This is a genomic window from Massilia sp. YIM B02769, from assembly GCF_030411995.1.
Taxonomy (GTDB): Bacteria; Pseudomonadota; Gammaproteobacteria; order Burkholderiales; family Burkholderiaceae_D; genus Telluria.
Map to the genome: position 1 here is coordinate 57672 of NZ_JASNRC010000011.1, position 56684 is coordinate 114355.

52 protein-coding genes (2 of these 52 cut by a window edge) are annotated in these 56684 nt (G+C 65.5%); 36 read left to right on the forward strand and 16 right to left on the reverse strand.

What is annotated here, in order from left to right:
- On the forward strand, positions 1-724 hold the final stretch of the coding sequence (locus tag QPK31_RS18365) for an ATPase domain-containing protein (RefSeq protein ID WP_290424340.1). Its footprint begins 746 nt before the window's first position; the window shows 724 of its 1470 coding nt (coding positions 747-1470); the start codon falls outside the window, past its left edge; the stop codon is at positions 722-724.
- Between the two features lie 22 nt (positions 725-746).
- A complete protein-coding gene (locus tag QPK31_RS18370) occupies positions 747-2096 on the forward strand; it encodes an ATP-binding protein (RefSeq protein ID WP_290424341.1) in 1350 nt (449 codons plus the stop codon).
- Here the strand turns inward: QPK31_RS18370 and QPK31_RS18375 are convergent.
- From QPK31_RS18375 to map, 7 genes are all read right to left on the reverse strand, one after another.
- Positions 2093-2635, reverse strand: a complete 543-nt coding sequence (locus tag QPK31_RS18375; protein WP_290424342.1) for a GNAT family N-acetyltransferase — start codon at positions 2633-2635, stop codon at positions 2093-2095. The two genes, QPK31_RS18370 and QPK31_RS18375, sit on opposite strands and share 4 nt — an antisense overlap.
- Before the next feature lie 54 nt (positions 2636-2689).
- On the reverse strand, positions 2690-4189 hold the full coding sequence (locus QPK31_RS18380; protein WP_290424343.1) for a peptide MFS transporter: 1500 nt from the start codon (positions 4187-4189) through the stop codon (positions 2690-2692).
- Between the two features lie 439 nt (positions 4190-4628).
- Positions 4629-7505 carry an EAL domain-containing protein gene (locus QPK31_RS18385; RefSeq protein WP_290424344.1) on the reverse strand — a complete coding sequence of 959 codons (2877 nt, stop codon included), beginning with the start codon at positions 7503-7505 and terminating at the stop codon, positions 4629-4631.
- A 4-nt stretch (positions 7506-7509) separates the two neighbouring features.
- A complete protein-coding gene (locus QPK31_RS18390; RefSeq protein ID WP_290424345.1) occupies positions 7510-8370 on the reverse strand; it encodes a phosphate/phosphite/phosphonate ABC transporter substrate-binding protein in 861 nt (286 codons plus the stop codon).
- Between the two features lie 194 nt (positions 8371-8564).
- Entirely contained in the window at positions 8565-9311 is a 747-nt protein-coding gene (locus QPK31_RS18395; RefSeq protein ID WP_290424346.1) for a pseudouridine synthase, read from the reverse strand.
- A gap of 21 nt (positions 9312-9332) precedes the next feature.
- Positions 9333-11924, reverse strand: coding sequence for a [protein-PII] uridylyltransferase (locus QPK31_RS18400; RefSeq protein WP_290424347.1), 2592 nt, complete (start codon positions 11922-11924; stop codon positions 9333-9335).
- Positions 11925-11946: 22 nt separating this feature from the next.
- Positions 11947-12771, reverse strand: a complete 825-nt coding sequence (gene map / locus QPK31_RS18405) for a type I methionyl aminopeptidase (protein ID WP_290424348.1) — start codon at positions 12769-12771, stop codon at positions 11947-11949.
- 421 nt (positions 12772-13192) lie between these two features.
- Between map and rpsB the strand changes: the two genes are divergently transcribed.
- The 18 genes from rpsB to QPK31_RS18495 all read left to right on the forward strand — a co-directional run bounded on the left by rpsB (position 13193) and on the right by QPK31_RS18495 (position 31428).
- Complete coding sequence (gene rpsB, locus QPK31_RS18410; protein WP_290424349.1) at positions 13193-13942, forward strand: 30S ribosomal protein S2; 750 nt, start codon at positions 13193-13195, stop codon at positions 13940-13942.
- A gap of 151 nt (positions 13943-14093) precedes the next feature.
- Entirely contained in the window at positions 14094-15002 is a 909-nt protein-coding gene (gene tsf / locus QPK31_RS18415; RefSeq protein ID WP_290424350.1) for a translation elongation factor Ts, read from the forward strand.
- A 463-nt stretch (positions 15003-15465) separates the two neighbouring features.
- Entirely contained in the window at positions 15466-16182 is a 717-nt protein-coding gene (gene pyrH / locus QPK31_RS18420; RefSeq protein ID WP_290424351.1) for a UMP kinase, read from the forward strand.
- Between the two features lie 35 nt (positions 16183-16217).
- On the forward strand, positions 16218-16778 hold the full coding sequence (gene frr / locus QPK31_RS18425; protein WP_290424352.1) for a ribosome recycling factor: 561 nt from the start codon (positions 16218-16220) through the stop codon (positions 16776-16778).
- A 112-nt stretch (positions 16779-16890) separates the two neighbouring features.
- Positions 16891-17640 carry a polyprenyl diphosphate synthase gene (gene uppS / locus QPK31_RS18430; RefSeq protein ID WP_290424353.1) on the forward strand — a complete coding sequence of 250 codons (750 nt, stop codon included), beginning with the start codon at positions 16891-16893 and terminating at the stop codon, positions 17638-17640.
- Complete coding sequence (locus QPK31_RS18435) at positions 17640-18470, forward strand: phosphatidate cytidylyltransferase (RefSeq protein ID WP_290424354.1); 831 nt, start codon at positions 17640-17642, stop codon at positions 18468-18470. The genes uppS and QPK31_RS18435 overlap by 1 nt, the downstream gene beginning before the upstream one ends.
- A 37-nt stretch (positions 18471-18507) precedes the next feature.
- On the forward strand, positions 18508-19686 hold the full coding sequence (gene ispC / locus QPK31_RS18440) for a 1-deoxy-D-xylulose-5-phosphate reductoisomerase (RefSeq protein ID WP_290424355.1): 1179 nt from the start codon (positions 18508-18510) through the stop codon (positions 19684-19686).
- 13 nt (positions 19687-19699) lie between these two features.
- On the forward strand, positions 19700-21049 hold the full coding sequence (rseP, locus tag QPK31_RS18445) for an RIP metalloprotease RseP (RefSeq protein WP_290424356.1): 1350 nt from the start codon (positions 19700-19702) through the stop codon (positions 21047-21049).
- A gap of 65 nt (positions 21050-21114) precedes the next feature.
- Positions 21115-23463: an outer membrane protein assembly factor BamA gene (bamA, locus tag QPK31_RS18450; protein ID WP_290424357.1), complete on the forward strand. Its 2349-nt coding sequence runs from the start codon at positions 21115-21117 to the stop codon at positions 23461-23463.
- Positions 23464-23506: 43 nt separating this feature from the next.
- Complete coding sequence (locus tag QPK31_RS18455) at positions 23507-24016, forward strand: OmpH family outer membrane protein (protein WP_374045824.1); 510 nt, start codon at positions 23507-23509, stop codon at positions 24014-24016.
- Positions 24017-24021: 5 nt separating this feature from the next.
- The gene (gene lpxD / locus QPK31_RS18460) at positions 24022-25113 is read left to right on the forward strand and encodes a UDP-3-O-(3-hydroxymyristoyl)glucosamine N-acyltransferase (protein ID WP_290424359.1); all 1092 of its coding nucleotides are present in this window, start codon (positions 24022-24024) and stop codon (positions 25111-25113) included.
- Entirely contained in the window at positions 25103-25615 is a 513-nt protein-coding gene (gene fabZ / locus QPK31_RS18465; RefSeq protein WP_290424360.1) for a 3-hydroxyacyl-ACP dehydratase FabZ, read from the forward strand. The genes lpxD and fabZ overlap by 11 nt, the downstream gene beginning before the upstream one ends.
- Positions 25615-26403: an acyl-ACP--UDP-N-acetylglucosamine O-acyltransferase gene (lpxA, locus tag QPK31_RS18470; protein ID WP_290424361.1), complete on the forward strand. Its 789-nt coding sequence runs from the start codon at positions 25615-25617 to the stop codon at positions 26401-26403. The genes fabZ and lpxA overlap by 1 nt, the downstream gene beginning before the upstream one ends.
- Positions 26387-27562 (forward strand): lipid-A-disaccharide synthase, encoded by a 1176-nt coding sequence (lpxB, locus tag QPK31_RS18475; protein WP_290424362.1) that lies wholly within the window; start codon positions 26387-26389, stop codon positions 27560-27562. The genes lpxA and lpxB overlap by 17 nt, the downstream gene beginning before the upstream one ends.
- Positions 27563-27908: 346 nt before the next feature.
- Positions 27909-28574: a ribonuclease HII gene (rnhB, locus tag QPK31_RS18480; RefSeq protein WP_290424363.1), complete on the forward strand. Its 666-nt coding sequence runs from the start codon at positions 27909-27911 to the stop codon at positions 28572-28574.
- A complete protein-coding gene (locus QPK31_RS18485; RefSeq protein WP_290424364.1) occupies positions 28571-29362 on the forward strand; it encodes an RNA methyltransferase in 792 nt (263 codons plus the stop codon). The genes rnhB and QPK31_RS18485 overlap by 4 nt, the downstream gene beginning before the upstream one ends.
- 33 nt (positions 29363-29395) lie before the next feature.
- On the forward strand, positions 29396-30592 hold the full coding sequence (locus QPK31_RS18490; protein WP_290424365.1) for an EAL domain-containing protein: 1197 nt from the start codon (positions 29396-29398) through the stop codon (positions 30590-30592).
- Positions 30593-30840: 248 nt separating this feature from the next.
- Complete coding sequence (locus QPK31_RS18495) at positions 30841-31428, forward strand: DUF6151 family protein (RefSeq protein WP_290424366.1); 588 nt, start codon at positions 30841-30843, stop codon at positions 31426-31428.
- 6 nt (positions 31429-31434) lie between these two features.
- Here the strand turns inward: QPK31_RS18495 and QPK31_RS18500 are convergent, their stop codons facing one another.
- Positions 31435-32268 (reverse strand): metallophosphoesterase, encoded by an 834-nt coding sequence (locus QPK31_RS18500; protein ID WP_290424367.1) that lies wholly within the window; start codon positions 32266-32268, stop codon positions 31435-31437.
- Positions 32269-32627: 359 nt separating this feature from the next.
- Here QPK31_RS18500 and QPK31_RS18505 point away from each other — a divergent pair, with 359 nt between their 5' ends.
- A complete protein-coding gene (locus QPK31_RS18505; RefSeq protein ID WP_290424368.1) occupies positions 32628-34928 on the forward strand; it encodes an FdhF/YdeP family oxidoreductase in 2301 nt (766 codons plus the stop codon).
- Positions 34929-35054: 126 nt separating this feature from the next.
- Here QPK31_RS18505 and QPK31_RS18510 read toward each other — a convergent pair whose 3' ends face one another.
- Positions 35055-35903: a pyruvate, water dikinase regulatory protein gene (locus QPK31_RS18510; RefSeq protein WP_290424369.1), complete on the reverse strand. Its 849-nt coding sequence runs from the start codon at positions 35901-35903 to the stop codon at positions 35055-35057.
- Between the two features lie 268 nt (positions 35904-36171).
- Here QPK31_RS18510 and ppsA point away from each other — a divergent pair, with 268 nt between their 5' ends.
- On the forward strand, positions 36172-38526 hold the full coding sequence (ppsA, locus tag QPK31_RS18515) for a phosphoenolpyruvate synthase (protein WP_374045827.1): 2355 nt from the start codon (positions 36172-36174) through the stop codon (positions 38524-38526).
- A gap of 105 nt (positions 38527-38631) precedes the next feature.
- Here the strand turns inward: ppsA and QPK31_RS18520 are convergent, their stop codons facing one another.
- A complete protein-coding gene (locus QPK31_RS18520; RefSeq protein WP_290424371.1) occupies positions 38632-38913 on the reverse strand; it encodes a hypothetical protein in 282 nt (93 codons plus the stop codon).
- A gap of 443 nt (positions 38914-39356) precedes the next feature.
- Complete coding sequence (locus tag QPK31_RS18525; protein ID WP_290424372.1) at positions 39357-39632, reverse strand: hypothetical protein; 276 nt, start codon at positions 39630-39632, stop codon at positions 39357-39359.
- Positions 39633-39879: 247 nt separating this feature from the next.
- Here QPK31_RS18525 and QPK31_RS18530 point away from each other — a divergent pair, with 247 nt between their 5' ends.
- From QPK31_RS18530 to QPK31_RS18550, 5 genes are read left to right on the forward strand one after another with little or no spacing between them, the layout of a single operon-like run.
- On the forward strand, positions 39880-40254 hold the full coding sequence (locus QPK31_RS18530; RefSeq protein WP_290424373.1) for a hypothetical protein: 375 nt from the start codon (positions 39880-39882) through the stop codon (positions 40252-40254).
- A 44-nt stretch (positions 40255-40298) separates the two neighbouring features.
- Positions 40299-40721: an NfeD family protein gene (locus QPK31_RS18535; RefSeq protein WP_290424374.1), complete on the forward strand. Its 423-nt coding sequence runs from the start codon at positions 40299-40301 to the stop codon at positions 40719-40721.
- 46 nt (positions 40722-40767) lie between these two features.
- Complete coding sequence (locus QPK31_RS18540; protein ID WP_290424375.1) at positions 40768-41694, forward strand: SPFH domain-containing protein; 927 nt, start codon at positions 40768-40770, stop codon at positions 41692-41694.
- Complete coding sequence (locus tag QPK31_RS18545) at positions 41694-42503, forward strand: SDR family oxidoreductase (RefSeq protein ID WP_290424376.1); 810 nt, start codon at positions 41694-41696, stop codon at positions 42501-42503. The genes QPK31_RS18540 and QPK31_RS18545 overlap by 1 nt, the downstream gene beginning before the upstream one ends.
- Positions 42504-42539: 36 nt before the next feature.
- Positions 42540-42956 carry a hypothetical protein gene (locus tag QPK31_RS18550; RefSeq protein ID WP_290424377.1) on the forward strand — a complete coding sequence of 139 codons (417 nt, stop codon included), beginning with the start codon at positions 42540-42542 and terminating at the stop codon, positions 42954-42956.
- Positions 42957-43254: 298 nt separating this feature from the next.
- On the opposite strand, the gene QPK31_RS18555 is transcribed toward QPK31_RS18550, so the two are convergent.
- Positions 43255-45462, reverse strand: coding sequence for a TonB-dependent siderophore receptor (locus tag QPK31_RS18555; RefSeq protein WP_290424378.1), 2208 nt, complete (start codon positions 45460-45462; stop codon positions 43255-43257).
- 137 nt (positions 45463-45599) lie between these two features.
- Between QPK31_RS18555 and QPK31_RS18560 the strand changes: the two genes are divergently transcribed.
- Together QPK31_RS18560 and QPK31_RS18565 are read left to right on the forward strand one after the other, a co-directional pair.
- A complete protein-coding gene (locus QPK31_RS18560; RefSeq protein ID WP_290424379.1) occupies positions 45600-46781 on the forward strand; it encodes a PepSY domain-containing protein in 1182 nt (393 codons plus the stop codon).
- Positions 46778-46954, forward strand: coding sequence for a hypothetical protein (locus tag QPK31_RS18565; protein WP_290424380.1), 177 nt, complete (start codon positions 46778-46780; stop codon positions 46952-46954). The genes QPK31_RS18560 and QPK31_RS18565 overlap by 4 nt, the downstream gene beginning before the upstream one ends.
- 21 nt (positions 46955-46975) lie before the next feature.
- On the opposite strand, the gene QPK31_RS18570 is transcribed toward QPK31_RS18565, so the two are convergent.
- Positions 46976-47404: a hypothetical protein gene (locus QPK31_RS18570; protein ID WP_290424381.1), complete on the reverse strand. Its 429-nt coding sequence runs from the start codon at positions 47402-47404 to the stop codon at positions 46976-46978.
- 105 nt (positions 47405-47509) lie between these two features.
- Between QPK31_RS18570 and lepB the strand changes: the two genes are divergently transcribed.
- Entirely contained in the window at positions 47510-48181 is a 672-nt protein-coding gene (gene lepB / locus QPK31_RS18575; protein WP_290424382.1) for a signal peptidase I, read from the forward strand.
- Here the strand turns inward: lepB and QPK31_RS18580 are convergent.
- The gene (locus QPK31_RS18580; RefSeq protein WP_290424383.1) at positions 48170-48601 is read right to left on the reverse strand and encodes a PACE efflux transporter; all 432 of its coding nucleotides are present in this window, start codon (positions 48599-48601) and stop codon (positions 48170-48172) included. The genes lepB and QPK31_RS18580 overlap by 12 nt on opposite strands.
- A 120-nt stretch (positions 48602-48721) precedes the next feature.
- On the opposite strand from QPK31_RS18580, the gene QPK31_RS18585 reads away from it, so the two are divergent.
- Positions 48722-49615 (forward strand): LysR family transcriptional regulator, encoded by an 894-nt coding sequence (locus QPK31_RS18585; protein WP_290424384.1) that lies wholly within the window; start codon positions 48722-48724, stop codon positions 49613-49615.
- A 22-nt stretch (positions 49616-49637) separates the two neighbouring features.
- Here QPK31_RS18585 and QPK31_RS18590 read toward each other — a convergent pair whose 3' ends face one another.
- Positions 49638-51212: a sensor domain-containing diguanylate cyclase gene (locus QPK31_RS18590; RefSeq protein WP_290424385.1), complete on the reverse strand. Its 1575-nt coding sequence runs from the start codon at positions 51210-51212 to the stop codon at positions 49638-49640.
- A 240-nt stretch (positions 51213-51452) separates the two neighbouring features.
- Here QPK31_RS18590 and QPK31_RS18595 point away from each other — a divergent pair, with 240 nt between their 5' ends.
- Positions 51453-52619, forward strand: a complete 1167-nt coding sequence (locus QPK31_RS18595; RefSeq protein WP_290424386.1) for a multidrug effflux MFS transporter — start codon at positions 51453-51455, stop codon at positions 52617-52619.
- A 176-nt stretch (positions 52620-52795) separates the two neighbouring features.
- Here QPK31_RS18595 and smpB read toward each other — a convergent pair whose 3' ends face one another.
- Complete coding sequence (gene smpB / locus QPK31_RS18600; protein WP_290424387.1) at positions 52796-53245, reverse strand: SsrA-binding protein SmpB; 450 nt, start codon at positions 53243-53245, stop codon at positions 52796-52798.
- 97 nt (positions 53246-53342) lie between these two features.
- Between smpB and QPK31_RS18605 the strand changes: the two genes are divergently transcribed.
- From QPK31_RS18605 to QPK31_RS18620, 4 genes are all read left to right on the forward strand, one after another.
- Positions 53343-53774, forward strand: a complete 432-nt coding sequence (locus QPK31_RS18605) for a type II toxin-antitoxin system RatA family toxin (RefSeq protein ID WP_290424388.1) — start codon at positions 53343-53345, stop codon at positions 53772-53774.
- Positions 53767-54099: an RnfH family protein gene (locus tag QPK31_RS18610; RefSeq protein ID WP_290424389.1), complete on the forward strand. Its 333-nt coding sequence runs from the start codon at positions 53767-53769 to the stop codon at positions 54097-54099. Before QPK31_RS18605 ends, QPK31_RS18610 begins: the two co-directional genes overlap by 8 nt.
- Positions 54100-54346: 247 nt before the next feature.
- Positions 54347-55525 carry a diguanylate cyclase gene (locus tag QPK31_RS18615; protein WP_290424390.1) on the forward strand — a complete coding sequence of 393 codons (1179 nt, stop codon included), beginning with the start codon at positions 54347-54349 and terminating at the stop codon, positions 55523-55525.
- Positions 55526-55801: 276 nt separating this feature from the next.
- Positions 55802-56684: the 5' portion of a diguanylate cyclase gene (locus QPK31_RS18620; RefSeq protein WP_290424391.1), read on the forward strand. It continues 308 nt past the right edge of the window; 883 of the gene's 1191 nt are visible here — the first part of the coding sequence; it begins with the start codon at positions 55802-55804; its stop codon lies beyond the right edge, outside the window.

A 56684-nucleotide genomic window follows, 5' to 3' on the forward strand; every position in this document is an offset into this window, starting at 1 on the left:
CGAGCCGCGCCGCATCCCGTCCGGCACGCCGGGACTCGACCGCATGCTGAACGGCGGCCTGCCCGACGGGCACACCATGCTGGTGGTGGGCCCCACCGGCTCCGGCAAGACCATCCTCGGCACCCGCTTCCTGCAAGAGGGCGTGCGCCGCGGCGAAAAGGGCGTGGCGATGTTCTTCGAGAAGGGCACGCCGCGCCTGCGCAACGCCGAACTGGCTGCCATGGTGCAGGCCGGGCAGGTGGCATTGGTGGAAAGCCGCCTGCTGGACCTCACGGTCGAGGAATTGATCGACGAGATGGTGCAGACCCTGCAGCGTACCGGCGCCAGGCGCCTGGTGATCGACTCGCTGTCGGAGTTCGGCCTCTACATGGCGCCGGAATTCCATGCCGACCTGCGCCAGGCCGTGTTCCGCATGCTGTCGGAGGTCGCCAAGCTGGGCGTGACGGCCGTGGTCACGATCGGCCTCGACGACAACTTCACCGAGCTGCGTTTCAGCCAGGCGAACATCTCTTACCTGACCGACGCCGTGGTGGCGCTGCGCTACGCGGAAGTCGAAGGCCAGCTGCGCAAGTTCATGTCGGTGGTGAAGGTGCGCGGCAGCGGCCATAGCACCGATGTGCGCGGCTACCACATCACCGACGCCGGCATCGAGCTTGAAGAGTTGCCGACCCAGGTCGAGGGGACGCTGACCGGCGGCACGGTGCTGCGCCCGCCCGCGCACTGAGAACAACATGGGAGAACGAGGAATGTTTCACGAAGACGAAAACAGTTCGGTGCAGCGTTCCTTGCAATCCGGGTCGGAGCAGCTGACGCCCGACCCGCTCAGCGCCACGCTGCTGCGCCACATCGGCACCCTCGAAGACGAACTGGCGCGCCTGCGCGAGTCGCTGCGCGAGAAGGAAGCGCTGGAAGCGACCGTCACGCGCCTGCGCGAAGCCAACGAACACCTGGTGGTCGCCGCCATCAATGCCCAGGGCTCGCGCGACGACGCCGAAGCGACCAACCGGCGCCAGAACGAATTCCTGGCCATGCTGGCCCACGAGCTGCGCAACCCGCTGGTCCCCATCAGCATGTCGGCGGCGCTGCTGGAACGCTCGGCCGACGCCTCGCCCCAGCTGCTCAACTTTTCGAAAGTGATCCGGCGCCAGGTCGACCACATGGCGCGCCTCCTCGACGACCTGCTCGACGCCGCACGCATCAGCAGCGGCAAGATCACCCTCAGCCTGGAGCCGATGCCGGTCTCGCACGCCATCGACCAGGCCCTGGAGACCGTGCTGCCGCGCATCCGCGAGCGCGGACAGCACTTGTATCTGAACCTGCCGACCGAGCCGGTCGGCACGCGCGGCGACCGCGTGCGCCTGACCCAGGTGTTCACCAACCTGATCGGCAACGCCTCGAAGTACACCGGCGACGGCGGCAATGTCCACGTCGACGTCACGGCGGAGGCGGGCGAAGTGGTGGTAGCGGTGCGCGACAACGGCACCGGCATCGCGCCCGAGGTGCTGCCGCATATCTTCGACCTGTTCACCCAGGGACCGCGCTCGCTGGCGCGCTCCGAGGGCGGCCTGGGCGTGGGCCTGAACGTGGTGCGCAACCTGGTGTCGATGCATGGCGGAACCGTGAAAGCCGAGAGCGACGGCGCCGGCAAGGGCAGCCGCTTCGTGGTGCGCCTGCCCCTGGCGGCGCTGGCGGTCGGCGAGCCGCCGCGCGCGGCCAGTTCGGCGGCGCCGAAGGGCCGCTGCAGCGTGCTGCTGGTCGAAGACAACGTCGATGCCTGCGAGACCCTGAAGGCCTTCCTCGAACTCGAAGCACACGAGGTGGCGATGGCGCACGACGGCAAGGCCGGACTCGAGGCCATGCTGGCGCAGGAATTCGACGTGGTGGTCTGCGACATCGGCCTGCCCGGCATGGACGGCCTCGAGGTGGTGGCCCGCCTGCGCGCCTCGGGCAAGGACGTGCAGCCGATGGCGATCGGGCTGTCGGGCTACGGCCAGGCCGAAGACCGTTCGCGCGCACTCGCCGCCGGCTTCGACCACTACCTGGTGAAGCCGGTCAGTCCCGACGCGCTGCTGGCGCTGGTGGCGGCGCGTTCCTAGCGCCCCTCGTCCGATTTCTGGCGCGCCAGCCAGTCGGCGCGCGCGATCTCCCAGGCCGCATGCGGGCCGTCGTACCAGTTTTCCTCGCCGCGGTAGCGCATGCCGAGGCGCGCCATGACCTTTGCGGAGTCGCGGTTGTCCGGTTTGCAGACCGCCACCAGCAGCGGCGCCGCGAGGCTGTCGAAGGCCCAGGCGGCCATCGCCTGCGCCGCTTCCGAGGCCAGGCCCTGGCCCCATTTGTCCGGCACCAGGCGCCAGCCGATCTCGTGCGGGTTGGCGGGATCGCGCCCCAGGTACTGGATGCAGCCGGCGCCGACCAGGCGTTCGGTTTCCTTCTCGATGAAGGCCCACCAGGAAAAGCCGTATTCCGCCCAGCGTCCCTGCACCAGCGCAATGCCGGCGCGGGTCTGTTCCGGCGTTTCGGGCTGGCCGGACAGGTAGCGCATCACTTCCGGCAGGCGGTTCATCGCCTGCAAGCCCTCGAAGTGATGGTCGTCGAAAGGCTCCAGGCGCAGGCGCCCGGTGTTCAGTACAGTCATGTCCGCCTCGGGATAAAAAAAGCCGGTCGATCGACCGGCCTCGTTACTGCATGCTTACTGGTGCGCGTGGTGCGTTGCCGTCAGGCGCCGCATCAGCGGCAGCACGGCCAGCGCGATCAGGGTACACAGCACGGCGGCGATGCCCAGCTTGTTGAACAGGCTGGTGTAGATCGGAAGGGTCTGCAGCGGATCGGTCATGCCCGACGGGACGCTGGCCAGGTTGGCGACCACGCCGCCCAGGTATTGCGAGATCCCGGTGGCGACGAAGTAGGCGCCCATCATGAAGCCGCCCATGCGCGCCGGCACGTAGCGCGCCACCATCGCCAGGCCCAGGCCCGACACCAGCAGCTCGCCCAGCGAATACAGGCCATAGCCGGCGATCATGATCCACGACGAGGTCAGGCCGTTCACGGCAAAGGCGCCCGCGAAGCCGTAGGTGAAGAAGCCGAGTGCCACCACCGAGAAGCCGAGCGCGAACTTGCCGGCGATCGACAGGTCCGAGCCGGTACGGCCGGCGCGGGTGTACCAGAAGGCCAGGACCGGGCTCAGGACCATGATCCAGATCGCGTTCAGGGCCTGGAACTGGGCCGGCGACCAGGTCCACAAGTGGGCGCCCAGCACGTTGAATTCGAGGTCGACGTTACGCAGCGCGAACAGCGACAGCGAGGTCGACATCTGCTGGTAGAAGATGAAGAAGAACACGGTCTGCAAGGTGAGGATCAGGGCCGCGATCAGGCCGGCGCGCTCGCTGGCTTCGCTCTTGCGGATCAGGTGCACGAAGATGCCGAGCACCACGATGCCGGCCAGGTAGACGAACACGCGGGCCAGGCTCTGGTATTGCAGGATGACGGCCGAGACGCCGACGGCAACCACGCCGCCCGCCAGCACCATCGCCAGCTTGGCTTTGTCCAGCGGCAGTTCGTCCGGCAGCGAGCCGACGTGGCGGATGGTGGCGCGCATCATCATCACGGTCAGCAGGCCGACCACCAGGCCGACCGAGCAGACGGCGAAGGCGACGTGCCAGCCGAGTTCGTTGCCATAGGTGGCATTCACGTAGTCCTTGATGGCGGGCGTGGCCAGCATCGAGATGGTCGAGCCGACGTTCACGGCCATGTAATAGATGGTAAAGGCCGAGTCGATCTTCGAGTCATCGCCTTCGTAGATCTTGCGCACCAGGTTGGCGGTGTTCGGCTTGAACAGGCCGTTGCCGACCACGATCACGCCGAGTGCCGAGAACAGGAACCAGGTGTTTTCGGTCGGGACCGCCATCAGGGCGTAGCCCAGGGTCAGGATGATGCCGCCGAGAACCATGCAGCGGCGGGTGCCGAGCACCTTGTCGCCGATCCAGCCGCCGATGGCCGGCGCGACATAGATCAGGGCGGCAGCTGCGCCCCAGACCAGGTTGGCGCGGCTGTCTTCGAAGCCGATGCGCTGCACCATGAAGTAGACGATCAGCGCCTGCATGCCGTAATAGCCGAAGCGTTCCCATAACTCGATCAGCGCCACGGTCATGAACGAGCGGGTCTGGCTGTACGGCAGGATTTCCGTTTTCATTTAATTCCCTTCTTGGATGGACTGTCGCCAATGGCTCGTGACCAGAGGCAAGCGTTGCATGCTACGCCAGGGAATCGGAAGTTGCAATGGTGGCAGGTGTGCTTACAGGCGGCATGTGGGGGTAGTGGGGCTGTTGCCTGGTGCGGCATTGGTGTGCATGCTCCGCGTGGGCACGGGGTGCCTAGCGCGGCCCGGCCCACCCTACGGATGAAGCCGGTGGTTCGGCGCTGCGCGCCTCGGCGGCAAAGGCTTCGTAGGGTGGGTTCTCGAACCCACCGGCGTCCCCGCATGCACACCGATGCCCGTAGGGTGGACACCTGTGTCCACGCGGTCTCGCCCTTCGATCAGAGGCGACAGCGCGAACGGTGGGCTCTCGATCCCACGCGGTCGCACCCGCCGATCAGCGGCAAACGATGCCAATGAACCGGACGCGAACGCATCAGGCCGCCACCACCGCCCGCTCCACCAACAAGGCCGCGGCAGCCCCCGCCGGCAATGGCCTGCTCACGTAATACCCCTGGATCTCATCGCACTGGTAGGCCTCCAGCACCCGCACCTGCCCGATGGTCTCGACCCCTTCCGCCACCACCTTCAGATTCAAACTGTGCGCCAGGCTGATCACCGCCTTGGTAATGGCCGCATCGTCGCCATCGGTCGGCAGGTCGCGCACGAAGGTGCGGTCGATCTTCAGCGCATCCAGCGGGAAGCGCTTCAAATACGCCAGGCTCGAATACCCGGTCCCGAAATCGTCCACCGACAGCCGCATTCCCTGCGCCTTCAGATTCGAGAGAATCGCCACCGCCGCTTCCGGATCGGCCATCAGCATCGACTCGGTCAGTTCGAATTCCAGCAGGCGCGGGTCGATCCCGGCCGCGGCGACGATCGCGCGCACGGTGTCGGGCAGGCCGGCGTGCGCCAGCTGGCGCGCCGACAGGTTGATCGCCACCGGCGGCACGTTCTCCAGCGTCTCGCTCCACACGCCGAGCTGGCGGCAGACCTCGGCGATTACCCATTCGCCCACTGGCAGGATCAGGCCGGTGTCTTCGAGGATGGCGATGAAGTCGAGCGGCGAGACCAGGCCGCGTTCGGGATGGCGCCAGCGCAGCAGGGCTTCGAAGCCGCTCACCGCGCCGCTGCCCAGGCGCAGCTTGGGCTGGTAGTGCAGCTCGAATTCGCCGCGTTCCAGCGCCAGGTGCAGGTCGGTCTCGAGCTGCAGGCGCCGGGCCGCGTTGGCGTGCATCGCGGCCTCGAAGAAGCGGAAGTTGTTGCGGCCGCTGTTCTTGGCGCTGTACATCGCCGTGTCCGCGCTTTTCAGGAGCGTGGCCGCATCCTGTCCGTCGTGCGGATAGCCGGCGATGCCGACGCTGGCCGACACGAAGATCTGCTGGCCCTGCAGCAGGAAGGGCCGCGCCAGCGCATCGACGATGCAGCGCGCGATGGTTTCCGCCTCGATCGCCGAGGCCAGCCGCGGCAGCACCACCGCGAACTCGTCGCCGCCGAGGCGCGCCACCACGTCGTCGGGACGCGCGCAATCCTGCAGGCGGCGGCTGGCCTGGGCCAGCAGCTCGTCGCCGACGCTGTGGCCCATCATGTCGTTGACGCTCTTGAAGCGGTCGAGGTCGATGAACATGACGCCGGCGCAATGCCCGCCGCCGGCCGCGTCGGCGATGGCGCCTTCCAGGCAGGTCGAGAGGCGGTGCCGGTTCGGCAGGCCGGTGAGGGCGTCGTACTGGGCCAGGTAGGTCAGGCGGTTCTTCGCATCCTCGCGCTCGATGGCGGTGGCCAGGATGTTGGCCAGGCCGTTCAGGAAGCCGTCCTCGTCTTCCTGGAAGGTGCGCGCAAGCGGCGCGTACACGCTCAGGGCCCCGTACAGGCGGTCGTGGCAGACGATGAAGACTTCGATGCTGCTGCCGGCCGCGCCGGGGCCGAGCAGGGTGCGGCCCCAGCGCGCCAGGTACTCCGACGAATCGGGGCCGGGAATATGGGGAAAGGGCGCGCCCGCAGCGCCCGGCGGGAAGCCGGCGCCGGCCTGTAGCGCGGCGGTGCCGAGGTCGGCGTCGAAGCCGAATACCGCGGCGTGCCGCACGCCGATGCCTTCGCAGGCCAGCTGGGTCGCCATCTCGAACAGTTCCTGCAGCGGGCCGGCTTCGAGCGCCTTGCGTCCGAGGCGGGCGAGCAGGCCCTGGCGCTTGGCGTTGTGGACGATGGCGTCCTCGAATTCCTTGCGTTCGGTGATGTCGAAATCGATGCAGATGTACTTCTCGACCTGGCCGGCGCCGTCGAAGATCGGCACCACGGTGCGGTGCCACTGGCGTTCGCCGTCGCGCGAAGGCACGGCCACTTCGCCGTTCCAGACGCTGTGCGACGGGCTCCAGGCGCGGCTGGCATGCACCAGCGGCGCGCCCACGCGCGCCAGTTCGGCGCCGATCAAGTCCTCGCGCGTATAACCCGTATGGCGCACGAACTGCTCGTTGACGGCGGTGATGCGGCCCTCGCGGTCGACTTCGCAGACGATCGCCGCCTGGTCGAGCGCGCTCTTGTGCTGGACCAGGGAATTCATCAGCGTGGCGATGCGCTGGCCATACTGGTCGCGCATGCTGGCCGCGCTGCGGTTGACGGCCTGGATCGCCTCGCGGATCTCGAGCGGCGCGTCGGCGCTGAGGGCGGCGTCGAGCCCGGCGCCGGCGGCGCCTTCGTCGCCATAGAAGCGCAGGCGGCCGAGGTTTTCCAGCCAGCGCGCCAGCAGGTAGCGCGCCAGGGCCAGGCTGACCAGCAGGGCGACCGCGGCCAGGCCGGCCGACTGCAGCAGCAGGGTCCACATCTGGGCGGCCAGCTTGCGCTCGTCGAAGGTCAGGCGCAGCACGCCGTAGTCCTTGCCGCCGACCGAGACCACGCGGTTGACGTCGAACAGCGCGCCTGCCACGCGGTGGGTCATCCAGGCCGGGGCCGGCGTCAGCGAGCCCTCGAACGGCGCCTCGACGCGGATCACGCCGCCGTCGAGGTCGATGAAGGTGGCGCTGTGGAAGGGCGACTGCACGATCATGGTCGACAGGGTGCGCTTGACGGTGTCGTAGTCGCCGATCACGGCGCTGTCCTCGACCGCCTGCGAGGCCACCTCGACCAGCGTGGCCGCGGCATCCTGGGTTTCCTCGATGTGCTGGAGGAACTGGTGGCGGTAGAACATGCCCAGGCCCGTGCCCACGAACAGCAGCATGCTCAGGGCGAACAGCGTGAACACGCGTCCGACCAGGGAGCGCGGCAGCAGGAACTGGTGCAGGCGGGCGAGCAGTGTCAGCAGCTTCGGCACGGTGTGCATGGTCCTAGCGCAGTTCGGCCGGCGCGGCCTGGTAGAAGCTGCGGTAGGCGGCATAGTCGGCATCGCTGGCCGCGACAAAGGAAAGCAGCTCCGGCGCGTGGATCAGCTCCGACGCGGTTTCCAGGATGCGGCGGCCTTCGGGATCCTTGTGCATGTTCAGGAAAGCGTCGGCCACGGCGCGCACCTGGGCGGCCGGTACGCGCGGCGAGGCCATCAGGGCCAGGTCGTTGAAGGGTGCCGAGCTCCACAGCACGCGGAAGCGCTTGTCCTCGCGCCCGGCGTAGTTGGCGACCAGCTGCGAATTCGCGCCGGCCGCCCTGGCGCGGCCGCTGAACATCTGGGTAAAGGCGGCGTCCATGTTGCCGCCGAAGGCGACCGAGACCGGCACGCCCTGGCGCAGCAGCTGGGCGTAGGTCACCTTGTAGGCGATCAGCGCTTCCGGGCCGGGAAAGACCACGGTGCTGTTGGCCAGTTCGGCCAGGCGCCGGATCGGCGAATCGGCCGGCACCACGATCTGGGCGCGCACCGGTTCGGCATTGCGGCGCCCGAACACGGTCCAGCCCATCTTGCTGCGCTCGGGGCTGAACAGGTGGTTGGTAAAGGCGAAGTCGACTTCCTTGGCCAGCACGTAGCTGGTGGTGTCGGCCGAGGTGCGGCCCAGCTTCAGGTTCAGGCGCACGCCGCTCTTTTGCGACACATAGCGCACGATCGGGTTCCAGAAGCTGGCCGAGACCTGCAGGTTGTACTGGTTGACCGGCGAGAAGTTATAAACGGGCGCTGTCGGGGCAGGGCCCGCGGTCGCGGCGCGCGCGGCCAGCAGCGAACAGAGGAGCAGCGCGAAGCCTGCCCGGAAAGGGGTACGCATGGTGTCGAAGGGGGAGCTGTAGAGTCGGAGGGGCGCAGTAAGTACGCCATCCGGAAACTATAGCATATATTTCGCCACGGCAATGCGGGTGGCAATTGTTGTAATGAAAGCTGGACGAGATGCTAAAACCTGGAGTGGACAGCGGCCCGGTCGCAGGCATGCCGGCGCCGGGGCTGAGCCGTCCACCCTACGGGTCAGAACGCCTCGTCCGCGCCCAGGTAGCGCCACTGGCCGACGGGCAAATCGCCGAGCTTGACGCGGCCGATGCGCACCCGCTTCAGGCCCACGACCTTCAGGCCGACCATGTCGCACATGCGGCGGATCTGGCGCTTCTTGCCTTCCTTCAGGGTAAAGCTGAGCTGGTCGTCGTTCTGCCAGCGTACCTTGGCCGGCAGCAGCGGTTTCCCATCCATCCACAGGCCGTGGTTCAGCTTCTTCAGGTCGGCGTCGGGCAGCTTGCCCGGTTTGGTGTACTGCACCCGCACCAGGTATTCCTTGTCGATGCTGGTGTCCTGGCCAATCAGCTGCTTGGCGATGCGCCCGTCCTGGGTCAGCACCAGAAGGCCTACAGAATCGATGTCGAGGCGCCCGGCGGGCACCAGCGAACGCAGCTGGGTCGGATGGAAGTTCTCGGGCGAAGGATCCTCGGCCCAGCGGTTCTCCGCCTTGATCAGGGCCACCGCCGGCGTATAGCCATCCTCGGCCTGGCCGCTGACGTAGCCGACTGGCTTGTTGATCAGGACGGTCACGCGTTTCGACTGCTCGGCCGCGGCCTGGCGTTCGACCGTGATGCGTTGCGAAGGCAGCACCTTGCTGCCCAGTTCGGACACCACCTTGCCGTCGACCCGCACCCAGCCGCGGGCGATCCATTCATCGGCTTCGCGGCGCGAGCACAGGCCGAGTTCGGACATACGTTTGGAAAGGCGGAGCGGTTCGGTCATAAGGCAAAAGCAAAAAAGGAATTAATTGGCCAGCGCGTCGAGCAGCTCGGTCTCGAGCTGGACCTGCACGCGCGGGTTGTTCAGGTTCGGGCCGTCGATCAGGAACACGTCCTCGACGCGTTCGCCCAGGGTCATGATCTTGGCGGTGTGCAAATTGATGCGGTAGCGCGTCAGCACGTTCGCGATCGCGTACAGCAAACCGGTGCGGTCGTGGGCCGCGATCGACAGCAGGTAATACTGGCCGCGTTCGTCCGGGCGCATCTCCACGGTCGGCGTGATCGGGAAGTGGCGCGACAGGCGGGAAAGACGCGCACGCGTCGGCGCACCCAGCGGCGCCGTTGATGCCAGCAGTTCGCACAGCTCGTGCTCGATCAGGCTGATGATGTCGCGGTAGTGCTTGGCGAAGGTGGCGTCGGTCACCAGGAAGGTGTCGAGCGCATAGCCGTCGCGCGTGGTGTGGATCTTCGCATCGAGGATGCTGAAGTTCTTGCGGTCGAAATAGCTGCAGATGCGCGCGAACAGGTCGGGCTGGTCCTTGATGTAGACCGTCACCTGCAGGCCTTCGCCGATCGGCGCCAGGCGCGCCTTCACGACCGGGCGTGCGCTGCCCAGCTTGTCGTGCAGGCAGCGCGTCTGCCAGGCAATGTCGGAGGCGTCGTGGCGCAGGAAGTAGACCACGTCGAGCTGGTCCCACAGCGCTTCGTGGGCGTTCGCCGGCAGGCCGAACAAACGCAGCGTGGCCAGGGCTTCCTGCTGGCGCGTGCGCAGCTCGCGGTCGGCCGAATGCGGCTCGCCGCCGAGCACGCGCAGGGTGATGCGGTACAGGTCTTCCAGCAGCTTGGCTTTCCAGGCATTCCACACCTTGGGGCTGGTGCCGCGGATGTCGGCCACGGTCAGCAGGTACAGGGCGGTCAGGTGGCGCTCGTCCTTCACCACGCCGGCAAAGGCGGCAATCACGTCCGGGTCCGACAAGTCCTGCTTCTGCGCCACCTGCGACATGGTCAGGTGCTGCTCGACCAGGAACACCACCAGCTCCGTGTCTTCTTCGGACAGGCCATGCTCGCGGCAGAATTCGAAAGCATCGGTCTTGCCGAGTTCCGAGTGGTCGCCGCCGCGGCCCTTGGCGATATCGTGGAACAGGGCGGCGACATACAGCAGCCAGCGGTCGCGGAAGTTGGCGATCAGGGCGCTGCAGAAAGGGTATTCGTGGGCGTGCTCGCTCATCGTGAAGCGCCGCAGGTTACGCACCACCATCATGATGTGCTGGTCCACGGTGTACACGTGGAACAGGTCGTGCTGCATCTGGCCGACGATGTTGCGGAAGTTCGGCAGGTAGCGTCCCAGCACGCCGAATTCGTTCATGCGCCGCAGCGCATGCACCAGGCCCACCGGCGCCTTCAGGATGCGCAGGAAGTGGGACTTGTTGACCGGATCGTTGCGGAAGTCTTCGTCGATCAGGTTGCGCGCATGCCAGAGCGCACGCGTGGTGCGCGCGGTCATGCCCTTGATGTCGGGTCTTTCGGTCATGGCGACGAAGATCTCGAGCACCGCGGGCGGGTAGCTCTCGAAGGTATCGTCGCGCACGATGTCGATGAAACCGTTTACTTCATTAAAACAGTCATTGATGGGACGCGGCACCGACGGCTGCGGGAACAGCTGCGCCTCGATGTTCTGCAGCAGGATGGTATTCAGTTGGGTGACGGTCTTCGCCGCCCAGTAGTAGCGCTGCATCAGGTATTCGGAAGCCCGTCGCGCACCCGGGCCGGGCGGATCTGCTACTAACCCGAACGATTCGGCAATCGCCGTCTGCACGTCGAACAGCAGGCGGTCCTCGCGCCGTTTGGTCTGCAAATGCAGGCGCACGCGGATATCCTTGAAGGCGCGTTCCTTTTCCATCAGCTGGCGCGCCTCGACGCGCGTGATCAGGCCGCGCGTGGCCAGCTGGCCCCAGGAATTCGCCAGGCCCGCCGCCTTTGCCACCCACAGGATCACCTGCAGGTCGCGCAGTGCGCCCGGACTCTCCTTGCAGTTCGGCTCCAGCGCAAACGCCGTGTACTCGTACTTCGCGTGGCGCAGGCGCATCTCGGCGGTCTTGGCCTGGAAAAAGGCTTGCGGATCGAGGGCCTCGCGGTAGCGCGCCTGCAGCTGCGCGAACAGGGCCGCGTCGCCGGTGATCAGGCGCGCTTCCAGCAAACTGGTTTGCACGGTGATGTCGGCGGCCGACTCGCTCAGGCATTCGTCCACGGTGCGGATGCTGTGGCCGATCTCCAGGCCCAGGTCCCACAGCAACTGCACCAGGTTTTCCAGCCTGGCCTGGGTGATCGCGTCCGGCGCGGCGCCGAGCAGGATCAAAACGTCGACGTCGGAATAGGGAAACAGTTCGCCGCGCCCGTAGCCGCCCACCGCCACCAGGGCGGTATTCGCGGGCAGGCGCGCCGCGCGCCAGGCTTCGCCCAGGATGCCGTCGACGCAGCGGCGCAGGCTGCGCAGCAGCTTCTCGGGCCGGTCGTCGTGGCGGAAGCGTTCGAACAGCGCTTGCCGTTCGGTTTTCAGCTTCTGCCTGAGTTCGGATGCGTGCCCGGGGTCGGTCTCATCGCGCTGCGCGGCTGGCATGTGGTGTCCTCCGGCTGGAAGGTCAGGCTGGAACGGCGGCGGCCGGCAACACGATGGCTGGCGGCGGCGGGGTGCCGGCGGACTGGGTCAGGACTTCGTAGCCGGTTTCGGTAACCAGGATCATGTGTTCCCACTGGGCCGACAAACTGCGGTCCTTGGTCTTGATGGTCCAGCCGTCGGGCAGGGCCTTGATCTCGCGTTTGCCGGCGTTGATCATCGGCTCGATGGTGAAGATCATGCCCGGCTCCAGCTTTTCCAGCGTGCCCGGCTTGCCGTAGTGCAGGACCTGCGGTTCCTCGTGGAAGACGCGGCCGATGCCGTGGCCGCAGAACTCGCGCACCACGCTGTAGCCATGCTTTTCCGCGTGCTGCTGGATCACGTGGCCGATGTCGCCCAGGTGGGCGCCCGGCTTGACCTTGCTGATGCCCAGCCACATGCATTCATAGGTGATTTCCGCCAGGCGCTTGGCCATGATCGACGGTTTGCCGATGAAGAACATGCGGCTGTTGTCGCCGTGGAAGCCGTCTTTCGTGATCACGGTGACGTCGATGTTCATCACGTCGCCGTCCTTCAGCGGCTTGTCGTTCGGGATGCCGTGGCAGATCACGTCGTTGAGCGAGGTGCAGACCGACTTCGGGTAGGGCGGGTAGCCCGGCGGCTGGTAGTTCAGCGGGGCAGGGGTCGTGCCCTGCACGTTAACCATGTACTCGTGGCACAGGCGGTCGAGTTCGGCGGTGGTGACGCCCGGCTTGACGAAGGGCGTGATGTAGTCGAGCACTTCGGCGCCAAGGCGGCCGGCAATGCGCATGCCTTCGATTTCTTCCGGGGTTTTGATGGAGATGGACATAAGAGGATTCTGGAGAAACGGTAAGTATCTGTGTAACAGCGCGTAACAGCGGAGTAACTATTTCATTCGCTGCAATATCCTCCGCATTATAAGTGATGCATGTGAACGCGTGGGCACGGGGCGCCCACCCAACGTATTCGAAGTCAGTGGCCGTTGCATGCGTAGGGTGGGCGCCCCGTGCCCACGCGGTTTTGTGTTCGGCCACCCTGCGTTGGCCGTACCAAAGCTTTCCGAGGCCCCGTCACGCCATGCAAAGCTTGATAACCAACCGGAATCCCGCTAGAATCTCGGGTTGCTCCGATCCTGATCGGGCAATGTTGTCAAAGTAGTCTATTTTATTTATTCAAATCGCGAATGCGACCGACAAGGGTGCCCTCGAGGTGACTGGTCGTTATTCAAGAATTTAACCCTGGAGAATTACATGTCCGTTACTATGCGCGAAATGCTGGAAGCCGGTATTCACTTCGGCCACCAGACCCGTTTCTGGAACCCAAAGATGGCACCGTTCATCTTCGGTCATCGCAACAAGATCCACATCATCAACCTGGAAAAAACCATGGCGATGTACCAGGATGCGATGAAAACCATCAAGCAGATCTCGGCTAACCGCGGCACCATCCTGATGGTCGGCACCAAGCGCCAGGCCCGCGATATCATCGCCGCTGAAGCACAGCGCGCCGGCGTGCCTTACGTCGACCAGCGTTGGCTGGGCGGCATGCTGACCAACTTCAAGACCATCAAGACCTCGATCAAGCGCCTGAAAGACATGGAAGCCCAGATCGAAGACGGTTCGGTCGAGAAGATGTCGAAGAAAGAAGCGCTGATGTTCTCGCGCGAAATGGAAAAGCTGCAGAAGTCGATCGGCGGCATCAAGGACCTGGGCGGCGTGCCTGACGCGATCTTCGTCGTCGACGTCGGCTACCACAAGGGCGCCATCACCGAAGCCGGCAAGCTGGGCATCCCGGTCATCGGCGTGGTCGATACCAACCACTCGCCAGAAGGCGTGACCCACGTGATCCCGGGTAACGACGACTCGTCGAAAGCCATCACCCTGTACGCACGCGGCGTCGCCGATGCGATCCTGGAAGGCCGTGCCAACGCCACCAACGAAGTCGTTGAAATGGTCAAGGCCGGCGGCGACGACTTCGTCGAAGTCTCCGAGCAGGCGTAATGCCGGGCGGGCTGCATGCCTGCCTTTAGCTCCAAAAGGGGTGCCGGTGTACTGAGCACCCCTTTTTTCAAGCAAAAACGAATTCAGCAATCACGTCGTGGAAGCGCCGTTGGCGTTTTCACTCTGCGACTCACTATTTAGGAGAATACACATGGCAGCGATTACTGCAGCGATGGTCGGCGAACTGCGCGCGAAAACCGACGCACCGATGATGGAATGCAAAAAAGCACTGACCGAAGCCGAAGGCGACATGGGCCGTGCGGAAGAGATCCTGCGCGTCAAGCTGGGCGGCAAGGCATCGAAGGCATCGGCACGTGTGACCGCCGAAGGCGTCGTCGCCACCTACATCGCCGGCAACATCGGCGCGCTGGTTGAAATCAACAGCGAAACCGACTTCGTCGCCAAGAACGACGAGTTCCTGGCCATGGCCAACCTGGCAGCCAAGCTGGTCGCCGAGCAGAACCCGGCCGACGTGGAAGCCCTGTCGCAACTCGACGCCGGCGGCCAGACCTTCGACGCACTGCGTTCGGCACTGATCGGTAAAATCGGTGAAAATATGACCGTGCGCCGCTTCCAGCGCTTCGACACCACCGGCAAGCTGGCCTCGTACCTGCACGGCACCCGTATCGGCGTCGTGGTCGAGTTCGAAGGCGGCGACGACCAGGTCGGCAAGGACGTGGCAATGCACATCGCCGCGATGAAGCCAGTCGCTCTGTCGGCTGAGCAAGTGCCTGCTGAAATGATCGAGAAAGAGCGTTCGGTTGCCCAGCTGAAAGCACAGGAAGACGCCGAGAAAGCCGCTGCCGAAGGCAAGCCGGCCCAATCGCCGGAAATCCTGGCCAAGCGCCTCGAAGGTTCGGTTCAGAAGTACCTGAAAGAAGTGTCGCTGCTGAACCAGGCATTCGTGAAGAACGACAAGCAGTCGATCGAGCAGATGCTGAAGGCCACCAACACGACCGTCAAGGGCTTCACCATGTACGTCGTCGGCGAAGGCATCGAGAAGAAGGTCGACGACTTCGCAGCAGAAGTCGCGGCCCAGATGGCTGCCAACAAGCAGTAATGAAAAGCGGGCCGCAAGGCCCGTTTTTTTAAGCCCGGCGGTTTACGCGGCCGGGTAAATGTGGAGCAGGTAGCAGCACCGTTGGCTGCAACCGTACGGTGGGGTCTTGGATGCCAGTGGCATCCAAGACGAAGTGCCCACGCGGAACGGCGCGTCAACGAAACCTTGTTCGTGGCCGTCGGCATGCGTCGCGGAGACGTCTCTCGAGGCGTTTCGATAGCGCCGGCAGTACCGGATATGGCATGGTCAACACCATGCCGGCATCCGCGTGGGCACGGAGTGCCCACCGTACGGGAGACGCCGCGAGCCGGTCCGGAACGCCGCAGGCCATCCCGAGCGCCGCAGGCTCGCCAGCGTGCGCGCCAGTTTCACCGCCATCTGTACATTTGCAGATGAAGCCGCAAGCCACGCGCCTGCGGCCGGAACCGAATTCGAACCAAACACTACAGGAGAGCGCCTCATCATGACAAAACCAGCCTACCAACGAGTCCTCCTCAAGCTGTCTGGCGAAGCGCTGATGGGCGACGACCCATTCGGCATCAACCGCGCCACCATCGACCGCATGGTGGCCGATGTGGCGGAAGTGGCGAAGCTGGGCGTCGAGCTGGCAGTCGTGATCGGCGGCGGCAACATCTTCCGCGGCGTCGCCCCCGGCGCCCAGGGCATGGACCGCGCCACCGCCGACTACATGGGCATGCTGGCCACCGTCATGAACGCCCTGGCCCTGGCCGACGCCATGCGCCATGTCGGCATCACCGCACGCGTCATGTCGGCGATCGGCATCGAGCAGGTGGTCGAGCCTTACGTCCGCCCGAAAGCCCTGCAATACCTGGAAGAGGGCAAGGTCGTCGTCTTCGCCGCCGGCACCGGCAACCCCTTCTTCACCACCGATACCGCGGCTGCCCTGCGCGGCTCGGAAATCTCGGCCGAGATTGTTTTGAAGGCAACCAAGGTCGATGGCGTATATACTGCCGATCCTAAGAAAGATCCGCATGCGACGCGCTACGAGTCGATCACCTTCGACGAGGCGATCGCCAAGCACTTGCAGGTGATGGACGCGACCGCGTTCGCCCTGTGCCGCGACCAGAAGCTGCCGATCAAGGTGTTTTCCATCGTCAAGCCCGGCGCCCTCAAGCGCGTGATCATGGGCGAAGACGAAGGTACACTGGTACACGTTTGATTTAACTCTGAAGTATCCAAGAACAGGAGAGCAGCATGTCCCTAGCTGACGTCAAGAAGAATGCGCAAGAGCGCATGACGAAGTCGATTGAAACCCTGCGTGCCGATCTCGCCAAGGTGCGTACCGGCCGTGCCCACACCGGTATCCTCGACCACGTGATGGTCGACTACTACGGTTCGCCGACGCCCCTCACCGGCGTGGCCAACCTGACCCTGGCCGACGCGCGCACCATCGCCGTCCAGCCTTACGAAAAGAAGATGCTGAGCACCATCGAAAAGGCGATCCGCGACGCCGACCTCGGCCTGAACCCGTCGACCATGGGCGACATGGTGCGCGTGCCGACCCCGCCGCTGACCGAAGAGCGCCGCAAGGAAATGGTCAAGCTGTGCAAGTCGGAAGCCGAAGACGCGAAGATCGCCGTGCGTAACATCCGCCGCGACGCCAACGAACAGCTGAAGAAAATGGTCAAGGACAAGACCGCGTCGGAAGACGACGAGCGCCGCGCCTCGGACGAGATCCAGAAGCTGACCGACAAGTTCGTCGCCGACATCGACAAGCTGGTCGCCGAGAAAGAGAAAGAAGTCCTGACCGTATAACAGGTTGAAGAGGGCCGGACGCCAAAGCCGGCCCGGACTGTGGCCCGGCCGATGCCCGTATCCGGCCGGGCGCTTCGCTTTCACCTTGTATCGCCGCGATGGCAATGGATTTATGATCTTCAAGAGTTCGACGACTGCAGTGCCCGACGTGCCGGCCGTGCCGCGCCACGTCGCGATCATCATGGACGGCAATGGCCGCTGGGCGACCAAGCGCCTGCTGCCGCGCGTGGCCGGCCACGTCAAGGGCGTCGAAGCGGTGCGTGGCGTGGTCGAGGCCTGCGTGCTGCGCGGCGTCGAGTACCTCACGCTGTTTGCGTTTTCGTCGGAAAACTGGCGCCGCCCGGCCGAGGAAGTGTCCTTGCTGATGCGCCTGTTCGTCACCGCGCTCGAGCGCGAAGTGTCGAAGATGCACGCCAACGACATCCGCCTGAAAGTGGTGGGCGATTTGTCGCGCTTCGACCCGAAATTGCAGGACATGATCGCCAATGCCGAGCGCAAGACCGCCGGCAACAAGCGCCTGACCGTGTCGGTGTGCGCCAACTACGGCGGCCGCTGGGACATCATGCAGGCCACCAGCAAGATGATCGCCAATCACCCTGGCGTGACCGAGTTCACCGAGGAGATGCTGGCGCCGCACCTGGCAATGGCATATGCGCCCGAGCCGGACCTGTTCATCCGCACCGGCGGGGAAGAGCGCATCAGCAACTTCCTGCTGTGGCAACTGGCGTATTCCGAGCTGTACTTCACCGATACCTATTGGCCGGATTTCTCGGCCGATTCCCTGGACGCGGCCATCGCGTCTTACCAAGCCCGCGAACGGCGCTTCGGCCGTACCGGCGAACAAGTGGCGAACAAAACCTGATGCTGAAAACCCGGATCATCACCGCGCTCGTGCTGCTGGCAGTCCTGCTGCCGGTCCTGTATTCCAACAACTACACAGCCTTCGCGGTGGTGGCGACCGTGTTCTTCGGCGCCGCGATCTGGGAATGCTTCCGCCTGTTCAATCCGAAGTCGACCAAGGCGCCGATCGTCGCCGTGTTCTGGACCGCGGCCTTTGCCTGGGCCTTCTTCGGACCGGCCCAGCCGAACCCCGTGTTCTGGTATGCGATCTCGCTGCTGCTGTGGGCGCTGCGCTTCGCGCCCTCGCTGAAAGTCGGCTTGCCGCCCCTCGATTCCACGGCCAACACCCTGCTCAGCGTGGTGTACGCGGTGTCGCTGGTCGGCTGCTTCGCCGCCATCGTGGCGCTGTTCGCGTATTCGCCGCTGTACCTGCTGTCGGTCATGGCCATCGTCTGGGCGGCCGACATCTTCGCCTACTTCTCGGGCAAGGCCTTCGGCAAGCGCAAGCTGGCGCCCTCGATCTCTCCCGGCAAATCCTGGGAAGGCGCGATCGGCGGCGGCATCGCCGTGCTGCTCATCGCCACCCTGGTCATCGTCTTCGCCGGCGGAGCGCTCGCCAACACCTTCCCGGTGCGCGTCCAGGCCAGCCTCGGCTGGCCGGCGACGTATGCCATCCTGGTCCTGATCGTCGCCGCCAGCGTCGTCGGCGACCTGTTCGAATCCCAGCTCAAGCGCCGCGCCGGCATGAAGGACAGCAGCAACCTGCTGCCCGGCCATGGCGGCGTGCTGGACCGCATCGATGCCCTGGTTCCCGTGCTGCCGCTGGCCGCACTGATCGGCGGCTGGCTGTAAAGGCCGGCCTCCCGGAACCGGCTGTAAGGAATATCACATGCAACGCATTACCATCCTGGGCGCCACCGGCTCGATCGGCGTCTCGACCCTCGACGTGCTCGCGCGTCACACCGACAAGTACCAGGTCTACGCGCTGAGCGCGCACAGCCGCGTGGAAGAACTCGCCGCCCAGTGCCGCCAGTTCAAGCCTCGGCGCGCCGTGGTCGGCAGCGCCGCCGCCGCCGCCGAACTGGCGCGCCTGCTGGCCGGCCTGCCGGTCGACATCGCCTGGGGCGAAGCGTCCCTGTGCGAGATCGCAGCGAGCGACGACACCGACACCGTGATGGCGGCCATCGTCGGCGCCGCCGGCCTGGCGCCGACCCTGGCCGCCGCCCGCGCCGGCAAGAAGGTGCTGCTGGCAAACAAGGAAGCCCTGGTCATGTCCGGCCAGCTCTTCATGGACGCCGTGCGCGAGCACAAGGCGACCCTGCTGCCCATCGACAGCGAGCACAACGCCATCTTCCAGTCGCTGCCGGCCACCCATGCGCGCGGGCTGGACGCGTCCGGCGTGGCCAAGATCCTGCTCACCGCATCCGGCGGTCCTTTCCTGCACCGCGCCGTCGAGACGCTGGAAAACGTCACGCCCGACGAAGCCTGCAAGCACCCGAACTGGGCCATGGGCCGCAAGATCTCGGTCGACTCCGCCACCATGATGAACAAGGGCCTGGAAGTGATCGAGGCCCACTGGCTGTTCGGCGCCCCGGCCGAGCGCATCGAGGTGGTGATCCATCCGCAAAGCGTGATCCACTCGATGGTGTCGTATGTCGACGGCTCGGTCCTGGCCCAGCTCGGCAATCCCGACATGCGCACCCCGATCGCGCACGCGCTGGCCTATCCCGAGCGCATCGATTCCGGCGTGGCCCAGCTCGACCTGACCGCGATGGCGGCGCTGCAGTTCTACCCGCCCGACTTCGCACGCTTTCCCTGCCTGGCGCTCGCCTTCGACGCGCTGCGCGCCGGCGGCACCGCGCCGGCCCTGCTGAACGCGGCCAACGAAGTGGCGGTCGAAGCCTTCCTGGCGCGCCGCATCGGCTTCCGCGACATCGACCGCGTGGTGCGCCGCGTGATGGACGAGAACACGCATGGCGCAGCGCATGACATCGCGGCCGTGATGGCGCAAGATGAGCGTGCACGCGCTGCGGCGCGCGACATCGTCGCCAGCCTGGCGCGACACTGAAAGGCGGATATCCATGAGTTTTCTCTACACGGCGGTGGCCTTCGTGCTCGCGCTGGGGCCGCTGATCGTCTTCCACGAACTCGGCCACTACCTGGTCGCGCGCCTGTGCGGCGTGAAGGTGCTGCGCTTCTCGGTCGGCATGGGCAAGGTCGTCTGGTCGCGCCGCTTCGGCCGCGATCAAACGGAATGGGCGATCTCGGCGCTGCCGCTGGGCGGCTACGTGCAGATGCTCGACGCGCGCGACCCGGCCACGGCGCCGAAGGATGAAGCGGACCTGGCACGCGAGTTCACGCGCCAGAACGTCTGGAAACGCATCGCCATCGTTGCGGCCGGTCCGATTGCCAACTTCCTGCTCGCCATTGTCTTGTTCGGCGCGCTGTTCATGCACGGCGCCCAGGAGCCCGCCGCCAAGCTGGCGGCCATGGGAGCGGACACGCCCGCCTACGCGGCCGGCCTGCGCGCCGGCGACGTGGTAATCGCCGTCAACGGCGAGCCGGTGGAATCGTTTTCGGAACTGCGCTGGGCCGTGACCCACCTCGCGGTCGACCGCCAGGACGCCCACTTCGACGTGAAGAGCGCCAACGGCAGCAGCTACGCGGCCAGCATCCCGGCGGGCGCCTTCAAGGCGGTCGACCCCGAAGGCGACCCCGACGGCGACGTGATGAGCGCGCTCGGCATGAATGTCTGGATCGGCATGCCGGTCGTCGAACAGGCTGTCGGCGGCGGCCCCGGCGAGCGCGCCGGCCTGCGCCGCGGCGACGTGGTGGTGAAGGCCGACGGCAAGCCGCTGCTCGATGCCGGCGATTTTGTCCGCACCGTGCGCGCGGCGGCCGGCAAGACCCTGCAGCTGGACGTGCGGCGCGACGGCAATCTCCTGAGCCTGCCGCTCACGCCTGATCGCGATGCGAAAGGGCAGGGCGTGGCCCAGGTCCAGCTGGCGCCGGCGGTGGAGTTCGTGACCGTGCAGGCCGGCCCGTTCGAGGCGATCGCCAAGGGTGCCGGACGCACCTGGGAGATGACGGCGCTAACCTTCAAGATGATCGCCAGGATCGTCACCGGGCAAGCCTCGCTGAAGAATGTCACCGGTCCATTGACCATCGCCGACTACGCCGGACAGACAGCACGCATGGGCCTCGCGACGTTTTTGGGCTTTATCGCAGTGGTCAGCGTCAGCCTGGGTGTAATGAATCTGTTACCAATTCCAGTGCTGGATGGTGGCCATTTGCTGTATTATTCGCTGGAAGTTTTGACCGGGCGTCCCCTGTCCGAGCGAATCCAGGCATTCGCTCAACGCGCAGGGGTAGGCCTGCTGTTCATGCTGATGGCGCTCGCCATCTTCAATGACCTGGGACGATTGCTCTGATTTTCCCGCGGCACCGGCAAACAAGAATATGTATGTTGTCCAATGACTGACCCGTTATTTAGCCAATGAATTCACAACCAGATCGTTTTGCCCTGCCGTTCATTCGCCGCAGCCTGATCGGCGCGGCCGTGCTGGCGCTGTGCGCCGGCCCTGCGTTCGCCGTCAATCCGTTCGTTGTCAAGGATATCCGGATCGAAGGCATCCAGCGGACCGAAGCCGGCACCGTGTTCACCTATCTGCCGGTGCGCGTGGGCGAGACCTTCGACGACGACAAGAGTATCGCCGCCATCAAGGCCCTGTATGCAACCGGCTTCTTCAAGGACATCCGCCTGGAAGAACAGAACGGCGTGCTGGTGGTGCTGGTCGAGGAACGTCCGGCAATCAACACCGTCGACTTCACCGGCGCCAAGGAATTCGAGAAGGACATGCTGGTCAAGGCCCTGCGCGAAATCGGCGTGGGCGAAGCCAAGATCTACGACAAGTCGGCGGTCGACCGCGCCGAGCAGGAGCTCAAGCGCCAGTACCTCTCGCACGGCATGTACGGCGTGAAGATCACGACCACCGTCACCCCGATCGAACGTAACCGCGTGAACGTCATGTTCAACGTCGACGAAGGCGAGGTCGCGCGCATCAAGCAGATCAACATCGTCGGCAACAAGGTCGTCTCGGACAAGGAAATCCGCGAGATCCTGCAGCTGTCCACCTCGGGCTGGTTCACCTGGTATTCAAAAGCCGACCAGTACAGCAAGACCAAGCTGACCGGCGACCTGGAAGCGATCAAGTCCTACTACCTGGACCGCGGCTACCTGGAAGCGAACGTCGAATCGACCCAGGTCGCGATCACGCCGGACAAGAAGGACATCTACCTCACGATCAACATCACCGAAGGCGAGAAGTACACCGTCTCGAGCGTGAAGCTGGAAGGCGAGATGTTCGGCCGCGAGGAAGAACTGCGCCAGCTGATCGTGCTCGAACCGGGCAAGACCTATTCCGGCGCCCTGCAGGAAGCCTCGAACAAGCGCATCGCCGCCCGCCTGGGCACCTTCGGCTACGCGTTCGCCAACGTCAGCGCCGACCCGAGCCTCGACCGCGAGAAGCGCGAAGTCGCGTTCACCTTCACCGTCGATCCGGGCAAGCGCGCCTACGTGCGCCACATGAACATCTCGGGTAACACCGTCACCCGCGACGAGGTCATCCGCCGCGAATTCCGCCAGTTCGAAAGCTCGTGGTACGACGCCGACCGCGTCAAGCTCTCGCGCGACCGCGTCGACCGTCTCAGCTACTTCAAGGACGTGAAGATCGAGACGCCGGAGTCGCCGGGCAGCACCGACCAGGTCGACGTCAACATGACCGTCGAAGAGCGCCCGACCGGTAACTTCACGATCGGCGGCTCGTTCTCGCAGGCCGAGAAGTTCACCTTCACGATGTCGGTGCAGCAGGCCAACTTCGCCGGTTCGGGCAACACCGTCGGCTTCGACCTGAACACCTCGAAGTACAGCCGTACCATCGCCGTGTCGCAGACGAATCCCTACTTCACCGACGACGGCATCTCGCGCGCCTTCCAGGTCTACCACCGCACCACGCGTCCGCCGCTGTCGAACATCGGTTCCTACGAGGTGCGCCAGACCGGCGGCAACCTGACCTTCGGCGTGCCGTTCTCGGAAACCGACACCGTCTTCTTCGGCGCCGGCCTGGAACGCACCACGCTGACCACCGACACCACCAGCCCGGAGATCTACAAGCAGTTCGTGCGCCAGAACGGCGGCCCGACCGAGGGCGAGTACTCGGGCGTCGGCACCGGCAAGAGCAATGCGATCCCGCTGACCGTGGCCTGGGGCCGCGACAGCCGCGACAGTGCGCTGACCCCGAGCTACGGCCGCTACCAGCGCGCCAACCTCGAGCTCGACGTGATCGGCGACTCGAAGTACTTCCGCGCGGTGTACGAACACCAGTGGTACCGTCCGCTGACCACCTGGATGACCCTGGCCCTGCGCGGCGAGTTCGACTACGGCAAGGGCATCGGCGGCAAGGAATACCCGGTCTTCAAGAACTTCTACGCCGGCGGCATCGGTTCGGTGCGCGGCTACGAAAGCTCGACCCTGGGTGTGGTCGATCCGGTGTACGGCGATGCCATCGGCGGCTCGAAGCGCCTGATCGGCAACGCCGAGCTGCAGTTCCCGTTCCCGGGCAGCAGCAAGGACCGCAGCCTGCGCTGGTTCGTGTTCGCCGACGGCGGCCAGGTGTTCCAGGAAAAATCGCCGATCCGCCTGCAGCAGCTGCGCTACTCGGCCGGTCTCGGCCTGTCGTGGATCTCGCCGGTGGGCCCGCTGCGCCTGTCGTTCGCCAAGCCGCTGAACGACAAGCCGGGCGACCAGCTCGAACGCTTCCAGTTCCAGATGGGGACGGGCTTCTGAGTCCCCCGTTGGAGCGCCATTCTTTTCACCGCGGAGAATTATGTTGAAAAATCTGAAAGCCTTGCCCGGGACCCTGCTGCTGGCAGCCCTGTGCGCCGCTCCGCTGGCCCAGGCGCAGAACGCGCCGAGCCGCATCGGCTTCGTGTTCACCGAGCGCCTGATGACGGAATCGAAGATGGCCAAGGCGGCCGACGCCAAGATCCAGGCCGAATTCTCGAAACGCCAGAAGACGAACGAAGAGCTGGTGGCCAAGTTCAAGCAGATGAGCGAGAAGTTCGACGCCGATGCGCCGCGCCTGACCGACATCGAACGCACGCGCCGTGCGCGCGAACTGTTCGACATGGAAAAAGACGTGCAGCGCATGAACCGCGAGTTCCAGGAAGACCTGATGCAGCGCAAGAGCGAAGAGCGCGCCGCCATCGCCACCAAGGCGTATAAACTGATCGAACAGATCGCCGAGCAGGAAAAACTCGACGCCGTGCTGCAGGAAGCGGCGTGGTCGAGCCCGCGCATCGATATCACGGATAAAATCCTGAAACAGCTGGACAAGTAAACGTTTTGGAACAAGCTCAACTCCCCCGCGGCGTGCGCCTGGGCGACCTGGTCGAACGCTTCGGCGGCCAGCTCGTCGGCAACGCCGATCTCGTCGTGGCGAGCATCGCACCGCTCGACAGCGCCGACGCCACCCAGATCAGCTTCCTCAGCAACAGCAAGCTGCGCGCGCTGGCCGCGCAAAGCTCGGCCGCCGCATTGATCCTGTCGCCGCTCGACGATCCGTCGGTCGCCGCCACCTATGGCGGCACGCGCATCGTCACCACCAACCCCTACGCCTATTTCGCCCGCGCCGCGCAGTATTTCGTGGCGCTGGAAGAAGACGCCGCGAAGCCGGGCATCCACCCGAGCGCGGTCGTCGACCCGGGCGCCGAGATCCATGCCAGCGCCCACATCGGCCCGCACGTGACGATCGAAGCCGGCGCCGTGGTCAAGGCGAATGCCGTCATCGAGCACGGCTGCTTCATCGGCCGCAAGGCGGTGGTGGGCGAGGGCACGCGCTTCTTCGCGAACGTGACCTTCCACCGCGGCTGCATCATCGGCGCGCGCGGCATCGTCCATTCGGGCGCCGTGATCGGCGGCGACGGCTTCGGCTTTGCGGTCGAGGCGGGCGTCTATATCAAGATTCCGCAGACCGGGCGCGTGGTGATCGGCGACGACGTCGACATCGGCTCGAACACCTCGATCGACCGCGGCGCCCTGGCCGACACCGTGATCGAAGACGGCGTCAAGCTCGATAACCAGATCCAGATCGGCCACAACTGCCACATCGGCGCGCACACGGCGATGGCCGGCTGCGTCGGCGTGGCCGGCTCGGCGAAGATCGGCAGCCGCTGCACCTTCGGCGGCGCCGCCATGGTGCTGGGCCACCTCGAGATCGCCGACAACGTGCATATTTCCTCGGGTTCGATGGTCTCGCGCTCGGTGCTCGAGCCGGGCCAGTACACCGGCTTCTATCCGCTGGCGAAGAACGCCGAGTGGGAAAAATCGGCGGCCATCGTGCGCAACCTGAATTCCATGCGCGAGAAAATCCGCACGCTGGAAAAAACCATCAAGACGCTCATTGAGCAGAACCAAGAAAACAAAAATGACGACTGACACCACCAAGATCACCCTCGACATCAACGGCATCAAGGAATACCTGCCGCACCGCTACCCGCTGCTGCTGGTCGACCGCGTGCTCGACGTCGAACTGGGCAAGCGCATCACCGCCATCAAGAACGTCACCGCCAACGAGGAATTCTTCAATGGCCACTTCCCGCACAAGCCGGTGATGCCGGGCGTGCTGATGATCGAAGCGATGGCGCAGACCGCCGCCATCCTGTCGTTCATGACCATGAACGTGAAGCCGGACGAGAACTCGGTCGTGTATTTCGTCGGCATCGACAACGCGCGCTTCAAGCGTCCGGTCGAGCCGGGCGACCAGCTGAAGATGGACGTCGAGATCCTGCGCGTCGCGCGCGGCATCTGGAAGTACAAGGCCGTGGCCACGGTCGACGGCAAGGTCGCCGTCGAGGGCGAACTGATGTGCACCATCCGTGGCGCCGCCGAAGAGAACATGAAGGGCGCCGCGAAAGCCGACGCGGGTTCGGAGGGGTAATGAGCACGATCCATCCTACCGCGATCGTCGATCCGAAGGCCGAGCTCGATAGCTCGGTCGAGGTCGGCCCGTATTCGATCATCGGCCCGCACGTGCGCATCGGCGCGCGTACCGTGGTCGGACCGCACGTGGTCATCGAGGGCCACACGACGATCGGCGAGGACAACAAGTTCTTCCAGTTCGGTTCCATCGGCGCCGCGCCCCAGGACAAGAAATGGCAGGGCGAGCCGACCCGCCTGGAAATCGGCAACGGCAACACCATCCGCGAATTCGTCACCTTCAACCTCGGCACCGCCCAGGACGAAGGCGTGACCCGCCTGGGCGACGACAACTGGATCTCGGCCTACGTCCACCTGGCGCACGACTGCCAGGTCGGCAGCCACACGATCTTCTCGAACAATGCGCAGCTCGCGGGCCACGTGCACGTGGGCGACCACGCCATCCTGTCGGGCTACGCCGGCGTGCACCAGTTCTGCAAGATCGGCGCGCATGCCTTCATCGGCATGTACACCAGCCTGACCCAGGACGTGCCGCCCTTCGTGATGGTGTCCGGGAACCCGGCGGCCGCGCGCGGCATCAACATCGAGGGCCTGAAGCGCCGCGGATTCACGCGCGCCCAGATCGACGGCATCCGCGCCGCCTACAAGCACCTGTACCGCAGCGGCCTGACGCTGGAAGAAGCCAAGGCCGCGCTGGAGCAGGAAGAGGGCGCCTCGCCCGAAGCGGCCGGCGATATCCGCGCCGTGCGCGACTTCCTCGGCGCCATTACCCGTGGCATCGTCCGCTGACGCATCCAGTCCGGACATTTCGCTAGCCCTGGTCGCCGGCGAGGTGTCCGGCGACATGCTCGCCGCACGCCTCCTCGCAGGGCTGCGTCCCCATCTTCCCAACGCCCGCTTCCACGGCATCGGCGGCCCGCGCATGATCGAGCAGGGCCTGGTGTCGGACGTGCCGATCGAGACCCTCACGGTGCGCGGCCTGTTCGAGATCATTCCGCGCTACCGCGAGATCAAGGGCATCCAGAACCGCCTGCGGGATCGTCTACTGGCCGAACGTCCGGCCGCCTTTATCGGCGCCGACTACCCCGGCTTCAACCTCGGCCTGGAAGAGCAGCTGCGCGCGGGCGGCATTCCGACCCTGCACTTCGTCGGGCCGCAGATCTGGGCCTGGCGCGGCGGCCGCATCAAGAAGATCCAGCGCGCGGTGTCGCACATGCTGGTGATCTTCCCGTTCGAGGAGCAGATCTACAAGGACGCCGGCGTGCCGGTGACGTATATCGGGCATCCGCTGGCGGAGACCATCCCGCTGGTACCCGACACTGTGGCGGCCCGTGCCGCGCTTGGCCTGCGAGCCGATGGGCGCGTGGTCACCATCATGCCGGGCTCGCGCATGGGCGAACTGAAATACCTGGCCGAGACCTTCGTGCGCACCGCCGGCCTGCTGGCGAAACGGGACCCGGGCTTGACCTTCGTGGTGCCGATGGCCGGCGACAAGCAGCGTGCCTACTTCAAGGAGATCGTGGCGAAAGCCGGCCTGGCCGACACCCCGCTTATGCTGCTCGACGGCCAGTCGCACACCGCGATTGCCGCCGCCGACGCGGTGCTGGTGGCCTCGGGCACGGCGACGCTGGAAGTGGCGCTGTTCAAGAAACCGATGGTGATCGCCTACAAGGTGATGCGCGCGTCCTGGGAAATCATGCGCCACATGGGCTACCTGCCGTGGATCGGCCTGCCGAACATCCTCGCACGCGAATGGGTGGTGCCGGAATACCTGCAGCATGCGGCCACGCCCGAAGCGCTGAGCGAGGCCGTATGGCAGCAGCTGAACGACACGGCGCTGCGTGATCAGCTGGCGGCGCGTTTCACCGACATGCACCACAGTTTGTTGCGCAACAGCGCGCAGGAGAGCGCGCAGGCGGTGTTGCAGGTGATCGGGGCGCGCGCGTAGGGTGGGCCGGGCCGCGCAAGGCACTCCGTGCCCACGCGGAACTGCGCGCAGAGTTGGCGCCGCGTTTTGACGTGACCGCTGCTTTGTGCCGGCGCCTCCAAATGCGTCTCGCTAGCGTGTCATCCACGTTTGGCGGCGCGGAGCGAATCGTCACGGATGTGGACTCCGGATCAACACGTAACCGCGTGGGCACGGGGTGCCCACCCTACGAACTGCACATGCGCAATCGACGCTGACCAAGCGCCTTTGCTTTCACGCACCCCCATGTACGCGTACAATACTCCGCATTCAAAATGCGCGAATTCAACCGCATAAAGTAAAGTTCTGAAAGATTCATAAGCAGCAGATGAGTAAAAAGCGCGTCAACTTCTATCCCGGCCTTCCGCCCCGGCTGCGTCCGTTCACCGACCTCGACATCGTCTGCGGCGTCGACGAGGCCGGGCGCGGCCCGCTGGCCGGCCCGGTGTTCGCGGCCGCCGTCATCCTCGACCCGAAGCGCCCGATCGAGGGCCTGCGCGACTCGAAGAAGCTGAGCGAAGCGCGCCGCGATGAACTCGCGCCGCAGATCCGCGAGCACGCGCTGGCCTGGGCCATCGCCCAGGCCTCGTGCGAGGAGATCGACACCCTGAACATCCTGCACGCCACCATGCTGGCCATGCGCCGCGCCGTGGAAGCCCTGCAGACCGTACCGACCTTCGCCCTGATCGACGGCAACCGCTGCCCGCCTATGGAAATTCGCGCCCACGCCGTGGTTGAAGGCGACGACAAGTGCCACGCGATTTCCGCCGCCTCGATCCTGGCCAAGACCGCGCGCGACGCCGAACTGGTGCGCCTGCACGCGCTGTACCCGGATTACTGCTTCGACCAGCACAAGGGCTATGGCACGGCCCTGCACCTGGAGCGCCTGCGCCTGCACGGCCCGTCGCCGGCGCACCGTCGTTCGTTTGCACCGGTGCGCAATCTGCTGCAGGTCGATCTCTTCGCCGCGCCCGAGGAGACGGCATTCGCATGAAGACCGTCACCTCGCGCGACAACGCGTTTTACAAGGAACTCAAGGCGCTGGCATCGAGCTCGCAGGCACGCCGCAAGGCCGGCCGCACGCTGCTCGACGGCGTGCACCTGTGCCAGTCCTGGCTCGACCTGCGCGGCGCGCCGCTGCACTGCGTGGTCTCGGAAGACGCCCTGCACAACCCGGAAGTCGGCAACATCGTCACCCGCGTGGAACAGCTGCGCGGCCACGTGACGGCGCTGCCCGAGGCGCTGTTCGGGGCGCTGAGCCAGGTCGAGCATGGCGTCAACCTGATGTTCCTGGTCGAGACCCCGCGACCGCAAGCGCCTTCCGCCATGACGGTGTCCGCCGTGCTGCTCGACGGCGTGCAGGACCCGGGCAATGCCGGTTCCATCCTGCGCAGCGCGGCCGCCGCCGGCATCACCCAGGTATTCTGCAGCCCCGGCACCGCCTTCTGCTGGTCGCCCAAGGTGCTGCGCGCGGCGATGGGCGCCCACTTCGTGCTGGAGATCTTCGAGAACGTCGACCTGGCCGAACTGATCAAGGCCTCGGACATCGCCGTGCTGGCCATGAGCGGCTATGCCGAGCAGAAGCTGTACGAGGTCGACCTGCGCCAGCCTGTGGCCTGGCTGCTGGGCCACGAAGGGCAGGGCGTGGCCGACGACCTGATGGCGCTGGCGTCGCACCAGGTGGTGATCCCGCATGCGGGCCAGGTCGAGTCGCTGAACGTGGCGGCGGCGGCGGCCGTGTGCTTTTTCGAGCAGCTGCGCCAGCAGCAAGCGGCACGGTAGAATACACCGGGCGTACCAACCCGTGGAGCCATAATGGACATCGCGCATTTGCACTTTCTGGTAGCCGAGGCCGACAACGCCCAGCGCGCCGCCCTGGTCGAGATGCTGGGCCGCCTCGGCGCCAGCCGCGTCACCGACGTGCCCGACGGGCACATGGCATTGCGCACCTTCCAGGCCAGCTTCACGCCGCGCCTGCATGTGGCCATCATCGACCTGGCGCTGCCCGGCATGGACGGGCTGGAACTGATCCGCAACCTGGCCACGCTCGACACCGGCATCAGCCTGGTCGTCACCGGCGCCCAGCCGGCGAACCTGCTGTTCTCGGTCGAGACCCTGGCCCAGGTGTACGGCATCGATTTGCTGGGTACGATCGCCAAGCCGGTGACCGCCGCCAAGCTGAAACCCCTGCTCGACAACTACCAGCCGCCGGCGCTGCCGGAAGCCGTGGATGCCTCGCCGCGCTTTTCGTTCGCGGAAGTGGGCGTCGGCCTGCAGAAGCGCCAGTTCGAACCCTTCTTCCAGCCGAAGATCGAGCTGGCCACCGGCCAGGTGAAAGGCCTGGAAGTGTTCGCGCGCTGGCGCCACCCCGAGCACGGCATCCTCGGCCCCGGCGCCTTCATGGACGCGCTGGAGCAGAACAACCGCATCGACTTCCTCGACTGGAGCATGATCGAGCTGTCGGTCGAGCGCTGCCGCTGGTTCCACGACCAGGGCACGCCGATTTCCATTTCGATCAACCTGGCGCCCGAAACGCTCGCCCATCCGGCCTTCCTGCGCCAGATCACGGCCTGCCTGGGGCGTCATGCGGTGCTGCCGGACTACATCACCTTCGAGATGCCGGAGTCCTCGGTGCTGAACGAAGACCCGAACTTCATCGAGCGCCTGGTGCGCCTGCGCATGATGGGCTTCGGCCTGGCCATCGACGACTACGGCACCGGGCGCTCGAACTTGCAGCTGCTGGCGCGCATCCCGTTCTCGGAACTGAAGATCGACCGCAGTTTCGTCGACGGCGCCTCGAAGCGCCGCCCGCTGGGCACCGTGCTGCGCTCCTGCCTGGGCCTGGCGCACAGCCTGGACCGCATGTCGGTGGCCGTGGGCGTCGAGACGCGCCAGGACTGGGACTTCCTGCAAGGCCTGGGCTGCACCTATGCCCAGGGCTACCACATCGCCAATCCGATGGAGGCGACCGCCTTCCCGGGCTGGCTGGAAGACTGGCGGCATTTCTTCTGAGCGCGTTGCGTGGCGACGTGCGGCGTCTGGCCCGGTTCGTGCGCATGCGGTAGGGTGGACGGCTTGACCGCTGCCGCGCGATTGATCGTGCAGGTGGCGCCGTCCACGCGTCCAACGGCGAGGTGCCTTGTCGGGTAGCGGGCCGGCGGGCAGGGTTTGAACGCGTGGGCGGCGCACGCGGCGTGTATGCGCAACATTCCGGGTGGAGCCGACCACCCTACGTGTGCGGGTCGATTCGAGGAGTGAAAATGAGCATACGGGTGCGCTGCCACTGCGGCAAGCTGCAGGGCGAACTGGAGACGAGCGCGGTGGCGGCGCGGGCGAAGTGCTATTGCCGCGACTGCCGCGCCTTTGCGCGCTTCCTCGGCAACGAGGTCGAGATCCTCGATGGCGCCGGCGGTACCGAGGTGGCGGCGGCCTTGCCGTCGGGCCTGCGCTTCACGCAAGGCCTGGACCAGCTGGCCTGCATGTCGCTCAGCCCGAAAGGCCTGTACCGCTGGTATGCCGCCTGCTGCCGCACGCCGATCGGAAACACGCCGCGCGACCCCAAGGTGTCCTACGTCGGCATCGTGCGCGCCTGCCTGGATGCGACGCCGGCCGAACTCGATGCCCAGCTGGGCAGCTCGTCGATCAACGCGAATACCGAATCGGCCTACCGCAAGGTGGAGAAAAAGCCGCTCGCTACCGCCCTGGCGCTGCTGAAGATCGGCCGCAAGCTGATGGGCGCGCGCTTTGGCGGCGGCTACAGGAATAATCCCTTCTTCGAATCCGGCGGCGTTACGCCGGTGCGCCAGCCACAGGTGATCTCGAAGGAAGAGCGCGCCCGCCTGTACTGATAGCGGCTACAGTGTGACGACGAGTTCTGGCCGGAATCCCTCCTGCTCGCCCTTGCTCAGGTAGCCGAGCGGATTGGCGACCACGCGGCAGGACCAGGGCCGGCTGTTCTCGACGCCCGTTACTGTGTAATCGTTCATGCAGTGCAGGTGGCCATGCATCCAGACGTCGGCGTAGGGGAAGAGGGCGTCCATGGCGTTGCAGAAGCCGGCCGTGCCCGCCGCCAGGCCGTAGCGCGGGTCGGCGCTGAGCAGGCTGGGGGCGAAGTGTGTAACGGCGACGGTGACGCCGTCGAAGGGTTCGGCCAGCGTGGCGCGCAGCCAGGCTTGGCAGTCGAGCGACATCTCGCGCAGGCCCTCGGCCAGCACAGGAACACCCTCCTTCAGGGTCGTGTTCTTGCTGAGGTAATAGTTGGCGGCGCGGAAGGCCTTGCCGCGCAGTTGCAGTTGTTTGGTGAGGTCGGTTTCGCGGCTGGCCAGGGCGTCGAAGTCGCTCCACAGGGTGGTGCCGATGAAGCGCACGTGATCGATGACGATCGTTTCGCGGTCCAACCATTCGATGCCCAGTTCCTGGCAGATGACGCGCAGGCGGGCGTAGGTTTCCTCGTACTCGAGGCCGTCGAACTCGTGGTTGCCGGGGATGAAGAGCACGCGCGCCTTGGCGGCCCCGGGGCGCAGGGGCGAGAAGCGGGCGAGGCCGAAGTCGGTGCCGGTCAGGCGCGAGCCGGACTGGTAGGAGCCGATGTCGCCGGCAAGGACGACGACGTCGGTATCCGGGGCGACGTATGGCTGGAAGTCGGCGTAACGTTCGAGGTGCAGGTCGGAGAAGAGCTGGATGCGCATAGCGGCGAAGTATAGCTGCAACGACAGTGCGCTGCCGCATGTCTGCCGTGGATTGGTGGGCCGTTCGTAGGGTGGGCTCTTGAGCCCACCACGTCTCATCGGGTGCGCCGCGGCGCAGGCGACAGCGGCCAGTGCGCATGATTGGCGTCCTCGGGGCCGTTGCCTGCTCCGCTATCGGTGTGCATGATCCGCGTGGGCTCGAGAGCCCACCCTACGGTCGCTGTCCGTGGTTCGGCGCGGTGCGCCTCGGGGGTAAGGGGCCAGGACTTGCGTTGGCGAATCCCGGCCTTCCGTTCGCTCGCGCACAGAGGCATGGCGCCCTGGCGGTTACGGTAGCCTTTCTACTGGAAGGAGATAGCATGAACGAGGAGTCGAAAGGCTTGCGCATCGAGGACCCCACCACGCCGGCTGGCGGCTGGGCGTCTGTCGCGGAGGTGACGAATATCCTGATGGACCAGCGCACCGTGCTGAAGGACAGCCGCCTGCTGCTCAAGCAGAACAAGCCGGACGGCTTTGCCTGCGTCAGCTGTGCCTGGGCCAAGCCGGCCAATCCGCATCCTTTCGAGTTCTGCGAAAGCGGCGCCAAGGCCACGGCCTGGGAGACCACCAGCAAGGCCATCGGCGCCGACTTCTTCGAGCAGTACAGCGTGCGCGAACTCGAATCCTGGTCCGACCATCGGCTGGAAGAGCAGGGCCGCCTGACGGTGCCGCTGCGCTACGACGCCGCCAGCGACCGTTACCGCGAGGTGTCGTGGGAGACCGCCTTCGCCGAGATCGGCGCCGCGCTGCGCGGCTTCGAGCGCGACAAGGTCGTGTTCTATGCCTCGGGCCGGGCGTCCCTCGAAACCTCCTACATGTACCAGCTGCTGGCGCGCATGTACGGCAACAACAACCTGCCCGACAGCTCGAACATGTGCCACGAAAGCACCTCGGTGGCCCTGCAGAAGACCATCGGCGTCGGCGTGGGCACGGTGGTGTTGCAGGACTTCGAGCAGACCGACTGCATCTTCTTCTTCGGCCAGAACGTGGGCGTGAACAGCCCGCGCATGCTGCACCAGCTGCAGGAAGCGCGCGAGCGCGGCGTGCCGATCATCACCTTCAATCCCCTGCGCGAGCGCGGGCTGGTGAGCTTTACCAATCCGCAGTCGCCGGTCGAGATGCTGACCAAGAAGGAAACGCCGATCAGCACCCAGTATCACCAGGTGAAGCCGGGCGGCGACACGGCCGCGATCATGGGCCTGGCGAAGGCCCTGCTGGCGCTGGACGACGCGGCTGTTCAACGCGGCGAGCAGCGCGTGCTGGACGTCGCCTTCATCCAGGAGTACACGCACGGCTTCGAGGAATTCGAAGCGGCGGTGCGCGCCTGTCCGTGGACCGACATCGTGCGTGAATCGGGGCTGCTGCAAGTGGACATCGAGAGCGCGGCCGCCGTGTATGCGGGCGCCGGCGCGGTCCTCGGCGTGTACGGCATGGGCCTGACTCAGCACCAGAACGGCGTGCAGAACGTGGGCATGATCGTCAATCTGCTGCTGATGCGCGGGAATATCGGCAAGCCCGGCGCCGGCATCTGCCCGGTGCGCGGCCACTCGAACGTGCAGGGCCAGCGCACGGTCGGCATCACCGAAAAGCCCGAGCTGGCGCCGCTCGACAAGCTGAAGGAACAGTACGGCTTCGAGCCGCCGCGCGAGAAGGGCATGAATACCGTGGAAGTCTGCGAAGCGATGTTGGCGCGTAAGGTGCAGGCCTTCATCGGCCTGGGCGGGAATTTCGTGCGCGCCGTACCCGAGACCGTGCTGATGGAAGAAGCCTGGCGCGAACTGCCGCTGACGGTGCAGGTGTCGACCAAGCTGAATCGCAACCACGTCATCCACGGCAAGCAGTCGTACATCCTGCCTTGCCTGGGCCGCATCGAGATCGACCGCCAGGCCGCCGGTCCGCAGGACGTGACGATCGAAGACAGCACCTCGTGCATGCACGGCTCGCGCGGCGCGGCCGATCCGGTGGCGGATACCTTGTTATCGGAGCCGGCCATCGTGGCGGGCATCGCCAAGGCCACGCTGGACCCGAATCCGTTAGTTGACTGGGACGCCTGGGTCGGCAACTACGCCAGGGTGCGCGACGCCATCGAGGAAACCTATCCGGACATCTTCGGCGACTTCAATGCGCGCATGTGGACGCCAGGGGGCTTTCGCAAACCGGTGGGCGCCGCGCACCGCGTGTTCGAGACCGAAAGCAAGCGCGCCGAATTCACCGTACCCGAGGAATTGCCGGGCGACCCGGACATGGACGCAGGCCCGCCGGCGCTGCGCCTGTTCACGATCCGCAGCGACGGGCAGTTCAACACCACCATCTACCACAACGACGACCGCTTCCGCGGCGTGTTCGGCAGCCGCATGGTGCTGTTCATGTCGCACGGCGACATGGCGCGCCTGGGGCTGGAGCAGGGCGACAGCGTGGCCTTGCAGACCCCTGCGGACGATGGCGTCACGCGCCGCGTGGATGGCTTGTCGGTCGTGCCCTACGACGTGCCCGAGGGCTGCATCGCTGGCTACTACCCCGAGCTGAATCCCCTGATCCCGCTCTGGCACCACGCCAAGGAAAGCAAGGTGCCGGCGGCGAAGGCAATCGACGTCATGGTAGAGCGCAGCGCCGTCGCTTGACGTAGGGTGGGTACTCGTACCCACCGGTTTCACTGTTGGCGTCCTGGTACTATCCGGGTATGCGACGGACCAGCAGGTGGGTTCGAGAACCCACCCTACGTCAACGAGCAAGCTGGCAGGTGAGCGTCAATACTCGCGCCGATCCGGCTTGATCTCCTGCAGGATCGTCGTCGCGATCTCCTCGATCGACTTGGTCGTCGACGACAGCCAGCGAATCCCCTCGCGCTTCATCATCACTTCCGCCTCGTTCACCTCATACCGGCAATTCTCGATCGACGCATATTTACTTCCCGCGCGCCGCTCGTTGCGGATCTCGGTCAAGCGCTCCGGCGTGATCGTCAGCCCGAACAGTTTATGTTTAAAGGGCGGCAGCGAGGACGGCAACTTGCCGCGCTCGAAATCGTCGGGAATCAGCGGGTAATTCGCGGCCTTGATCCCGTACTGCATCGCCAGGTAAAGCGAAGTCGGTGTCTTGCCAGAACGCGACACGCCGACCAGGATCACATCCGCCTCGGCCAAATTCTTGTGCGATTGCCCGTCGTCGTGGGCCAGCGAGAAGTTGATCGCCTCGATGCGGTTCTTGTATTCCTCGGAATCGACGATGTTGTGAATGCGCCCGATGGTGTGGGTCGATTTCACGCCGAGTTCCATTTCCAGTGGCGCCACGAAGGTCTGGAACAAATCCATGTGCATGCCGTGCGAGGCGCGGATCACGCCCGACAGATCGTGCTTCACCAGGGTCGAGAACACGATCGGGCGCTGGTTGTCGGCCGCGTACACCTCGTTGATGCGGCGCGCGGCGTCGCGTGCCTTGTCGAGCGTATCGATGAAGGGAATGCGGATCTGGCGGAAGCGCATCTCGAACTGGCTCAGCACCGCGTGGCCGAAGGTTTCGGCGGTGATGCCGGTGCCGTCGGACACGAAAAACACGGTGCGCGCGGTCGGGGGAAGTGCGGGGCGGTTCTCGGCGGTCATATTGAATTCTTGGCTATGCTGACAGATTTGCACGTTTCGTGCGGTGTGAAACCCGGGCGCTCGCGGTAGAATGCTCGGCAACGGATTTGCATTGTGCTGCACGGCGCCCAGAATAACAAGAATACATGCGCCCTCTGCCCAGCAACGTGCACGACAGATTTCTATCATCAAGTAAGGGTGTTTTACCATGACTAACCTGTCTAACGCAGCATTGAAGGAGCCGGAACAAGGCACGGGTGTTTACGTTGCCTCGTTCGAAAACCTGCGCATGACCGATGTCGAATCGGTCGGCGGCAAGAACGCCTCGCTCGGCGAGATGATCAGCCAGCTCGCCGAAGCCGGCGTGCGCGTGCCGACCGGCTTCGCCACCACGGCGCAGGCCTTCCGCGACTTCCTCGGCCACTCGCTGGACGGCGGCCCTTCGCTGGCAGACCGCATCGCCACCCGCCTGGAAAGCCTGGACATCGACGACGTGCGCGCCCTGGCCGCCGCCGGCGCCGAGATCCGCCAGTGGATCATCGACACCCCGTTCCAGCCGCGCCTGGAAGAGGAAATCCGCTCGTTCTACGACCGCCTGGTTGCCGATTCGGAAACCGAGATGTCCTTCGCCGTGCGTTCCTCGGCCACCGCCGAAGACTTGCCGGACGCGTCGTTCGCGGGCCAGCAGGAAACCTTCCTGAACGTGGTCGGCATCGACAACATCCTGGAAGCGATGAAGCACGTCTTCGCTTCGCTCTACAACGACCGCGCGATTTCCTACCGTGTGCACAAGGGCTTCACCCACGCCGAAGTGGCGCTGTCGGCCGGCGTGCAGCGCATGGTGCGTTCCGACACCGGCGCGGCCGGCGTCATGTTCACCATCGACACCGAATCCGGCTTCAAGGACGTGGTCTTCATCACCTCCAGCTACGGCCTGGGCGAAACGGTGGTGCAGGGCGCGGTGAACCCGGACGAGTTCTACGTCCACAAGCCGATGCTCCAGCAGGGCAAGTCGCCTGTCATCCGCCGCAACATCGGTTCGAAACTGATCAAGATGGAGTTCACCGCCGAAGCCAAGGCAGGCCGTTCGGTGAAGACCGTCGACGTGCCGATCGAGATGCGCAACCGTTACTCGCTGACCGATGCCGAAGTCGTCGAACTGGCAAAATATGCCGTCATCATCGAGAACCACTACGGCCGCGCGATGGACATCGAATGGGGCAAGGATGGCCGCGACGGCAAGCTGTACATCCTGCAGGCGCGTCCGGAAACCGTGAAGTCGCAGCAGAAGGCCACCGACGCCCAGCAGCGCTTCAGCCTGAAGGGCAGCGGCACCGTGTTGACCAGCGGCCGCGCCATCGGCCAGAAGATCGGCGCCGGTCCGGTGCGCGTGATTACCGACCCGTCGGAAATGGAACGCGTGCAGCCGGGCGACGTGCTGGTGGCCGACATGACCGACCCGAACTGGGAACCGGTCATGAAGCGCGCCTCGGCGATCGTCACCAACCGCGGCGGCCGTACCTGCCACGCGGCGATCATCGCGCGTGAACTGGGCGTGCCGGCGGTCGTCGGCTGCGGTGACGCCACCGAGACCCTGAAGGACGGCACCTTTGTCACCGTGTCGTGCGCCGAAGGCGACGAAGGCAAGATCTACGACGGCCTGCTGGAGACCGAAGTCACCGAAGTCTCGCGCGGCGAACTGCCGCCGCTGGCGACCAAGATCATGCTCAACGTCGGCAACCCGCAGCTGGCCTTCGACTTCCAGTCGGTGCCGAACGGCGGCGTCGGTCTGGCGCGCCTCGAGTTCATCATCAACAACAACATCGGCGTGCACCCGAAGGCCATCCTCGAGTACCCGAACATCGATGCCGACTTGAAGAAGGCAGTGGAGTCGGTCGCGCGTGGCCACGCATCGCCAAAGGCCTTCTACGTCGACAAGCTGGCCGAAGGCGTGGCGACGATTGCCGCCGCGTTCTGGCCGAAGCCGGTGATCGTGCGCCTGTCCGATTTCAAGTCGAACGAGTACAAGAAGCTGATCGGCGGTTCGCGCTACGAGCCGGACGAGGAAAACCCGATGCTGGGCTTCCGCGGCGCCGCGCGCTACCTGGCCGAGGACTTCGCCGAGTCCTTCGAGATGGAGTGTCTCGCCATGAAGCGCGTGCGCGAAGAGATGGGCCTGACCAACGTCGAGCTGATGATCCCGTTCGTGCGCACCCTGGGCCAGGCCGAGAAGGTCATCGGGCTGTTGGCCAAGTATGGCCTGAAGCGCGGTGAAAACGGCCTGCGCGTCATCATGATGTGCGAAGTGCCGTCGAACGCCATCCTGGCCGAGCAGTTCCTGGAACACTTCGATGGCTTCTCGATCGGCTCGAACGACCTGACCCAGCTGACCCTGGGCCTGGACCGCGACTCCGGCATGGAGCTGCTGGCCAAGGACTTCGACGAGCGCGACCCGGCCGTGAAAGCCATGCTGTCGCTGGCGATCAAGGCTTGCCGCGCACAGGGCAAGTACATCGGTATTTGCGGCCAGGGTCCGTCGGACAACCCGGACTTCGCGGTCTGGCTGATGGAGCAGGGCATCGAGTCGATGTCGCTCAATCCTGACTCGGTGGTTGAAACCTGGCAGAAGCTGGCGTCGATGTAAATCGCGGAACCTGCCGAGGCAGGTTTCATAACGCAGGAAAGCCCGCTACCAGTCCTGATCGCGGGCTTTTTTATTGCCTGGTGAGCGGGGAGCGCGGGCGGGTTATTACTGCTTCCGGGCCCGGAGAATGGATGGTTTGATGGCGTGATCGGGAACAAAACCTCTACCACAGCGATTGCAATAGCAGCCCTCGATGAATTGTTGAAGTGGAGCGCTCGCTACATACGGCGGCTCGATTTCATCCACGGCGAGCTGACTCGATCGCTGATATCCGGCGCGTTCAGGATCCGGGCTTTCCGCTCCGATCAAGAGCATTTTCGGAACGACAAATTCAGACGTTTTACAGCAGGGGCAGGCGCGTCCGGCGCTGACTGGATGGGTTTTCATGGCAGGACTTAGGCTTGCTGACCAAGTGCAATCGAGACAAGTGCAGGAACCAGGATGACAAAGACTTGTAGCCGGTGCGAAATTTTCCGATTGGTTTCCCGGCGACCAGCCATCGTCCAGGCCGCGCTGCACAGGGCCAAACCGCAACATGCGCCGATGTAGCAACCGAACCGCAGGTACAGATTCGAAATGAAATAGGACGCGTCAGGTGAGGTAGCGAACTGAGCGGGAGAAGCTGTTTCCCACTCCGTTATTCGTTGCAGGGTCCAAAACGCCAATAACGTCAAGATTGTCTCTACCAAGACCAATCCGTAAAAGCATTTTGAGTTCATGACGCGTATTCGCATGTACTGATGTCTCCGAAACCTATTTGCTCAGCCTTAATCGTGGCGAGGCGTTCCACTTCAGTTCCCTCCAGGAGACGCCGTCTTCGCTCGCTGCGCTTAAACAGGCACATCGCATCGCGGGCATTTCTTCGGCAATTTCCAACTCCAATAATAAATCGGCGTCCCTGCTACCTGCTTCTCACGATAGAGTAAACGCGCTCCGCAATGAGTACATGCCAGGCTCATCCCGCCAATACCGCCGACCAGTAAAAGAGCGAACAAAGGCAGCAAAAATGCCGGCGAGATTTCCAGCGCCAAGATGCCCATCAAATACATGAGTGGGAGAGCCGCAACATAAGCCCAGTACTGTTGCCTGGTCGAGATTTTCCTCATGATCGCCGTGAAGAGTCGGATGTCGCATGAATCGTGACTACCATAACCGTCCTTTGTCGCGCGAGCAGTAAACAGTATCGTGTCTTATCTGCAATATATGCAATTTCCCACTTCTGCGCAATGAAGACCGTCCAATCTGCATGGCAACAAATAAGTTGACTCTGTTCCAGAACTCGTTAGACTTTTAGAAACCCTCGTCAGCCTGCACGGCGGCGAGGGTTTTTTTCGGAATCAGAGGAGAATGGAAATGAAACGCTTGTCGATTGTCCTGGGTTTGGTGGGACTCATGCTGTCCGGCGCCGCTTTTGCCGACGAAACCGCCTTCTGCAAGACCGAGTGCGACAGCGCACGCGCTCAGTGCAAGGCCAACACCAGCAAGGCGTCAGGCGACGATGCCGTCAAGCTGCTCAGCAGCGAGGAAACCAACGCCTTTGCACGCACCGCGCGCGACCCGGTTGCCGGCGTGGGCGCGCAGTCGCTCGAACGCAGCGGCCAACAGAACCGCCGCGCCCAGCAGATGGGCATCTGCGACGACAAATACCAGCGCTGCACGCGCGCCTGCGGCACCCCCGGCGACGGCGGCGCGGTCTTCCCGATGCGCAAACGCGGCAACACGGGCTGACGAGCGGCACCGCCGCTCTGCGGCACACAACAAGGAGGAGACACATGGACGACTGGGTGAACTGGATGATCGGCGCCGGCATCCTGGTGGTGGCGGAGCTGTTCACGGGAACCTTCTACCTCTTGATGATCGCCATCGGCCTGGCCTGTGGCGGCATCGCGGCGCTGCTGGGCCTGTCCGGCCCGGTGCAGACCCTGGTCGCGGCGGCTACCGGCCTGGTCGCCACCAGCATCCTGCACCGCAGCCGCTTCGGCCGCCCGGCCAAGACGAGCGCCACGCGCGACCAGAACGTCAACCTCGACATCGGCGGGCGCGTCACCGTGCACGCCTGGAACGAGGGCCGCGCGCGCGTGATGTACCGCGGCGCGCTGTGGGACGTGGAGCTGGGCGGTGGCGCCATCGCCGAGGCCGGCGACTTTCGCATCGTCGAGGTGCAGGGCAACCGCCTGATCGTGGCGAACGCGTGATTCATCACGAATACCAATAATTAGAACTCATCTATAAGGGATGCTCATGGAATTCGAACTGTCCTTCGGCATGGTGGCGCTGGTGATCTTCATCATCGCCGTGGTCTTCGTCATCAAGACCATCAACGTGGTGCCGCAGCAGCACGCCTGGGTGGTCGAGCGCCTCGGCAAGTACCACGCGACGCTGGCGCCGGGCCTGAACATCGTCGTGCCTTTCGTCGACCGCATCGCCTACAAGCACGTGCTGAAGGAAATCCCGCTCGACGTGCCGCCGCAGGTTTGCATCACGCGCGATAACACGCAGTTGCAGGTGGACGGCATCCTGTACTACCAGGTGACCGATGCCATGCGCGCCTCCTACGGCTCGTCGAACTATGTGCAGGCGATTACCCAGCTGGCGCAGACCACGCTGCGCTCGGTGATCGGCAAGATGGAACTCGATAAAACCTTCGAGGAGCGCGACCACATCAACACCACCATCGTCAACGCCATCGACGAATCGGCCGCCAACTGGGGTGTGAAGGTGCTGCGCTACGAAATCAAGGACCTGACGCCGCCGGCCGAGATCCTGCACGCGATGCAGCGCCAGATCACGGCCGAGCGCGAGAAGCGCGCGCTGATCGCGGCGTCCGAAGGCCGGCGCCAGGAGCAGATCAACATCGCCAGCGGCGAGCGCGAGGCGGCGATCGCGCGCTCCGAAGGCGAACGCCAGGCCGCGATCAACCGCGCCCAGGGCGAGGCGAACGCCATCGTCGCGCTGGCCGAGGCCAGCGCCACCGCGCTGCGCCAGGTCGGCGCCGCGATCCGCGAGCCGGGCGGCGAGGACGCGATGAATCTGCGCGTGGCGGAGGAATACGTCGACGCCTTCGGCAAGCTGGCCAAGACCAACAACTCGATCATCGTGCCGGCCAACCTGGGCGAGATGAGCGGCCTGATCGCCAGCGCCATGCAGATCGTGAAGGCGCAGAAGTGATGGCGGGCGAGTCGCAGCGCGTCGTCGTGATTACCGGCGCCTCCGACGGCATCGGCGCCGAGATGGCGCGGCAGCTAGCGGCGACGCACGGCGCCGGCGTCGCGCTGGTGCTGGCCGCGCCCCTGCAGGCGGTGGCCGATGCCTGCACCGCGCTCGGTGCGCAGGCGGTCGCGGTGCCGACCGACGTATCGATCCAGATCCAGTGCCGCCGGCTGGTGATCGGTGCGGTCGAGCGGTTCGGACGGATCGACGTCCTGGTCAACAATGCCGGCCGCTCGGCGCACGCGCTGTTCGAAGAGGTCGAAGACCTCGACTGGTACGAAGAGCTGATGCGGGTGAACCTGTGGGGCGCCGTCTGGTGTACCCAGGCCGCGTTGCCGCATTTGAAGCGCACGCGCGGCAGCATCGTCGCCGTGTCGTCGCTGGCGGGGCTGATCGGCGTGCCGGGCCGCACCGCCTACAGCGCCACCAAGTTCGCCATGACCGGCTTCTTCGAGGCGCTGCGGGCGGAATTGCGCGGCGCGGGCGTGAGCGTGACCACGGCCTATCCGGGCGTGGTGGCCACGCAGATCCGCTACCGCGGCTTCAATGCCGCCGGCGAAACGGCAGGGGCCAGCGGCTTGATCGAAGACGGCGCGATGAGCGTGGAGGAATGCGCGCGGCTGATCGTCGACGGCATGAACCGGCGCCAGCGCGAGGTGGTCATGACCGGGAAGGGCAAGCTGGGGCGCTTCCTCAAATTGCTGGCGCCGGGGCTAATCGAGAAGATGGCGCTGGCGGCGCTGAAGCAGGACGTGCGGCCGCACTGATACCTGGCGGGGGCATGTCACGATGAAAGGGAACATATGGTACCTGCGGTCGACGAGGTGACCGTGCTCGACGCCGGCTACGACCCGGTCATGACGCCGCGCGGTGTGCTGGTCGCCTTGCTGGTCGTGATGTTCGTGACGACGCTGGTCGACATGGGCGCAGGCCTGAGCGCCCATGGTGAGCCGGTGCTGTGGTCGCTCCTGACTGGGCTATTGTCGAACTTCCTGATGTTCTACTGGTTCCGCGTCGACCGTGAGCTGCGTGCTTGGCCGCGCTCGCGCTGGCTGAGCACGGCGATGGTGACGATCACGCCGCTGGCGGTGCCTTATTACCTGGCGCGCAGCCGGCCGAGAGGGAAGAAGCTGCGCGGCGTGGCGGAGTTTGTCGGATTCGTGGTCTTGATGATAGTAGCGTCGATCTTGGGCGGCATGCTGGCGCTGTTGCTGGCGTAGGCGCGCGATCAACGTACGGTGGGCACTCCGTGCCCACGCGGAAGCATGATGGGTGTCGGCGGCGTTCCAGGCGGGCATGCAGCAAAGGCGCAGCGCCTCCAAATGATCATTTGTTAGCCCTTCCAATAATCGACCGATTCCGCCGGATCATGCGCCGACACGGCGCTTCGTTCCGCGTGGGCACGGAGTGCCCACCGTACGGTCAGCGCCATCATTCCGTTCGACGCCCGCACGTCATCACGTTCGCCAATAAAAAAGGGCGGCACACGCCGCCCTCCGATTCATTCAACAACGACCCTTAGAAATCCACCGTCGCCGACACCGCCAGCGTGCGCGGTGCGCCGGCCACCAGGTAGCCATACAGCGGATAACCGCCGCTCGAGGCCCAGTAATTCTTGTCGGTGACGTTGTCGACGCGCGCGCGCAGGGTCACGTCGCGGTCCATCACACGCGTGGCCCAGCTGGCGCCGATGTCCAGGCGCGACCAGGCCGGCACCTTCTGCGTGTTGCCGATGTCGGCGAACTGGGTCGAGGTGTACAGCGCGCGCGCGTTCAGCGACAGGCCCGGCACGCCAGGCACGTCCCAGTCGGCGCCCAGGTTCACCTGGATTTCCGGCACGCCGATCGCTTCCAGGCCGTCGGTGGCGCCGCCCAGCGTATCGCGCTGTTTGGTGTCGAGCAGCGTCGCGCCGCCCAGCAGGCGCAGGCCCTTGGTCGGCAAACCGAACACCGACAGTTCGACGCCGCGGTTGCGTTGCTCGCCAAACGTGCCAAAGGTATCGCCCAGGATGTAGGCTTGCGGCTGGCCGGTGGTGAACAGGGCGACGCTGCCGCCCAGCTTGCCGCCGTCGACCTTGACGCCGACTTCCTTCTGGCGCGAGACATACGGCGCCAGCGGCATGCCTTCGTTCGTCAGTTCGGTGTTGCCGAAGCCGCCGCGGGTGGCCGAACCACCTTGCTGCAGCGCTTCGATATAGTTCGCGTACAGCGACACGCCCTTGGCCGGCTTGAAGACGATGCCTGCCAGCGGCGTGTTCTCGCTCCGGTTATAACGCGCATTGACCCCTCCCGTCACGTAGTCGTAGCCTTCGTCCTTCAGGCGCTGGTGGCGGATGCCGACGGTCAGCAGCACGCTGTCATCCAGGAAGGACAGGGTATCCGCGATCGCCGCGCTCGACAGGATGGTCTTGCGCGTGACCAGCGGGTCGAACATGTCCCCGCCCGGCCAGAAGCCGGTCGGCGGCGCCGCCACGTCCACCGGACGGTAGATATTCGTGTTCCAGCCGCTGAAGTCGCCCATCGCATAGGCGTTCTTCGACTCCGAATGGAAGCCCGACACCGTGGCCGACAGCGTGTGGCCGACCGAGCCGGTACGCAGCGTGGTGCGCGCGCCGATCTCGCCGGTCTTGACGTCGTCTTCGCGTACGTTGTCGAAGCGGGTCTGGTAGCCGCCGCCGTCAACCGCGTTGACGTTCATCGAAGCCAGCACGTTCGATTCATCGGTCTTGCGCATGCCCAGCGCCGCCCAGCCGACCGAGTTGGCGCCGAGGTCGACTTCTGCGCGCAGGGTGCCGAACACGTCGCGCTCCTTCGAGTTCGTCCACGGTTGCGCCCAGTTGCTGTCGGAGCTAGGAGCGGCGACGATCGGCAGGCGGGGGCCGACAGTCACGCTCGGGCGCGCGTTGACCAGCTTGTGGTCCTGGTAGCCGACGTCGGCCGACACGCGGTAGGCGTCGCCGCGCCAGTCGGCGCCGATCGAGAACACGCTCAGCTCGCGCTCTTCGCGGTCGATGGCGGTGTCGCCGTCGCGGCGCACGGCGTTGATGCGGATGCCGCCGCGCTTGTCCGGGCCGAAGCGGCGCGCCAGGTCGGCCGCGCCGTACAGCTGGCCGCCGGATTCGACGCCGACCGTGAACTGGTTCAGGTCCTTGTTCGGGGCGCGCTTCGGCAGCAGGTTGATCATGCCGCCGATGCCGCCGCCGCCCGGCGCCGCGCCGTTCACGAAGCTGTTCGCGCCGCGGAAGACTTCCACGCGCTCCAGCAGTTCGGCCGCGACGAACTGGCGCGGCAGCAAACCGTAAAGCCCGTTATACGCCAGGTCGTCGGAGTTCACGGCGAAGCCGCGGATCACGTACAGCTCCTGGTAGTTGCCGAAGCCGCGCGCCACGCGCACCGACGGATCGTTCTGCACCACGTCGGCCACGCTGCGCGCCTGCTGGTCCTGGATCAGGGCGTGGGTGTAGTTGGTGGTGTTGAACGGGGCGCTCATGATGTCGACATTGCCCAGCAGGCCGAGACGGCCGCCGCGCGCCACCTGGCCGCCGGCGTAGTCGCTCGGCAGGCCCTGGGCCGAGGCGTCGGCCGATGCCGTGACGACCACGGTCTGCATCGGCTGGTCGGATGCCGGCTGGTCGGCGGCTGGGGCGGTGGTCTGGGCGCTGACCGAAGCGGAGAAGAGCAGGGCGCCCAGGGCGAGCGGGGTGAGGCGGAAAGTCGACTGATTCATGTAGGAGCAGGCTATGAAGCGTGTTGTTGTTAGATGAGAATGATTCGCAATCTTATGCCGCATATTATCCTCCTTAAGCTTGCGGCTGTAAATGAGAACCATTATTATCTGTAGCTCTTCGTCCGTCCCGAGTCACAATGTCATCACAATCCCTGCGCCGGTGGAGCTGGATCCACAAGTGGAGCAGCCTGGTCTGCACCGTCTTCATGCTGCTCCTGTGCCTGACCGGCCTGCCGCTGATCTACCACCACGAAATCGGCCATCTGCTCGGCAACGACGTCGAGGCGCCGGCCCTCGCGCCCGACATAGCGGCGAATCCTCCCAGGGCCAACCTGGATGCCGTGATCGCCTCGGCCCAGGCCCTGTACCCGAACAAGATCATGATGTACATGTCGCAGGAGCTCGACGAGCCCGCGATCTGGAACGTCACCCTGGGCGACCATCCGAACGACGAGCACTACAAGCCGATCGCGGTCGACGCGCGCACCGCGCAAGTCATCACCGAACCGGCCTTCGAAGGCGGCGCCTTCATGTCGACCATGCTGCGCCTGCACGTCGACATGTTCGCCGGCCTGCCGGGCATGCTCTTCCTCGGCGCCATGGGCCTGCTGCTGATCGTGGCCATCGTCAGCGGCGTGGTGCTGTACGCGCCCTTCATGCGCAAGCTGGAATTTGGCACCGTGCGCCATGAGCGCAGCACGCGCCTGAAATGGCTCGACCTGCACAACCTGCTCGGCATCGTGACGCTGGTGTGGGCGCTGGTGGTCGGCGCAACCGGCGTGATCAACACCCTGGCCGACGTGCTGCTGAAGGTCTGGCAGGCCACCGAGATCGCCGCCATGATCGAGCCCTACAAGGACGCCAGGCCGCTGACGCAGATGGCCTCGGTGGACGCCGCCGTGAAGACCGCCATGGCCGCCGAGCCGGGCATGCAGGTCGGCTTCATCGCGTTCCCCGGCACGCCCTTCGCCAGCCCGCACCACTACGGCATCTTCATGCACGGCGACCAGGCGTTTACCTCGCGCCTGTACAAGCCGGTGCTGATCGACGCCGGCAACGGCACGATCACCGACCGCCGCGAGCTGCCCTGGTACCTGACCGCGCTGCTGGTATCGCAGCCGCTGCACTTCGGCGACTACGGCGGCGGCTGGATGCAGTTCCTGTGGGCGGTGCTCGACATCGCCACCATCATCGTGCTCGGCAGCGGCCTGTATTTGTGGATCAAGCGCGGCCGCCGGGCCAGGGCGGATGCGAAGGACGCGCCGAAGACCGCGCCTGCCGTCCAGCCGGTGCTGGCGCGTTCGGGAGAAAGCCGATGAACACGCCCTTCATGCGGCTCTGGGGCATGCCGATCCTGCTTGGCATCCTCACCATCGTCGGCCTGCTCAGCGCACTGTTCGGCGACGGCATCTGGGACGCGCTGTCGGCCGTCACGCTGGGGATCCCGGTCGCGGTGGGCGCCTGGTTCAGCCTGCGCCGCAAGCGCGGCTAGGCTGGTCAAGCCGCACGGGAATCAGAGTTCCAGCTGTTCGCCCGACTGCTGGGCGGCGGGCCTGGCCGGCCGGTCATGGGCAATACCCAGGGCCAGCGCGGCCAGCAACAGGGCCAGCAACAGGGCCAACACCGCGCCGGCCGCGATGTTCCAGCGCCGCTGGACCCGCCTGAAGTGAGACAGGCTGTCCCAGCGCCGGCTGCGCCAGGCCCACTCGCGACCCTTCATCCCCAGCAGCACCCGCACCACCAGGCCGACGCCCGGCACGAGGCCGAGCAGGCCCCACGGGGTGCGGTTCCCGATCGCCCAGATCCAGCTGAAGACAAAGGCGCCCCAGGACCAACCGGCCACGCCTTCAAGCAATGCCGCCTGCCTGCCTGTGCCGGAGCTGTTCGCCGCGTCCATCTCCTTGGCATCGTCGCGCATGCCGTCCTCCATTCGTTCAAGCAAAGGGGCAGTATTGTATGCCCTCAGCAAATCTTAAGCATTGCCGCGACATCCAGGCGTATAACGTTGACATTCACTCAACGTAGTCCAACCACCTGGAGACCGACAATGAAGGACCTGATCCGCGCCAACAAGGGTTTCATCGCATTCCTGCTGCTGTTTGGCGTGTTCCGAACGGCGGTCGCCGACTGGAATCCGATTCCCTCGTCCTCGATGCGGCCGAACCTGCTGGAAGGCGACGTGGTGTTCGTGAACCGCCTGGCCTACGACGTGAAGGTCCCGCTCACCAACAGCATCCTCGCGCACACCGGCGAACCGCAACGCGGCGACGTGGTGGTCTTCGATTCGCCCCAGGACGGCACGCGCCTGATCAAGCGCCTGGTGGCGCTGCCGGGCGACGTGGTCGAGCTGCGCAACGAGCGCCTGGTAATCAATGGCGAAGAGGCGCAGTGGGGGCCGGTCGAGCAGGTGATGGAGCCGCTCGGCGAGCAGCAGGTGCCGGCGCTGCGCGTACGCGAACAGATCGACGGCCGCGCGCGCCAGGTGCAGTTCGTCCCGCGCATCAAGACCCCGGTGCGCAGCTTCGGCCCGGTGACGGTGCCGGCCGGCCAGTACCTGATGCTGGGCGATAACCGCGACAACAGCGCCGACTCGCGCTACATCGGCTTCGTGCCGCGCAATTTACTGAACGGCCGCGCCGAGCGGGTGCTGGTCTCGGCCGACACGCTGGGCAACTGGATGCCGCGTTTCGACCGCTTCGGCCATTCCCTACGTGACTGAAGGCGCGCCGGCCGCGATCGGGAACACCCGGTCGTAGGCCAGGTTGAACAGGAAGCCGTAGACAAGATAGAAGATCACGATGGCGACGTCCATCAGCAGGGCCGCCCACAGGCCGATGCCGAGGTACCAGGCGATCATCGGGATCAGCATCACGACCAGTCCGGCCTCGAACAGCACGGTGTGCACGACGCGGATCGCCAGCGTCTTGTGCACGCCGCCGCGCAGGCGCAGCATGGCGCGGTCGAAACCCCAGTTATAGACGAAGTTCCAGAGGGTGGCGATGGTGGCCGAGGCGATGCCGATGAAGCCCATGTGTTCGAGCGGCTGTCCGAACAGGAGGGCCGAGCCGGGAATGAAGATGGCGAGGGCCACGGCCTCGAAGCTGAGTGCGTGGCGGACGCGGTCGCGGAATGGTCGCATGTGACTCCTTTGCTGCTTGCGGTCCCGTGCCGGGGAAAGCGTGATTGACGTAGGGCCGGCATGATCGCATACTCCATAAATGTATGCATAGAGGCAAAAGCGAACCATGATGCGCCAAATATGAAACAGCTGGATTGGGATGACCTGCGCCTGGTCCTGTTCATCGCGCAAGAAGGCACGCTGCGCGGCGCGGCGAAAAAGGCCGGGCTGAGCGCGGCCACGCTGTCGCGCCGCCTCGATGAGCTCGAAGATGCGGTCGGCCAGAAGATCGTCGAGCGTTTCCAGGGCGGCTGCGTACCCACCGCCTTCGGCGCCGAGATCTTCGCCCTGGCCGGGCAGATGGGCGAGATCGCATTGGAGGTCGAGCGCACGCGCGACCAGCAGGATGCGCACGCCGCCTCGGGCCTGGTGCGCATCAACACCGACGAATGGCTGTCCTACTTTCTGACCACGCGCTTTGCCCGCTTCCACGACGCCTATCCGAACGTCGAGGTCGAGATCGTCACCTCGCACCGGCCCTACAGCCTGGCGCGGCGCGAAGCCGATATCGCGGTCCGGCCTTACCGCCCCGAACAGCTGGACCTGGTGGCGCGCCACCTCGGCACCCTGTCGTTCGGCTTGTATTGCAGCCGGGCGGTGGCCACGCGCCATGCCGACGCCCTGGCGCGCCAGGACTGGGCGACGCTGCCCTTCGTCGGCTTCGACGAGCCGCGCGCCGAATTCCAGTCCGACCGCTGGCTGCGCGCCTTGCCGGGTGCGCCGGCGCCCTGGATGCGCTGCAGCTACGGCCTCGGTATCCTGGACGGCGTCGCCCACGGCGCCGGCCTGGGCGTGCTGGCGACTTTCCTGGCCGGCGAAGGGCAGGACCTGGTGGCGGCGATGCCGCGCATTCCCGAACTCGACCAGGAGATCTGGCTGTCGATGCACCGCAGCCTGCGCAACAGCGCGCGCATCCGTGCGGTGGTCGATTTCGTCGGACAGGTGTTCGACGAATACCGGCAGACCGGCGCCTGACGCCGCGCCGGCGCGGCCGGGTTCAAGCCGCCACGGAGTCCCCGCACATGGCCAAGCGATTGCGCCCATCCATCTTGGCCCGGTACAGCGCCGCGTCGGCCGCCTCGATGCAGGCCAGCGGCGTGGAGGCAGTGTCGGCCGACGGACGGCAGGTATGCACGCCCAGGCTGATGCTGACCTGGCCGCAGCCGCTGTCGGCGTGGCCGATGCCGAGCGCCAGCACCGCTTGCCGGATCTTCTCGGCCACCGCACGCGCGCCGTCGCGGTCCGTGTCGGGCAGGATCACCGCGAACTCCTCGCCCCCGTAGCGCGCGGCCAGGTCGGTGGGGCGGCGCGGGCCGGTGGCGATGGCGCCGGCCACCTGGCGCAGGCAGTCGTCGCCGGCTACGTGGCCGTAGCGGTCGTTGAATTTCTTGAAGTGATCGACGTCGAGCAGGACCAGCGAGAAGGGCAGGCCGCTGCGCCGCGCGCGTTCGTGCTCGGCGGCCAGGGTCTCGTCGAAGCGGCGCCGGTTGGCCAGGCGCGTCAGGTCGTCACTGTCGGCCAGCTGGCGCAGCGTGACGTTGCGCAGTTCGAGGGCGGCGCGGGCGGCGCGCAGCTCGTCCTCCAGCGCCTCGCGCACGCGCAGCTGGCGCACCATGCGGCGTACGCCCCAGGCCAGCATGCCCACGGCGAAGACCACTACACAGCTCATCTTGATCACGGCGATCCACCAGCCGCGCAGGATCTCGTCCTTCGACTGGGCGGTGGCAACCAGCAGCGGGAAGCCGTCCAGGTGGCGGTAACTGTAGAGGCGCTCGATGCCGTCGATGCGGGCGGTCAGCATGGCCGTGCCGACCGGGCCGGATTTTTTATATAGCTGGGTCACCGGCCCGTTCGCGATGCTGGTGCCGACCATCTCCGGCTTGAAGGGGCGGCGGTAGAGCAGCGTGCCGTCGTCGATGGCGAGGATGATGGTGCCGGTCTGGCCGACATCGAAGCTGTCGTAGAACCTGCCGAAGAAGTCGAGCCGCAGCGAGGCCATGGCCACGCCGCCGAAACTGCCGTCGGGCCGGTCGATGCGGCGCGTGACCGGGATCGTCAGGGCGCCGCTCGAGCGGCTATGGATCGGCTTGCCGATGCGTACGCCGCGGCCGGCGTGGGTCATGTGGTAACGGAAGTATTCGCGGTCGACGTTGGTACCGGGTAGCAGGGTCGGCAACGACGTCGCCAGGCGGCTGCCGTCGGCGTCGTACACGAACAGTTCCTGGATTTCCGTGCTGGTTGCCGTGATATGCGCCATCCGCTTGTGCATGCGCTCGCCGTCCAGGCGGCCCGGGCCGTCTTCCTGCGCCCGCTCGACCAGTTCCGCCAGCACCGCGTCGGCCGTATGCAGGGAACGCTCGGCATGCGAGGCCAGGGCGCGCGCCATGTTCGCGGTGCTCACCGCGGTCTGTTCGAGTTCGCCCTGGCGCGAGGCCCACAGGCTCCAGGCATGCAGGCCGACCAGCATCAGGCAAAACGCCGTCATCAAGACAATCGAGCGCAGCATGATCGGTTTGCGCTGGGCGTCCAGCGTCTGCAAGCGGCGGTTGGTCGAATCGGTGGAATGCGGCATGACGCGGGCAAAATGGGATTGGTCGGAATGATCGCGTGCATAGGATACCCCTATCGGGCTGTTTTGTTTCCACAAGGAAGCATCATTTCGTCTCGCAATTCTCGTAATCCGAGCGGAGCGTGGGTGGAGAGCCACACCCGGCCGTGCCTAGGGGCTGGTCGATGCACTAATGGAAATCTCTGTACAATCGCGGGCCGTGCGCCGCCTGTCGTGGCGCCGCGTTTTCCTGAAAGCCCTCCGATGTACCGACTTTTGACCGTCATCCTGGCCTGCCTCGGCATGGCCGGGGCGCTCGCGATCGACACCTACCTGCCGTCCATGCCCGCCATCGGGCGCGACTTCGGCGTGGGACCGGTTGCGGTCCAGCAGACCCTGAGCGTCTTCCTGTTCACCTTTGCCTTCATGATGCTGTTCTACGGCACCCTGTCCGATTCCTTCGGCCGGCGCCGCGTGCTGCTGGTGGCGATGAGCCTGTACACCCTGGCCTCGATCGGCGCGGCCTTTGCCCCGACTTTCGCCTGGCTGCTGGCCTTCCGCGCGCTGCAGGGCCTGTCGGCCGGCGCCGGGTCCGTGATCGGCCAGGCCATCGTGCAGGACCGCCTGAAGGGCGCGGAGGCGCAGAAAATGATGTCGAACATCATGATGGTGTTCGGCCTGGCCCCGGCCATCGCCCCGATCCTGGGCGGCTGGCTGCACGTGCACTTCGGCTGGCGCTCGACCTTCGTGTTCCTGGCCGTGTTCGGCGTGCTGCTGGTGCTGGCCGTTCTCAAGCTGCTGCCGGAAAGCCTGCCGGTCGAGAAGCGCCAGGCTTTCCATCCGGGCACCATCGCCCGCAACTACGGCAAGGTGCTGCGCCATCCGCAATTCCTGCTGCTGTCGCTGTCGGTGGGTCTCGCCTTTGGCGGGTTGTCGCTGTACATCGGCTCGGCGGCCAATTTCGTGATGGTGATCCTCGGGCTGCCGGAAACGGCATTCGCCTGGATGTTCATTCCGCTGATCGGCGGCATGGTGGCGGGCTCGGCCTGGGGCGGCAAGCGTGCGGCCAAGGTCGATCCCCTCAGGATGAAATGGATCGGTTTCGGCATTATGGCCGTCTCGGTGGTGCTGAACGTGGGCTACAACGCGCTGTTCCCGGCGGCGATTCCGTGGGCGGTGCTGCCGCTGGCGATCTATACCTTCGGCCTGGCGGTGGCGATGCCGGCGATCCAGATGACGGCGCTGAGCCTGTTCCCGGACAACCGCGGGCTGGCCTCGTCGATGCTGGGTTTTATCCAGATGATGTCGTTCGCGCTGGTGTCGGGGCTGGTGGCGCCGCTGCTGTTCGAGAGCGCTTTCCTGCTGGCGTGCGGGGTGGGGGTGGGGCTGGTGCTGAGTTTCCTGGCTTGGCGGGGCAGCAGGCTGGCCTGAGAGCCAGGCTGGTCAAGCGTCGGTTAAACGCGTGGACGGCGCAGCCGTCCACCCTACGGCCGGCGGGACGAGTGACCGACTGCTGGTTGAACGCGTGGGCGCCCCGTGCCCACGCGTCGATCGGTCGAATCTGATTCATCGCAACGGCCGATCTTGCCCATTACGATCCGACCACATCACCGCCGATGCTGCTTCATCGCCGACGCCACTTCGCGCTTGGCGTCGCGATCCTTCTCGGTCGCACGCTTGTCGTGCTGCTTCTTGCCCTTGGCCAGGCCGATCTCGCACTTCACACGTCCACCCTTGAAATGCAGGTTCAGCGGCACGAGCGTATAGCCCGAGCGCTCGACTTTGCCGATCAGCTTGTCGATCTCGGCGCGCTTGAGCATTAATTTACGGGTGCGCAGCGCTTCCGGGTGGCTGAAGGCCGATGCCGTGGTCAGCGCGCTGATGTGGGCGCCGAACAGGAACAGCTCGTCGCCGCGCACGACGACATAGGCTTCCTTGATCTGCACCTTGCCTTCGCGGATCGCCTTGACTTCCCAGCCTTCCAGCACGATGCCGGCCTCGTAGCGGTCCTCGATGAAGTAATCGAAAAATGCTTTCTTGTTATCAACAATGCTCATGAAATAGCGAAAACTCGCGGGTCGGTTAAACTACTGCTGTCGCGCCTGGATTGGCGCAAAATGCAACTTATCCAACATCATAACAAACGGTTGACCAATGGCAGTAGTGCACAAATCAGTTTTCTTAGGCTATAGCGCCGAACAGATGTTCGATCTGGTCGCGAAGGTGGAAGATTATCCGAAGTTCCTCCCCTGGTGCAGCGGCGTCAAGCTGCTCGAGCGAACCGACGACAAACTGGTCGCCAGCTTGCAGATCAATTTCCATGGCGTGAAGCAGAGCTTCACCACGTCGAACCACAACCAGCGCCCCACGCAGATGAAGATGCACCTGGTCGAGGGGCCGTTCAAGATGCTGGAAGCGACCTGGAACTTCAAGTCCCTGCGCGCCGACGCCTGCAAGATCGACTTCGACATGCATTACGAGTTCTCCAGCATCATCCTGGAGCAGCTGGTCGGCCCGGTATTCGGCATGATCGCCAACACCATGGTCGATTCCTTCAGCAAGCGCGCCGAGGCGGTGTATGGCTGAGGTGCAGGGCGACCCGGCCGCCGGGCTGCTGCAGGTGTACGTCAGCTACGCCACCGCGCAGCGCGAATTCCTGCGCCCGATGCGTGTCGAACCGGGCACGACGGTCGGCCAGGCGATCGAGTCGAGCGGTGTCCTCGCCGAATTCCCGGACATTAATCTGGTCACCCAGCCGGTCGGCATCTACGCCAAGAAAAAGACCCTTGACACGGTGCTGCGCGAGCGCGACCGCATCGAGATCTACCGTCCCCTGATCGCCGATCCCAAGGATTCGCGCCGCAAGCGCGCGGCAAAGAAGGACGGCGCGCCGCCACGCGCACCCGCCTGAGCGCGGCGGTGCAGGACGGCTCCCCGGCCGCTCCCCGCCGTCATCGTGCCGCTGCGGTAAGCGGCAAGCAGGAACTTATTGCTCGCAAGGCTATTGTTTTGCGGTAAGATGATTGTCCATGCGCCGCCCGCCTTCCCGGCGGCGCATGCATGTTCCGCGCCCGGTACCGTGCCTGCCGCGCCAGGCGACTGCCGGCAGGGCCACGCCTGCTTTTGCTGCCCCGTCTATGTTAAGTGCCCTGAGTCTCTTGCTGATTACCACCGGCCTGGCCGTGGTAATGCTGTTCGTCCTGACCTCGCTGGCAGGCAGCAAGATCGCCGGCGTGCGCGAATGGGCGCAGGCGAATGCGCTCGCCATCCTGGCGCTGGCGCTGTCGGCCTGCCGCGGCATCGTTCCCGACCTGCTGTCGATCGAAGTGGCCAACGGCCTGTTCGCGGTGGCGATCTGCCTGATGCTGGCCGGCTTCCGGCTGCACCTCGGCCGCACGGTGCCGGTGCGGCTGCTGGCCGCCGGCTGCGCCCTGACGGTGGCGGCGGTCGCCGTCTTCCATGTCGGCTTCGACTCGCTGCCGCTGCGCACGGTCGTGGTGTCGGTATTCCACGGCATCATCTGCCTGGCGATCGGCCTGGCCATTCCCACGCATTCCCATGCGCGCCTGCGCTACGCCTACCTCTACACCCGGTGCGCGGCGCTGGTGCTGGCCCTGGGCCACCTGGTGCGCGGCTGCGCCTATGCCTTCCAGGCCGACGTGCCAGCGGCCTTCCTCGAACCCACCACCCAGAACCTGGTCTTCTTCGCCCTCGGCACGCTGGCCTTGCCCGGCCTGACCCTGGGTGCGGTGATGATGGCGAACGCGCGCATGGTGTCCGATGCCGTGCATGCCGCCGACCACGACTACCTGACCGGCGCCTCCACGCGCCGCGCTTTCTTCGCGGTGGCCGAGCACGAGCAGGCACGCGCCCGCCGCCACGGCAGCGGCCTGGGCCTGCTGCTGCTCGACGTTGACCATTTCAAGCGCATCAACGATACCCATGGCCACGCCGTCGGCGACCAGGTGCTGCGCGAACTGGTGGCGGTGACCCAGGACGTCGTGCGCAAGGTCGACGTCTGCGCACGCCTGGGCGGCGAGGAATTCGCCGTGCTGCTGCCGGATGCGCAGCTGGACACGGCGCTGGCGGTGGCCGAACGCCTGCGCGCCGCGCTCGACCGTTCGCTGCAGGAGGCGCCGGGTGCAGCCCGGGTGCCGTACACGGTGAGCATCGGCGTGGCGATGCTCCAGGAAGACGACAGCTTCGCCGGCTTCATGGCCCGGGCCGATGCGGCCCTGTACGCAGCCAAGGCCGGCGGACGCAACCGCGTGGTCAGCGCGCAAGCTGGCGCACACCCGGCAGCGCCCAACCCGGCGGCCCGCGCCGCATGCGGCTGAGGGACCCCATGTTGGCGTCCGCCAGAAGCGTGAACCGTTCATTTTGTCGGACTGGTAAGCTTGGCATGATTATCATGCGTAACGACATAACTTAGTTGTTACGATGCAACCAGTTGATAACAGGTAGATATTTCTTGTTATCATGACGGGCTTTCCTTTCGATTGCGCCGGGACCGACCCGGCTTCCGGCCACGGCGCACGGCGCACCGCCGGCATCGGCAGGGGAAGCGCTGCCTGCGGCTTGCCGCTATTCTTCCGGCCCACTTCCTGTCCCCGATGCCGAATGCCCTGAGTCTCCTGTTGGTTACCACCGCGTTTTCCGTGGTCATGTTGCTGGTGCTGTCGTCGCTGGCCGGCAGCAAGGTTGCCGGTATCCGCGAATGGGGCCAGGCGAATGCGCTTGCCGTCATCGCGCTGCTGCTGTTCGCTTCGCGCGGCATCATGCCCGACCTGCTGTCGATCGAAGTGGCGAACGGCATGTACATTGCCACCATCGCGCTGATGTACGCCGGCTTCCGGCGCCACGTGGGCTTGCGCGTGCCGGAGCCGCTGTTGTTCATCGGCGGCGCGGCGACCTTGCTGGCGGTGGCCGTCTTCCACTACGGCTGGGATTCGCTGCCGCTGCGCACGGTGGCGGTGTCGGGTTATTACGCCAGCATCTGCTTCGCGATCGCCATCACCCTGCCGGTGCCGCCCGACCGCCGCCTGCGCTACCCCTTCGCCTTTACCCGCATCGCCGCCTCGGTGGTGGGCGCCATCCACCTGTCGCGCGCGGCCTTCTATGGCATGGAAGCGTGGTCGCCCATGGTCTTCCTCGACGCTTCCACCTACAACCTGGTGTTCTTCGGTTTCGGCACGCTGGCGCTGCCGGCCCTGACCCTGGGCGCGGTGATGATGTCGAATGCACAGGTGATTTCGGAAACGGCCTACGCGGCCGACCACGACCACCTGACCGGCGCACCGTCGCGCCGTGCCTTCTTCGCCGCCGCCGAGCGCGAGCATGCGCGTGCCGCGCGCCGCAACAGCGGCCTCGGCCTGCTGCTGATGGACGTCGACCATTTCAAGCGCATCAACGATACCCACGGCCACGCCGTCGGCGACCAGGTGCTGCGCGACCTGGTGCGGCATGCCCAGGAAGTCATCCGCCGCATCGATTACT

Bases quoted from the DNA above. Each gene is read 5' to 3' on its own strand.
- lepB (WP_290424382.1), top strand. From the start codon at position 47,510: ATGAAGGACCTGATCCGCGCCAACAAGGGTTTCATCGCATTCCTGCTG.
- frr (WP_290424352.1), top strand. From the start codon at position 16,218: ATGTCCCTAGCTGACGTCAAGAAGAATGCGCAAGAGCGCATGACGAAG.
- smpB (WP_290424387.1), bottom strand. From the start codon at position 53,245: ATGAGCATTGTTGATAACAAGAAAGCATTTTTCGATTACTTCATCGAG.
- uppS (WP_290424353.1), top strand. From the start codon at position 16,891: ATGATCTTCAAGAGTTCGACGACTGCAGTGCCCGACGTGCCGGCCGTG.
- QPK31_RS18530 (WP_290424373.1), top strand. From the start codon at position 39,880: ATGAAACGCTTGTCGATTGTCCTGGGTTTGGTGGGACTCATGCTGTCC.
- QPK31_RS18395 (WP_290424346.1), bottom strand. From the start codon at position 9,311: ATGACCGAACCGCTCCGCCTTTCCAAACGTATGTCCGAACTCGGCCTG.
- QPK31_RS18590 (WP_290424385.1), bottom strand. From the start codon at position 51,212: ATGCCGCATTCCACCGATTCGACCAACCGCCGCTTGCAGACGCTGGAC.
- QPK31_RS18580 (WP_290424383.1), bottom strand. From the start codon at position 48,601: ATGCGACCATTCCGCGACCGCGTCCGCCACGCACTCAGCTTCGAGGCC.
- lpxA (WP_290424361.1), top strand. From the start codon at position 25,615: ATGAGCACGATCCATCCTACCGCGATCGTCGATCCGAAGGCCGAGCTC.
- QPK31_RS18565 (WP_290424380.1), top strand. From the start codon at position 46,778: ATGAACACGCCCTTCATGCGGCTCTGGGGCATGCCGATCCTGCTTGGC.
- QPK31_RS18585 (WP_290424384.1), top strand. From the start codon at position 48,722: ATGAAACAGCTGGATTGGGATGACCTGCGCCTGGTCCTGTTCATCGCG.
- QPK31_RS18370 (WP_290424341.1), top strand. From the start codon at position 747: ATGTTTCACGAAGACGAAAACAGTTCGGTGCAGCGTTCCTTGCAATCC.
- rpsB (WP_290424349.1), top strand. From the start codon at position 13,193: ATGTCCGTTACTATGCGCGAAATGCTGGAAGCCGGTATTCACTTCGGC.
- QPK31_RS18525 (WP_290424372.1), bottom strand. From the start codon at position 39,632: ATGAGGAAAATCTCGACCAGGCAACAGTACTGGGCTTATGTTGCGGCT.
- QPK31_RS18485 (WP_290424364.1), top strand. From the start codon at position 28,571: ATGAAGACCGTCACCTCGCGCGACAACGCGTTTTACAAGGAACTCAAG.
- QPK31_RS18500 (WP_290424367.1), bottom strand. From the start codon at position 32,268: ATGCGCATCCAGCTCTTCTCCGACCTGCACCTCGAACGTTACGCCGAC.
- QPK31_RS18535 (WP_290424374.1), top strand. From the start codon at position 40,299: ATGGACGACTGGGTGAACTGGATGATCGGCGCCGGCATCCTGGTGGTG.
- QPK31_RS18490 (WP_290424365.1), top strand. From the start codon at position 29,396: ATGGACATCGCGCATTTGCACTTTCTGGTAGCCGAGGCCGACAACGCC.
- fabZ (WP_290424360.1), top strand. From the start codon at position 25,103: ATGACGACTGACACCACCAAGATCACCCTCGACATCAACGGCATCAAG.
- tsf (WP_290424350.1), top strand. From the start codon at position 14,094: ATGGCAGCGATTACTGCAGCGATGGTCGGCGAACTGCGCGCGAAAACC.
- QPK31_RS18605 (WP_290424388.1), top strand. From the start codon at position 53,343: ATGGCAGTAGTGCACAAATCAGTTTTCTTAGGCTATAGCGCCGAACAG.
- QPK31_RS18610 (WP_290424389.1), top strand. From the start codon at position 53,767: ATGGCTGAGGTGCAGGGCGACCCGGCCGCCGGGCTGCTGCAGGTGTAC.
- QPK31_RS18380 (WP_290424343.1), bottom strand. From the start codon at position 4,189: ATGAAAACGGAAATCCTGCCGTACAGCCAGACCCGCTCGTTCATGACC.
- rnhB (WP_290424363.1), top strand. From the start codon at position 27,909: ATGAGTAAAAAGCGCGTCAACTTCTATCCCGGCCTTCCGCCCCGGCTG.
- ispC (WP_290424355.1), top strand. From the start codon at position 18,508: ATGCAACGCATTACCATCCTGGGCGCCACCGGCTCGATCGGCGTCTCG.
- QPK31_RS18375 (WP_290424342.1), bottom strand. From the start codon at position 2,635: ATGACTGTACTGAACACCGGGCGCCTGCGCCTGGAGCCTTTCGACGAC.
- QPK31_RS18510 (WP_290424369.1), bottom strand. From the start codon at position 35,903: ATGACCGCCGAGAACCGCCCCGCACTTCCCCCGACCGCGCGCACCGTG.
- QPK31_RS18505 (WP_290424368.1), top strand. From the start codon at position 32,628: ATGAACGAGGAGTCGAAAGGCTTGCGCATCGAGGACCCCACCACGCCG.
- QPK31_RS18595 (WP_290424386.1), top strand. From the start codon at position 51,453: ATGTACCGACTTTTGACCGTCATCCTGGCCTGCCTCGGCATGGCCGGG.
- rseP (WP_290424356.1), top strand. From the start codon at position 19,700: ATGAGTTTTCTCTACACGGCGGTGGCCTTCGTGCTCGCGCTGGGGCCG.
- QPK31_RS18560 (WP_290424379.1), top strand. From the start codon at position 45,600: ATGTCATCACAATCCCTGCGCCGGTGGAGCTGGATCCACAAGTGGAGC.
- QPK31_RS18550 (WP_290424377.1), top strand. From the start codon at position 42,540: ATGGTACCTGCGGTCGACGAGGTGACCGTGCTCGACGCCGGCTACGAC.
- QPK31_RS18400 (WP_290424347.1), bottom strand. From the start codon at position 11,924: ATGCCAGCCGCGCAGCGCGATGAGACCGACCCCGGGCACGCATCCGAA.
- QPK31_RS18435 (WP_290424354.1), top strand. From the start codon at position 17,640: ATGCTGAAAACCCGGATCATCACCGCGCTCGTGCTGCTGGCAGTCCTG.
- QPK31_RS18390 (WP_290424345.1), bottom strand. From the start codon at position 8,370: ATGCGTACCCCTTTCCGGGCAGGCTTCGCGCTGCTCCTCTGTTCGCTG.
- QPK31_RS18495 (WP_290424366.1), top strand. From the start codon at position 30,841: ATGAGCATACGGGTGCGCTGCCACTGCGGCAAGCTGCAGGGCGAACTG.
- QPK31_RS18520 (WP_290424371.1), bottom strand. From the start codon at position 38,913: ATGAAAACCCATCCAGTCAGCGCCGGACGCGCCTGCCCCTGCTGTAAA.
- bamA (WP_290424357.1), top strand. From the start codon at position 21,115: ATGAATTCACAACCAGATCGTTTTGCCCTGCCGTTCATTCGCCGCAGC.
- map (WP_290424348.1), bottom strand. From the start codon at position 12,771: ATGTCCATCTCCATCAAAACCCCGGAAGAAATCGAAGGCATGCGCATT.
- QPK31_RS18385 (WP_290424344.1), bottom strand. From the start codon at position 7,505: ATGCACACCGTGCCGAAGCTGCTGACACTGCTCGCCCGCCTGCACCAG.
- ppsA (WP_374045827.1), top strand. From the start codon at position 36,172: ATGACCGATGTCGAATCGGTCGGCGGCAAGAACGCCTCGCTCGGCGAG.
- QPK31_RS18545 (WP_290424376.1), top strand. From the start codon at position 41,694: ATGGCGGGCGAGTCGCAGCGCGTCGTCGTGATTACCGGCGCCTCCGAC.
- QPK31_RS18555 (WP_290424378.1), bottom strand. From the start codon at position 45,462: ATGAATCAGTCGACTTTCCGCCTCACCCCGCTCGCCCTGGGCGCCCTG.
- pyrH (WP_290424351.1), top strand. From the start codon at position 15,466: ATGACAAAACCAGCCTACCAACGAGTCCTCCTCAAGCTGTCTGGCGAA.
- QPK31_RS18540 (WP_290424375.1), top strand. From the start codon at position 40,768: ATGGAATTCGAACTGTCCTTCGGCATGGTGGCGCTGGTGATCTTCATC.